We start from the raw sequence: 57,671 nt of genomic DNA on the forward strand, positions 1-57,671 counted from the left end.
TTGAAGAACAGTGTTCTTACTAGGAATACCATGAATAACTTGATCGTTAATGGAAGCACAGATGGAAGCTGGGTAGCCATAGTAACCTTTAAAGGAAGGTACAGCACCTCTACTTCTAATCAAATCTTCAGCCATTTTATCCAACTCGTAAGTGGATATACCTGGCTTGACAGCTTCTTTCATTAAACCATGAACTTCTGCAACAATTTTTGATGCCTCTCGGACCTTTAGGATCTGGTCTGCATTTTTAATCGTAATAGCCATTTTACTTCTCTCCTAATGAAGCTACAATTTGCTCAGTAACTCCTTTAACGTCTTTCGTCCCATCTACTTCAACGAGAATACCTTTACTACTGTAATAATCTATGAGAGGTTGAGTTTGTTCGTGATAAACATTTAGACGTTTTAATACTGTTTCAGGCTCATCATCTTTTCTTAGAATTAAAGTTTCCCCATCTTTATCGCAAACATTGTCAACTTTAGGGATTTTAAATTCATGATGATAAGGTTCACCGCATTTTGGACATACTCTTCGACCGGACATTCTGTCTACGATCACTTCATCTGGTACTTCTACATCTACACAGTAGTCGATGGCCGCACCTTGTTTTTCTAACTCAGCATCAAGAGCTTTAGCTTGAGGAATAGTTCTTGGGAATCCGTCTAAAACGTATCCTTTTTTAGCATCCTCTTGTTGTAAACGATCAACAACCAAGTTTACAACCAATTCATCTGGAACAAGTAACCCTTGATCCATATACTCTTTAGCTTTTTTTCCTAAATCTGTACCGTTCTTAATATTAGCTCTAAATATGTCCCCAGTAGAAATATGAGGAACTTCGTATTTTTCAGATAGCACAGAAGCTTGGGTACCTTTCCCAGCTCCTGGCGCACCTAACATAATGAGTTTCAAATCACCACTCCTTTTTTAGTTAAGGAATCCAGTATAGTGGCGCATTAACATTTGAGCCTCAATTTGTTTCACAGACTCTAATGCTACCCCTACTACGATTAATAGTGATGTACCGCCCACTAACAGTTGACCAACGTTGAATACAGCTGATAACACGATTGGTACTAAAGCAACAACTGCAAGACCAACAGCACCAACAAATACAACGTGGTTGAGTACTTTTACTAAGTAGTCTGTTGTTGGTTTTCCTGGACGAATACCAGGGATAAATCCACCATTTTTCTTCATATTATTTCCAATCTCTATTGGATTGAAAGTAATCGTTGTATAGAAATATGCAAAGAAAATAATAAATAGTACATATAAAATTGCACCAGTCCATGATTCTGAATAACTCAAGTAGTGCAAGATTGTGCCCCAAGTACCAGATTGATCAATTCCGAAGAAACTTGTCAAAATGGTTGGGAATGTTAATAATGATGATGCAAAGATAATAGGTATAACCCCAGCTGTATTTACTTTCATAGGAATGTGTGTGGATTGACCTCCATACACTTTTCTACCTGTAACACGCTTAGCGTACTGAACAGGTATTCTTCTTTCCCCTGATTGTAAAAGAACAACAAATGCAACCATAGCTAATAATAATATTGTCACGATTGTAATTGTTATTGGCTCCCCACTAGCTGCTACTGATCTGACGTCACGAGGTATTCTTGAGATGATGTTAACAAAAATGATAAGTGACATACCATTGCCGATACCATTTTCTGTTAACCTTTCACCGCACCACATTAAGAACGCAGTACCGGCTGTTAATGCTACTATAGCTATGAAATATGCCCATAAGCTATCATACATAAAGATACCATAGTTTTTGAAACCAAATGTAATACCAAATGCTTGAACTGCTGCTAAAGCAACAGTTAAATAACGAGTCGCTTTTGCAAGTTTTTTACGGCCATCTTCACCGTCTTTTTGCATTTCTTCTAACTTTGGAATTGCTATTGTTAACAGGTTCATGATGATGGATGCATTGATGTATGGAACAACACCCATTGCAAAAATCGTCATTTGAGCCAATGACCCACCTGTAATAGCATCCATAAGTCCTAAGAAAGCATTGTCGCCGCTAAAGAATTGTGCCATTACTTCTGAATTAATACCTGGAACAGGAATTGCAGCACCTAAACGGATGACTACAAACATCATTAACGTATACAAAAGTTTTTTTCTTAAATCTGGTATTTTAAAGGCATTTCTTACAGTGGTAAACAATTAAATCACCTCAACTTTTCCTCCGACCCCTTCAATTTTCTCCTTAGCAGTTTTACTAACTGCGTTAACTTGAACTGTTAATTTCTTAGTTAATTCACCATTACCTAAGATCTTAACGCCATCTTTTGGGTTACTTACGATACCAGTTGCTTTTAAAACTTCAACTGTAACAACAGTACCGTCTTCGAAAATATTTAAACGATCAACATTGATTCCGATAATTTCTTTTGAGTTACGGCAAGTAAATCCTCTTTTAGGGATTCGTCTAGCTAAAGGCATTTGGCCCCCCTCGAAACCTGGTCTTACACCGCCACCAGAACGAGCATTTTGGCCATTGTGACCTCTACCAGCTGTTTTACCGTTACCAGAACCGTGACCTCTACCTTTTCTCCAATTATCATCTCTCGAACCACTAGCTGGTCTTAATTCTGTTAAGTTCATGCCTGCACCTCCTTTAATGATTATTCTACTTCTTCAACTTTTACTAAGTGATTAACTCTTGCAATCATACCGCGAATTGCAGGATTATCTGTATGTTCAACAGTTTTATTAAGTTTAGTTAAACCTAAAGCTTCAACTGTTTTTCTAGTTTTTGGCTTGTTGCCAATCGTGGATTTCACTAAAGTTACTTTTAACGTTTTAGCCACTTTAATCCCTCCTATCCTAATAGCTGTTCTACACTGATGCCACGTAGCTTAGCCACTTGTTCAGGAGTTTTAAGTTCGCCTAAACCTTTAACAGTTGCAGCAACAACGTTTTGTTTATTGTTTGAACCTAAAGATTTTGTTCTGATGTTTTTAACACCAGCTAACTCAAGTACGGCACGCGCTGGACCACCAGCGATAACTCCTGTACCTTCAGCAGCTGTTTTCATTAGCACTTCTGCGCTACCGAATTTACCAGTGTGATCATAGTAAATACTACCGTTCTCATTACGAGGAACATAAACTAAATTCTTTTTAGCGTCTTCGATACCTTTACGGATCGCTTCAGGAATCTCAATCGCTTTACCTAGCCCGTATCCTACGTGTCCATTCTCGTCACCTACAACGACTAAAGCTGCGAAACGGAAGTTACGACCACCTTTAACAACTTTAGTAACACGCTTGATAGATACTACTTTTTCTTTTAAGTCTAAAGTGCTAGTATCAATCTTTGTATTATTCATTCAGACTAACCTCCTAACCTAGAATTGTAAGCCAGCTTCTCTTGCTGCATCAGCTAAAGCTTGAACTTTTCCATGATATATATATCCGCTTCTGTCAAATACTACTCTTGTGATACCTTTTTCCATAGCTCTTTTAGCTACTGCTTCACCAACAACTTTAGCTGCATCAACGTTGTTAGTTTTTTCTAAGTTAGCTTTAATATCAGCTTCCATAGTAGATGCAGATACTAAAGTGTGAGCTTTTGTATCATCTATAACTTGTGCATACATATGGTTGTTACTTTTGAAAACACATAGACGTGGCTTTTCAGAAGTACCAACTAATGTATATCTTAAACGCTTGTGCTTTTTCACACGATTTGCGCTTCTACTTGGCTTTTTGATCATGTCTATTTCACCCCTTTACTTACTTAGCAGTTTTTCCTTCTTTACGACGAATAACTTCATCAGCGTACTTAATACCTTTGCCTTTATATGGCTCTGGTGGTCTCTTGAAACGAATCTCAGCTGCATATTGACCAACTTTTTCTTTATCAATACCTTTAATAATGATAACGTTAGTACCTTCAACAACTGACTCTAATCCTGCTGGATCTTCCATTTCAACTGGGTGAGAATAACCTAATGTAAGGTTTAATTTTTTTCCTTGCTTTGCTGCTCTATAACCAACACCATTGATTTCTAACTTTTTCTCGAAGCCCTTAGTTACTCCTTCAACCATATTAGCGATTAAAGTTCTTGTAAGACCATGTAAAGATCTCATTTTCTTTAAATCGTTAGGACGAGTAACTACAACTTGATTGTCTTCTACAGTGATGTTCATTTCTTCTGGTAATCGTTTTTCTAAAGTTCCTTTAGAACCTTTAACTGTAACATGATTGCCTTCAGCTAATTTAACTTCAACCCCTGCTGGGATTTCGATAGGCATTTTACCGATACGAGACATTAGTTGCACCTCCCTATTGCTATTTCAATCTCGGGCGTTATTACCAAATAAATGCTAATACTTCGCCACCTACGTTTTGTTTTCTAGCATCTTTATCTGTTAAGATACCTTTGTTTGTAGAAATAAGAGCTGTTCCTAAACCACCTAATACTTTTGGTAATTCTTCTTTACCTGCGTATACACGTAAACCTGGTTTAGAAATTCTTTTGATACCTGTAATAACTTTTTCATTTTTATCTCTACCATATTTCAATTCGATGCGAATTGTTTTAATATGTCCGTCTTCGATTAATTCAAAGCCTTTAACGTATCCTTCTTTAACTAAAATATCAGCGATAGCAACTTTGATTTTTGATGCAGGTACATCTACTTTATCATGCTTTGCTGTATTACCGTTACGAATTCTTGTAAGCATATCTGCAATTGGATCGCTCATTGTCATAATGTACTACCTCCTTCCGTGTGTTTACCAACTTGCTTTTTTAACGCCTGGTATTTGACCTTTATAAGCTAATTCGCGGAAGCAAATTCTGCATATACCATATTTTCTTAAATATCCATGTGGACGACCACATATACGACAACGGTTATAAGCTCTTGTAGAGAACTTAGGTTCGCGCTGTTGTTTGATTTTCATCGATTTTTTAGCCACTCTAGTTACCTCCTTTTACTTGCTGAAAGGCATTCCCATTAATTTTAATAGTTCACGAGCTTCTTCGTCTGAGTTAGCTGTAGTAACAAAAATAATGTCCATACCTCTAACTTTATCAATTTTATCATATTCGATTTCTGGGAAGATAATCTGTTCTTTAATACCTAAAGCGTAGTTTCCTCTTCCATCAAAAGCATTAGGATTTACACCTCTAAAGTCACGTACACGAGGTAATGCTAAATTGATAAGACGATCAGCAAAGTTATACATGTTTTCACCACGTAACGTTACTTTACAACCGATTGGCATACCTTCTCTAAGTTTGAAGTTCGCCACAGATTTCTTTGCCTTTGTGATGATAGGTTTTTGACCTGCAATAGTAGTCATATCTTTTACAGCAGCTTCTAATACTTTGGAATTATCTTTAGCTTCGCCAACGCCCATGTTGATAACGATTTTTTCAACCTTAGGAACTTCCATTACATTTTTGTAATTGAATTTTTTCATCATAGCGTCAACAACTTCATTTTTATACAACTCTTTATATCTACTCAATGCCTGCGACCTCCTCTCTCGTACTAGTCAATGATCTCTCCAGTAGACTTTGCTACTCTATAACGTACAGCTTTTTGACGGCCGTTTCTTTCTTCCATTTTAACCTCAACACCTAAACGTGTTGTTTCACCTTTGTGTACGTACATTACGTTAGAAGCGCTTACTGCAGCCTCTTGATGTATCATACCACCTTGGTTAACTGCGCTTGGCTTAACATGCTTAGTAATCATGTTAACACCTTCAACGATTACTCTATTAGTTTTTCTGTCTACTGATAAGACTTTACCTTCTTTACCTTTATCAGTACCAGCAATAACTCTTACTAAATCACCTTTTTTTAGTCTCATGTCCTAACACCTCCTTACAGAACTTCTGGTGCTAATGATAAAATTTTCATGTATTTATGCTCTCTTAACTCTCTAGCTACAGGTCCGAAAATACGAGTACCTTTTGGAGTTTTATCATCTTTGATTACAACAGCCGCGTTTTGATCAAATTTGATATAAGAACCATCTTTACGTCTTACACCTTTTTTAGTTCTAACAACTACCGCTCTTACAACTTCACCTTTTTTTACAACGCCACCTGGTGTTGCATCTTTAACAGAAGCCACGATTACATCACCAACGTGAGCGTATCTTCTACCTGAACCGCCTAAAACACGGATACATAACAATTCTTTAGCACCTGTATTATCCGCTACTTTTAATCTACTTTCTTGTTGGACCATTGTATGACCTCCTTCCTGGATTCATTACTTAGCTCTTTCGATAACTTCAACAAGTCTCCATCTTTTGTCTTTTGACAACGGTCTTGTTTCCATAACTTTTACTTTATCACCGATATGGCAAGTGTTCTCTTCATCATGAGCTTTTAATTTATACGTTCTTTTCATTACTTTTCCGTACAATGGGTGTTTTACATTGTTAACAACAGATACTACGATTGTTTTATCCATTTTATCACTAGTAACTACACCAACTCTTGTTTTTCTTAAATTTCTATCTGCCACAGATACTACCTCCTTCCGGATTCTTACTTAGCAGCTTGTGCTTTTTGAGTTAAAATTGTTTGAATTCTGGCAATACTTCTTCTTACTTCTTTAATTCTATAAGTGTTATCTAATTGGTTAGTAGCGTTTTGGAATCTTAAGTTGAATAACTCCTTTTTAGCGCTTACTAACTCTACTTGAAGTTCTTCAGTTGTTTTATTTCTTAATTCATCTACGAATTTAGTAGTTTTCATTCGCTATCACCACCCATTTCCAGTTCTTCGCGAGAAGCTATTTTGCACTTAATAGGTAGTTTGTGTACTGCTAGTCTTAAAGCTTCTCTAGCTATTTCCTCGTCTACGCCACCTAATTCAAACATAACGCGACCTGGTTTAACAACAGCTACCCAATACTCAGGTGATCCTTTACCTTTACCCATACGTGTTTCAGCAGGCTTTGCTGTAACAGGCTTATCAGGGAAGATTTTGATCCATACCTGACCACCACGTTTTGTGTAACGAGTCATGGCGATACGAGCAGCTTCTATTTGATTTGATGTGATCCAGCCTGGTTCTTGAGCTACGATACCAAAATCACCATAGTTGACTTTGTTACCTCTTGTAGCTTTACCTTTCATACGACCACGGAATTGTTTACGACGTTTTACTCTTTTAGGCATTAACATTAGCGATCTCTCCCTTCCTTAACTGGAAGAACTTCTCCATGATAAATCCATACTTTAACACCGATTTTACCATAAGTTGTATCCGCTTCTGCGAATCCATAATCGATATCAGCACGTAAAGTTTGTAAAGGAATATTACCTTCTGTATAGAATTCAGTACGAGCCATCTCTGCTCCACCTAGACGACCAGATACAGAAACTTTAATACCTTTAGCGCCAGCTTTAAATGCTCTACCCATTGATTGCTTCATCGCTCTACGGAAAGCAACACGGTTTTCTAATTGTAAAGCTACGTTCTCAGATACTAATTGGGCATCCTTCTCAGGTCTTTTAACCTCAACAATGTTGATGATTAATCTTTTATCTGTAAGCTTAGTTAACTCTCTCTTAAGTTGTTCAATACTTGAACCACCTTTACCAATAACAATACCTGGCTTAGCAGTATGGATATTGATTTTTAATCTTTCAGCAGCTCTTTCGATTTCAATCTTTGAAATACCAGCTGAGTATAATCTATTTTTAATATAGGTTCTTAATTCATGATCTTCTACTAAATAATCAGCAAATTTTTTCTCTGCGTACCATTTTGAGTCCCAGTCTTTAATAACACCGACTCTAAGACCATGAGGATTAACTTTTTGTCCCATGCTTAACCTCCTTATCTCTCATTAAGTATAATCGTAATGTGGCTTGTTTTCTTCTCAATACGATAAGCTCTACCTTGCGCTCTTGGACGAATTCTTTTCATCGTAGGTCCTTGATTTGCAAAAGCTTCTTCAATGTAAAGAGTGCTTGGATCCATTTCTAAGTTATTCTCAGCATTAGCGATCGCTGATTTTAAAACTTTCTCAATGACTCTAGCAGCATTTCTTGGTGTATATCTTAAGATAGCTTCCGCTTCTCTAACATTTTTACCCTTTACAGTGTCTAGTACAATTTTCGCTTTAGTAGCTGAAACTTTAGCATATGACACTTTGGCATTAGGTCTAGTATCTTTGTTTGCATTACGTTCTCTTTTGATCTGACTTCTATGTCCTTTAGCCATCTTACAGACCTCCTTTCAAATACTAGCGAACTCTAGATTTTTTCTCTGCATCTTTACCGTGACCACGGTAAGTTCTTGTCATAACAAATTCACCTAATTTATGACCAACCATATCTTCTGAAACGAATACAGGTACATGTTTTCTACCATCGTGAACAGCGATTGTGTGTCCAACCATTTGAGGGAAGATAGTAGAACGACGTGACCAAGTTTTGAGTACAGATTTCTCTCCATTTGCATTCATTGCATCAATTTTCTTAAGCAAATGCGCGTCAGCAAATGGTCCTTTTTTTAAAGATCTACCCATCCTTTAGACCTCCTTTTTTTTTAATCATTATTTAGATTTTATTACTTCTTTTTACGACTACGAACAATGTATTTATTAGAATGTTTATTTTTCTTTCTTGTCTTTAAGCCGAGTGCAGGTTTACCCCATGGAGTCATTGGACTTGGACGACCGATAGGAGCTCTACCTTCACCACCACCGTGAGGGTGATCACAAGGGTTCATTACAGAACCTCTAACTGTTGGGCGAATACCCATATGACGCTTACGTCCTGCTTTACCAATTGTTACTAATTCATGATCAGTATTACCTACTTGACCGATTGTCGCACGACAGCCTATTGGAACCAAACGCATTTCGCCTGATGGTAAACGAAGAGTCGCATGTTTACCTTCTTTAGCCATTAATTGCGCTACGTTACCAGCTGCACGTACTAATTGTCCACCTTTACCAGGTTTCATTTCGATATTGTGGATTTGTGTACCTACTGGGATATCTTTGAGTGCTAATGCATTACCCACTCTAATCTCAGCTTCTGGTCCGTTCATGATTTTGTGACCTACTTTTAAACCAACAGGTGCTAAGATGTATTTCTTCTCACCATCAGCATAGCATACTAATGCAATGTTAGCTGATCTGTTTGGATCGTATTCGATAGCCACAACTTTTGCTGGAATACCATCTTTGTTTCTTTTGAAATCTATGATTCTGTATTTCTTCTTAGCGCCACCGCCGCGATGTCTTACAGTTATTTTACCTTGGTTATTACGACCAGAATGTTTATCTAAGCTAACAACTAATGACTTCTCTGGTTTTTTCTTAGTTACTTCATCAAATGCTGACACTGTCATATGTCTTCTTGATGGTGTATATGGTCTATAACTTTTAATCGCCATGCGTGTTCACTCCTTTCATTCTTTAGAACCTACCACGCTACCAAGCGTTTCATGGTTAAAAAAACAGTTAAATTATATATCTTCTATTCCATCAACAAATATTATATATTTGTTTTATAACCCTTCAAAGAAATCGATATCTTTGCTATCTTCAGTAAGCTTAACAATAGCTTTCTTTGTTTTGGCTGTTTTACCGGAAGTCATTCCTCTACGCTTGTTTTTACCTTGTTTGTTCATTGTGTTAACGCGAGTAACTTTAACACCATCAAACATTTTTTCAACAGCTTCTCTGATTTGAACTTTAGTCGCTTCAGGATGAACAAGGAAAGTGTATTTCTTCTCTGCCATATCGTTCATTGATCTCTCAGTGATAACAGGTTTTAAGATAATATCATAATAGTTTAAAGCTGCCATTATGCATACACCTCCTCAATTTTAGCAATGTCTGCTTTGCTTACTACAAAGGCATCATATTTTAAGATGTCATATACATTTAAACGATCTGCTTTAGTTGTTTCAACACCAGGGATGTTTCTAGCTGATAATACAACATTTTGCTCACCAGTTACAACTAATGCTTTCTTTATATTTAAAGCATCTAATGCAGTTTTAAATGTTTTTGTTTTAACTTCACCCATTGTTAAATCATCAACAACGATTATTTTTTGATCAGCAACTTTAGATGTTAAAGCAGATTTTAATGCCAATCTTCTTTCTTTCTTGTTTAACTTTTGAGAATAATCTCTTGGTTTTGGAGCGAATGCTACACCACCGCCAGTCCAGTGAGGAGCACGAATTGTACCTTGTCTAGCTCTACCTGTTCCTTTTTGACGCCATGGTTTAGCTCCACCGCCTCTTACTTCTGAACGAGTTTTAGCGCTTTGTGTTCCTTGTCTTTTATTAGCAAGGTGACCAACAACAGCTCGATGCATAACGTGTGTATTCACTTCAATACCAAATACTGCATCATTAAGTTCGATTTCGCCTACTTGCTTACCGTTCATATCAAAAACCGTTACTTTTGCCATCTTTTCTGCCTCCTTCCGTTATTAGTTTCCTTTAACAGCGCTTCTAATTTCAACAACTGCTTTTTTAGGTCCTGGAATTGAACCTTTAACTAATAATAAGTTTTTCTCTGGCATTACTTTTACAACTTCTAAATTTTGAACTGTCACAATTTCAGCACCCATATGTCCAGCTAGTTTTTTACCTTTGAAAACTCTACCTGGGAATGATGCGTTACCCATAGAACCAGCAGATCTATGATATTTAGAACCATGTGCCTTAGGTCCTATACTAAAACCATGTCTTTTGATTGCACCTTGAAAACCTTTACCTTTTGAAGTACCTCTTACGTCAATTTTATCGCCTTCAGCAAATACATCAGCTTTTAATTCTTGACCTACTTCAAATTCACCTTCAAGTTTGAATTCTTTAAGATGTCTCTTGAATTCAACGCCTGCTTTGTTGAAGTGACCTTGCATTGGTTTGTTAGTGTGTTTATCTTTCGCATCAACGAAACCAATTTGAACTGCAGTATAACCATCATTTTCTTCAGTTTTTACTTGTGTTACTTTACAAGGACCTGCTTCTAATACAGTTACTGGTACTAATACTCCATCTTCATTGAAGATCTGAGTCATACCAACTTTCTTAGCTAATAATGCTTTCATCTTCGCACCTCCTAATAATCTACAGCGGATTACCTTTTTAGTGGCAATCATTCTAGGTTATTAGAGTTGACTTTTTACAATTTAAAATTGCTTTATCTATCAACAATAATAATAACCTTCTAATTAATTATTTTTTACATCAACTTTAATGTCAACGCCTGCAGGTAAATCTAAACGCATTAAAGCGTCAACAGTTTTGTTTGATGGCATTAAGATATCAATTAATCTCTTATGCGTTCTTTGTTCGAATTGTTCTCTTGAGTCTTTGTACTTATGTACAGCTCTCAAAATAGTAACAATCTCTTTTTTTGTTGGTAATGGGATAGGCCCACTAACTTTAGCACCAGTCTTCTTTGCTGTTTCAATAATCTTTGTTGAAGATTGATCGATTAATTGATGATCATAAGCTTTTAATGTAATTCTGATCTTTTGATTTGCCATAAAAAAAGTCGCCTCCTTTTCGTACTTGAATTTAGCACGACAAGTGGTGACTGTACACTCATCCGTGTGTGTCGCATTTGTTACACACACTTAACACCCATTGGATGTAAAACGATATTGGTACAGTGACTTGTCGTCAGTTTCTCGAACTTGACATTCGCTCCATGGAAATTTACCCGCCGAAACGGCAACCTCCCACTTCATCACTATCAATGTCACACAACGTTACATATTATACTACAAAGAAAGACCAATTTCAAGTCTTTTTTATAATATTTTTTTCAACTATTTATATTGAGCTTAACATTTAGCATGATTAATAATTAAGTTCAATATGTATACCTTGAATTATAAATTGAATCCCACTAAATAATTACTGGCTTTATAGTAATTAATTAATTCAATTAGTATTTTCTATATTCTTTTACTTCTTGCTAAATATGAAGATTTTAATCAACATTACCTATTTTACTTGAGTTATAGGTACATTTCAATACCTATTTTCTGGTAATTATATCATAAAAAAAATACTCTCTTCCTATTATAATGTAATTTAAAACAACAACTTTATCTTACCTTCCCTAACTCATTAAATCATGGACAATTCTCTTTTAATATTGATCTTCTTTTAATATTAAGGGATTACAGTATCTATCGTCTTGATACATTCTAGAAACTATTATTAATTAAGCAGCTACAATCCATAGTATCTACGAATTAAAATATTGTATACTTAACAATTTGCTCTTGATATAAAAGTCATATTACTATATAATTAATAATAGTTATTAGTTAATAATAAATACTTGTACATAATGCTTTTTTACCAAGTATTAAAGATAGCTTAATATAGAATAACGATTAGAATGAAAAATGATTTCTATAATTAATGGCTATCCTATGAACAAGTACTAAGTAACACTTGAAAAATTATTACTTGGATAGACTATTATATAAACAATTGGGAGGGATAATTATGTTTTCTGAGTTTTTTAGTTGGTTTTCAATACAGAACCCTATATTACAAGCTGTACTAGCAACACTTTTTACTTGGTTTTTAACTGCTTTAGGTGCAGGTTTAGTGTTCTTCTTTAAAAAGATTAATCGAAATGTCTTAAATTTAATGTTAGGTTTTGCTGCTGGTGTCATGATTGCAGCAAGCTTCTGGTCTTTATTAGCGCCTGCTATTGATATGGCCGAAGCTGCTGGAAAGTCAGCATGGATTCCTGCCGCTGTTGGTTTCCTACTTGGAGGAGCTGTATTATATCTTATTGATAAAACTCTTCCTCATCTTCATCTTGGTTATCCAGAAGAAGAAAAAGAAGGTGTGGAAACAAGTTGGCATCGAAGTGTCCTATTGGTTCTTGCTATAACACTACACAACATTCCAGAAGGTTTAGCTGTAGGGGTTGCCTTTGGTGCATTGGCAGCGGGTATTCCTTCTGCTTCATTAGCAGGTGCTGTCGCTTTAGCCATCGGTATCGGTATTCAAAACTTCCCAGAAGGTGCGGCTGTTTCTGTTCCTTTAAGACGTGAAGGTATGAGTCGTACCAAAAGTTTCCTTTATGGGCAAGCATCTGGTATGGTTGAACCTATTGCTGGATTAATTGGTGCCGTAGCTGTTATCTCTATGCAAGCTCTTTTACCTTATGCGTTAGCTTTTGCAGCTGGTGCTATGATTTACGTAGTGGTTGAGGAACTTATTCCTGAAGCACAACTTGATAGAAAGACTGATGTAGCAACGATTGGGGTAATGTTAGGGTTTACTGTGATGATGATTTTGGATGTATCCCTAGGGTAGTGCGAAGGACAAGACATGTATTCTTCGAACCAGTAACACGTCCTGTGTTAAATGGTTCGCGTGATACGTCCATGTATCACTTGACATACATACCTTGTCCTTCTTAGAGGTAAATAAGTGTAGAGCGTCTGTTAAGTCATTTACTAGAGTGGTCTATTAGTACCAAGTGAGCTCGATACTACCTTCAGCCTGCGTTATAAGTTACGTATGCGGATACTGATTGCGTCTATAGTGAGCATATTAGATCGTTAAAATTTCATTGGTTGGTTCTATGTGAATAATCTCTTTCATATGAATTAGTGTAGGGTTGTACTAGTTTTATGCCTTATAACGATTTGATATGGAGGAGGTTTTTTATATGAAAAAAGTTATTTCTCTACTTTGCATGCTCTTATTACTCGTTACACTATTGCCCTCACTTGCGTTTGCTGAATCATCAGACATGGAATACCTTGTTGGTGCCGGTATCCACGATATTACTGGTCCATCTGCAGAAATTGTTATGATGGGTTATGCGGATTCCAATCAATCTAATAGAGGTATTCATTTACGTCAAAGAGCCCGTTCTTTCGTCGTAGTTGATCAAAATACGGATGAACGTATTGTCTATGTAAGTACAGACTTAGGTATGGCTTTTCAATCTGTAAAAGATGGTGTAGTCAATAAATTATCGGATAACGGGTACGGACATCTGTATAGGGATCAGAACATTATGATTAACGCTACCCATACCCATAGCGGTCCTGGTGGATACTCACATTATGGTTTGTACAACGTCTCCACTTTCGGTTTTATTGAAGAAAATTATGATTGCATTGTTAATGGTATTTATGAATCCATTGTCAAAGCTCATAATAACTTAGAACCTGGGTACATCGAGTTCAATATGGGTCAATGTTTGGATACCAACATTAATCGTTCCCCTGAAGCCTATGAGATGAATCCAGAAGAAGAAAAAGCTCTTTATGAGTATAATGTTGATAAAAACATGTATGTATTGAATTTTAAAAATGCTGATGATGATTTGCTAGGCATTCTAAACTGGTTTGGTGTACATCCAACTTCAATGGGTGTTGATAATCTGTTAATTTCTAGTGATAATAAAGGGACTGCTTCTTATCTCTATGAAAAAGAAATGGGCACAGATTATTTGTCTAGTAAGACATTTGTAGCTGCCTTTGCTCAGAGTAATTGTGGTGATTCTTCTCCAAATATATTTGGAGGACCAACGGGTTATGGGGATGATGATTTCGAGAGTACCTACGAAGCTGGTCGCATTCAATACGAAAAAGCCAAAGAACTTTCAGATACTGCAACCAAGCGCTTAACTGGTCCCATTGCTTTTCGTCATCAATATGTCGACTTTTCTAACCTGACCATTGCGCCTGAATATGCTGATGGTGAAGAACGCTATACCTATCCTGGTTGTATGGGATACTCTTTTGCTAGAGGCGCAGAAGATAACCCAACAGATTTACCTGGTTTTTATGAAGGCATGACACAACCTGAATATGGATTGGACAGTGCAGATAATTATATTGATAACGTTCAAGGACTTCTCAATCTAGCACCCAAATTTAATCAAATTAATGGTGCTAGATATCCTGAACTCTGGGAACTTCATTACCCAAAACCTATTCTTTTTGCAACTTGTAAGGCTGAACCAGACCCTTGGACACCTCAGATTATTCCAGTACAACTATTCACAATCGGGGATTTTGCAATTCTTGGCGTGCCAGCTGAAGTTACGACTATGTCTGGTCGTCGATTGAAAAATGCCGTTGAAGAAGCTTTCCTAGAATTAACAGGTGATTATTATACTGCTGTTGTTTCAGGGCATTCCAATTCTTATACCAGCTACCTCACCACCCCTGAAGAATATGATGCTCAGCATTATGAAGGTGCATCAACTCAATTTGGTAAGTGGACTCTATCAGGCTATCTTCAGCAATTTTATCAATTAGCTACATCTATTGTTGAAGGCAGTACTGTACCCTCAGGACCGCATCCACCGGATTTAAGTGATGAACAAGTTACTTTTGAAACAGGTGTACTTTATGATGGCTTACCAATTGCCAGGGACTTTGGAGATTTGAAGACGGATGTGGAAACTAGCTATCACAAAGGTGATACGGTGACTGCCAGTTTCTGGTCTGGTCATCCTAGAAATGATTTAAGAACTGGCAACAGTTTCTTAGAAGTGCAGTATAAAGATGGGGATAAATGGATAACTATTGCATATGATTGGGACTGGGATACAAAATATCACTGGAAAAGGCGTTCCGTCATAGCCGGTACATCAGAATCCATTATAGAATGGACTATTCCTGATGATGCTCTCTTAGGTACCTATCGTGTTAAGCACAACGGTGCTTATAAGAGTATTACAGGTATCTATCAGTATGAAGGTTATTCTAGTGAGTTTATAGTGGAGTAAAAGTAACACATAATGCACCATTAGGGCTTTCTACCTAATGGTGCTTTTTTTTAAGCTAACTTCAATTCCTGCTGATCCATTGGACCCAAGTTTAACTCTTCGCCATTAACCCATATATTTGTTTTTCCTTGAGATGTAATCTTTATCCTTTGGCTACTAACAGATACCTGTATAACCTCACCCTTCCAGAATATCTGAAAGGCTATCTCTTGCCAGTGCTCTGGTAGCCATGGATTGATATGAAGTTCACCATTTTTGATACGTACTCCACCAAAACCGAAGATTAAACTTTGCCAAGCTCCACCAGTAGAAGCTGCATGTAACCCATGTTCTGCATTGCCTTGATTATCTCCCAAATCCACCATAAGTGTTTTCATCAGGTAATCATAAGCCATATCTCTATAGCCTAAACGTAATCCCATAATTGAATACATACTGGGACTTAATGATGATTTATGCATAGTTCGCTTTTCATAATATCTATAATTGATATGCTTCATTTCTTCATCAAATTCATCCTCTAACAGGAGCATCAGCATTATGACGTCCGGTTGTTTTATGAGCTGTGTTTCCCCTACACCAATGCCTTTTGGAACTTCCTTAGGCCAAATCGGCATCCCTTGTTCCGTTCTTTCACGGATAGGTATATCATTCAGGTCAAAATACCCTTGAAACTGTTCAATAAGTTTTTCGCCTTCTTTTTTGGGAATATATATTTTTTGGCTTTTTTTCTCCCATTGTATATAGAGCTCCTCAGATAACTGTAAACGCCGCTCTAATTCACAATATTTCTTATAATTCTTTTCTTTTAATACCGTTACTGCCCAAATACCTAGCTCCAAATTCCATTTAGCAAAGTAATTAGTATATACATTGTTATCAACATGCTCGTGGAACTCATCTGGACCTATAACCGTAGTAATCTCATAGCGATCTTCTTTATTATTGTACTCTAAACGGCTTTCCCAAAAATTTGCTGTCTCTAGAATCATCTCATAACCATAATCAAGCATAAATTCCTCATCACCTGTTGCATCATAATAGGTTTTAATACTATAAGCAATATCTGCATTGATATGATATTCTTCATCGCCTGTATAACAGCGAATCATTTCACCAGTAGGACCTAACAACCACTTAGGTGTTTCCTCGCAACCGGTGTCTGCTGCCTCCCAGGGATATCTTGATCCCTTGTAGCCATCAATTATAGCATTTTCTCTAGCACCCTTTAAGGTATTATACCGATATTTCAATAAATCTCTAGCCACCTCAGGTTGACTGTAGATAAAAAACGGGAGCATGAAGATTTCAGTATCCCAGAAAACGTGCCCCTTATAACCTTCTCCATGTAACCCTTTTGCTCCTATACTTACCCTTCCATTACTTTCATAAGCACAACCTGAAAGATGAAAGAGATTAAAACGAATTCCTTTTTGTGCTGCATCATTCCCGCTAATTCTTATATCGCTCTTTGCCCAGAATGCTTCCATGGCTATTTTATGCTTCACCAACACCTTTTCATAAGATCCATAGAATCTATAGAAACTATCGATTGCTTTTTGGAAGTGATTAGAGTCATCATAGGCGTGGTAAGTAGTCCCATATTTATAGATGTTATATGTTTTTCCCTCTTCTACATCTAGTAGATACAATTCTCGGATCATTTCACAGAATTTTGTGACTTTTATTCTTGTACCTTTAGGTTGAAAATCTAACCCTGTCACTTCTGTTATACCTATGTCATCATCAGTTGTCTCACTAAGGAGGGCTATGCCTCTATGTAAATCTTCCATTCTTTTAACCTCTGTATGTTTTACCCTAAAGTGAGGTTCTTGTTTACAATTCGTTACGCTACCATCAATATAACTCTCAACAACAAGCTTCCCATCAAAATTAAGAGACTGTACCTTATACCTCGCCGCCCAAAGATGTACATCCTTTCGACTAATAAACCTTTCCCGTTCTATAGCTACCTCTTTACCATCTGATAATTCAGCAGTAAATCTAAGGGTTTCTATTCCCCATTGCATATTCAATTGCCTACTATAATTCTTAATTTGACATGTATCCATATTTAGGAGTTGGTTATCAATATACAGTTTCATACCATAGGGATTTGGACTGTTCACTAGTTCCTTAACTAATGCTTCACCTTTGTTAAAAATCCCTGCTAAATAATTTCCATCTTGACTAATTCTCGAAAATTCTTGAATACCTCGAAGTCCTCGATATCCATTGGCTAATGTAAATAAAGTTTCTTCTTGTCCATTATTATCACTATCATAATGATCAAACTCAATTATCCAATTATTCATTACATTCACCTTTCTTCATTTATGATCTTTAACTCTTTTCCATGTTATTAAAATTACGATATTCTAATGGGGAACGGCCTTTAAATTTCTTGAATACATTATTAAAATACTGTACATGAATAAATCCTACTTCATCAGCAATTTCATATATTTTAAGATTGCTATCTCTTAATAACTCTTCTGCCTTCTCAATCTTGCAGAGATTAATATAATGGGTAATGGACATTCCCATGTTTGCTTTGAATACACGGCTCAAATAACTGCTATTAAGCTCAACAAAGTCTGCAACATCTTTGAGGGTAATATCTTGCCTATAATAATTCTGTATAAAATGAATTGCTTTATTAATCTTACTATGATGTGTTGACATACTGGCTGTAACAATACTTTTCATTTGCTTCAACTTCATTAGAAATAAATCTTGTAATTCATACCGATTCTCTTTTTCCATAACTTCTTCAATCTTAAAGAAATCCTTTTCGTTATATATGTTTTTATCCTTAAGCTCATTGAGTTTATTTTTTGTAATGTAATAAAGTTCTTTAAAAAGTAAGTATTCATCCTCAACCTTTTTATAGGATTCCTCTTCTTTATAAAGACTTTCTATCAATGTGATACACCTATCCCATTGATCTTTTTGCATACATTCATAGTATGTATGAAGAAGTTCTACCATTTCTCCCCTACATTCTTGCATTCCCTTAAGCTGATGACTATAAATGATTGCATTCCCTTTTGTATAAAATTTAATTGATTTAGCATTCACTGCTTCGCAATAAGCATCATGTAGCTCTTTGTAACTATCATGTATCTGGCTTATACCTACTGATACCGTCACATTTAAGAATAATTTAAATGCATCTTTAATCTTATTGATTATTCGTAGCTGAGCCTGATGCATTTGGTGTTCACTCTTTAATTCGCTAAAAGATTGAATAATGCAATACCTATTTTCAGAAAGTATCACGTATTCCATTTCATTTTCACGGAGAACAAAGTCGTGTAGAATATTATCGACAGCTTGTTCTAATAGATACTGTTGATAAGTTTTATACCGACTCAAAACAATTTGAAACTGATCAATTGAGAAAATATAACAAAATATCTTTTGCTCCTTAAATGCTAGTGTATCACTACATTGACTGACATTCATATCCCTTTCCAATAATAGACGTTGAAGAGTATGTGGTTTACTTTGCTGATATTCTTGTTGACTGCTTTGACTTTTTCCTTTATTCTTTTGCTTATTACCTAATATTGAATTGAGAAGATGTTGAATCATCTCTTCATTCATAATGGGTTTGTGTACATAATCAATAGCACCGAGTTTCATGGCTTCACGGACATATTCATATTCCGTGTAACTACTTAAAACGATAACTTTCATATGTATATCATGATATTTCATAAACTGTAGTACTTCGATACCATCGCATTTAGGCATTTTTATATCTAAAAAAATCAGATCAAAAGATTCTTCTTTTATTTTCTCAATGGCCTCTTTCCCATTTTGAGCTTCAACTATTTCTTCAATATTAAAATGCTCCCACTTAATAATGCTTTTAAAAGAAACTCGAAAAAAATCCTCATCGTCAACAATTAATACACGCACAATCTCACTCCTCATCTACTACATTTTTTATAATCGGAATTCGAATAGTAATAGCAGTTCCTTCACCTAGAATACTTTCAATCTTCACTCCATAGTTGTCTCCATGATGTAGTTTAATTCTATCCAGAACATTTCTAATACCAATAGCATTCATGCTCTTTTGCTTATGTTCTCCCTTCATGATATCTTCGACTGTGTATTCGTCTATACCAATCCCATTATCAATCACTTTGAAGACAATGGCATCCTCCATAAGATCAGCTATTATTTTTAAATAATAGTTATTGTTAGAACCTGTTAAACCATGAAAAATGGCATTTTCAACAAAGGGTTGTAGCAAGAACTTGATCATATAATAATCATAAATCTTTTCATCAATATCAACAATAATATCAAACCGGTTATAGTACCGTAATCTTAACAATCCTACATAGCTCTCAATAAAGCGTATTTCTTCACCTATAGTGATAAATTCTACTTTGGTTTTAGCACAAAAATTCAACAGATGAATAAATTGGTCTAGGCTTTGAGTGATGTTTTCAGCACCTTGCATTTTTGCCATCCATTTGATGACATTTAATGTATTGTACATAAAGTGAGGATTAATTTGAGATTGAAGAGCATTTAATTCTGCAACACGCTTTTCTTCCGCTTCATTTGTCCTCTGTTCTATCAAGGATTCAACCTGCTGAATCATATGATTAAAAGTTTGGCTTAAATGACCGATTTCATCTTGACTATCATTTTCCACAAAAGCTTTAAAATCCCCTTCTTCAACTAAACGCATAGATGTATCTAGGGTTTTTATTGGGCTGTAAAAACTTTGTGCAATCAGAAGTGCACTAAGCATGCCAATGGCCACTAAAATAACATCTACCCATAATATTAGCAGTAATACACTATTAATATCTTTAAAAAGCTCATCCTCAGCAATAACACTTACAACTTGCCAACCTGTATACTTTGATTCACCATAAATAAGGATAGAGTCTTCTCCTTGATAATTGACTTTCTCATAATTAACACTACTGTAACCTTTATTAACAAGATTATGATCTACTGCTTCCCCAATCAAGTTTTCATTATCACTATAGATAACTCGATTATTCTCATCAATAATCATATGATGTAAATTAAATGCGGTGTTCACTTGTTTAACAATTTGATCTAATTTATCCGGGTACATGTTGATGACAATTATGCCGACATGATCATTCGTATAAGTCTTTTTCAGTAATCTCGCTACAGAAACCACTGGTGCTCCCTCTGGATAAAGCTGTTCATTTTCATGTATACCGATGAAAACTTCCTCTCCATTAGCTGTAATCACTTTATCATACCACTCTTCCTCTTCTAACATGTATCTACTATCTTTATAATAATTATACCCTTCTCTAAACACCACCCCATCATCAAATTGGTACATATAGATAGATTCTAGGTAATTATAAATAGAAAAAAGCTTATTAAAAAAGTCGTATGTATCACTGTAATCTAATTCATTAACCTTATCTAACTGATTGGAGCTGATACCATTGTACTTTTTTGCAATAGTATTGTTTCGGTTATAATCATAATAAGGAATGTTAGTGGTTTTGGAAAGATTACTAAAGAAGGCTTCTAAATTATTGATCACTTGATCATTTACTAATTTTGTGGACGCAATCATGTTTTCTTTATACGAATTAATAGCTATATGAAAGAAGATGAAATTGAGACCAACAAGCAAAATCACTAATGTACCATATAAATAAACCAGTTTCTTTCGAATGCTCAAATCTTTATAACGTATCATCGTTTCCCCTCTATCCTTTTACACCACTGGATGCAATACTCTGTTGAACCTGCTCTTGTACGCATAAATACAATATTACACTTGGTAAGGTTGCTAATGTAATAGCTGCAAATAATTCTGTGTAATTGTAAGAGAACTGTTCATTAAAAAACTGTAAAGATACAGGTAAGGTTCGCTTACTCTCTGCTGAAAGTAACATAGCACCGTAGTAGAATTCGTTCCAATTTCCTAAGAACATCAATATACCACCTGTTGCTAATCCGGATTTAGCCAAAGGTAGATTAATTTTGGTGAAAACTTGCCAAAAGCTTGCAGAATCAATGATGGCTGCCTCATCTAACTCTCTCGGTATACTCATGAAAGTTGCTTTTAAAATAAAAAGCGTTACCGCCAGCCCTCCGGATATATATACTAAAGTTAATCCACTCAAAGTATCGTATAAATTGAGATTATTGATTAAAGCAAATATAGGTTGAGCTCTTGCATGACCTGGTATTAATAATGTTATGGAAAATAAAATAAACAAACTATTCTTGCCTTTAAAGTCAAACTTAGCAAAGACATATGCTGCCAAGGCATAAATAAACAATGCGATGATTGTAGATGTTAGGGTTACAACCATTGAATTTTTAAAATACAGCATTAAGTTGGTAGTCTCAATCACATTGATATAAGCTGAAAGATCTAATCCAGTAGGTAAACTAAAAGGACTCCCTAAAATTTCTTTGTTGGATTTAAGAGACGATATAATTACCCAAATCAGGGGTATGATAGAAACGACCACCGTAAAGATCATAACACTATAAATCCCAAGCCAACTGAGTATTTTCTTTATATACTTCATTATCATCCCCCCTTAATTTCCAGTAGCCTTATTAAGTTTAAAAAGTTTATTGATTATGACCAAAACACCTACACCTAGTATTATCATGATTGTAGAAACAGCATTGGCATAACCGTATTCATAATTAATGATACCCTCAAATAACATAAGTGATATATTATAAGTGCTATTACCAGGTCCACCTTTTGTTGTTAAATATATAACTTCAAACATAGTAATCCTAGAAACAATCGATAAAATAATCGATGTAGCAATTGCATTCTTTACTAAAGGTAAATTAATCCGCACATGTATATCCATATCCGTGGCACCGTCTATATACGCTGCCTCATGTAATTCCTTCGGAATAGCCATTAAGTCGTTCAAAACTAATAAGGTAACGATGACAGCATAAAATACCCAAGTCAGTGTAATGGCTGAGAAAGCATATCTAGGGTCAAAGAGCCAATTGACATGAAAATTCTCAGCCCCTATTAACCTTACGAAGTTATTCAGCAATCCAATGTCATCATTAAATATGAAACGATAGATAATAGCCCAAGCAGATATAGAAATGATATTAGGAATCATAAAGACACCTCGTGTAAAACGCCATCCAAAAGGTTTCTTATACAAGACAAAAGCCACTAATGCTCCAAAAGGTACATGAACACTAACAGCAACGAGGGACCATTTTAATAAATTGACTAAGGCTACTAAAAAAGTATCATCATATGTTAACATCAGTTCATAATTTTCAAAGCCTATAAAAGTAGGTGAATCAAAGCCATTCCAGTCTGTAAAGCCTGTTATAAAAACAGTTATGATGGGAATGAGATAAAACATAAGAAAGATAACCAAAGTAGGGAGTATGAATATGTAGATCCATGATTTATTGTAATTTTTCATTGTCAACCCTCTCACTATACATTTTAGCAATAAGATGATCGTAGCATCATCCTTTATTCTGCTACATAAGTTCTGTTAAAAGCGGACAGATGAATATGACTCACCTGTCCATTTGCTCTTAAATTTCTACTGATATTCTGTTTTTCATTATTTATTAAACTTTTGAGCCGTTAAAGTTAACTTCTCACAGAACTCTACTGGTGTCATATCCCCACTATAGAGTAGTGGCAAATTCTTAGTCATCTCTTCTTCAACAGGTTTTGGAATAACTGCAAAGATTGTAGGAACAGTATCTGTCATATTTTTTTCTAGACTGACATTGAGTTCCGCTAATACTGGGTCCAATTGCTTCAATGTCTCCTCTGGCATTGGAACATGTGGAGCAAAACCACCTTCTGCTGCTAAGAAAGCATTTAACTCATCAGGAGAGTAAAGGAATTTAAAGTATTCAATGAGTCCTTCTACCTCTTCTTGTGAGGCTTTATTAGAAATAATGTACCAAGAACCTGATGCATCTCCTAACCCAATACCACCAGGATAAATAGTTGCTCCTACCTTATCCTTAAAGCCATCTCCTACTTTATCAGGATTACTGAAATCCCCTATCATCCATGGTCCATTAGCAATAAATGCTGTACTCTCACTAAAGAAATCATTTGCAGCTGTAGAATAACCTGCACCTAAAGCAGATGTAGTACTATAGTTTTGAAGCATATTCTGTACAAATGTAAAGGTATCATTCCAAAAAGCTGTATTATAATCATAAACCATCTCTTGAGCTTTTAATATGTCTTTTCCTTCAGGCATCGATGCCATATAAGATGATGTCAAAAGCATCAAAGTCCACGCATTTTCACCAGTCATGAGAGCTAAAGGCGCTTTTCCTGTCTCTGATTGAATAGCATCACAAGCAGCATAGAAATCTTCCCAACTTTGTGGGAAAGTATTGATACCCGCTTCTGAAAAGATTTCTTTGTTATAATAAGCTCCGATTAAACGTACATATGAATATGGTAAACTGACGATCTCACCAGAATCTGTAGTATTATAAGCAATAGATTCTTCTATAAGTGTTGAGCCAAACTCTGGATTCGCATCAATATAAGGCTTTAAGTCAACATATGTATGGTTATCTTTTATAATTTCCAAGAAGTCTCTATCAGGGGACTCATACATTGGTGGTAACTTATTGCTTTGATATAAAAGTTTTATTTTATCACCATACGCATCTTGAACAATCTCTTCCACTTCTAAACGGTATTGACCTTTATACTTATCATTAAAACGATCAATTTGAGGCAAGAAAAACTTAGCTCCTACATTATTTCCTGTTTTATAATGTGGAAATTTAATGACTACTTCTTCCACTTTATCTGCCTCTTCTTTTTCAGTTGTGTTATTTACTTTATCCTTCGTCTCACTACTAGAATCTGTACCAGAAGTAGGTTCTGGCTCATCCGAAGAACTGCAACCTACTATATTGAATACTAATGTTAAACAGAGTAGAAATGCCATTAGCTTTTTCATCATATTAATGTTTCCCCCTAATTTAATAGTTGTTTAGATCGCATGCGTTAATTGCTAAACATATTCTAATTGTAAAAGATTACTTAGTAATGAGGAATCATAATTCTTTACATTTATTAAGATATTTTTACTTCTTCCATTTTATATAACATAACCATTTATAATATAAATTTATTTTTTTGCATACATAGATGGTGATATCCCTTCTACTTTCTTAAAGGCTCTACTAAAACTATGTAAACTACTATAACCTAATATTTCTGCAACTTCGGAAACATTATGGTTAGAATATAAGAGCATCTCTTTTGCTCTTCGAATACGTTCTTGTTGATGATACTGTAGCGGTGATAAGCCATAGGCTTTTTTAAATAGTCGTATGAGATAATAAGGGCTTAAGCCCACAGTTTGAGCCAGCTGGTCCAGTGTTATGTTGTCTTCACTATGACATAATATATACGTTTTGACTTCTTCTAGTCTTTGCATATTGATACGTAAATCCATTTCCTTTTGTAGATAGACTTCTCTACACAGGTATGTCCACATTTTAATAAACAAGCCTTTTAATTCACATTCATAAAAGGGCGGTTGCTCACGATATACCGCTATCATTTCGAATAAAATCTTCTCGAAGAATTGGGGGTCCTTTAGATGTATATACGATGGCATTTCTATTCCAAAACTATTACTTATATTCTCTCTAAAGTAACAAAGCTCTAACCTCTCCAACTCCTCCAAAGGTCTAAAGTTAATTTTAACTTCATCACTATCGGACTGTTGAATGAAATCAAAGTGTAAATGAGGTTGCCGTAATGGTTCATCACCTATTATCTTCATAGTATGATGTTGTTTAGGCTGATAGAAGAAAAGATCACCAGGTTGTCCATGATAAACTTTATCTTCTATTGTTATTTCCACTTGCCCTTCCTTAATAAATTGCAATTCATAATCAAAGATGACCCGTTCTTTTAACTGCCATGGTTGATTAATAGAGCTATCCATTGCAACACGAATGTAAGGCGAGAATTGTCTAATATCCATCTTCATCCCCCATATACTCAAGTAGTTTGAAATCTATCACTTCATTATTTGATTTAATTTGATTCTCTAGAACTGCATCTATAGCAATAATAGTTAAATTTACGACAACTCAGGGTAAATACAAATTTCTCTTATCCTACTATAATTATATCAAATACATATTAAAAGGAGAATATCTATGAGTGATTTTAATGGATTAAATATGCATCTTGGTAACCTTTCACTATTATCTAAAGCCAAAACCCGTTCTATCAGCGCCGAAAATATGGATGGCTCCAAAGGTAATGGTGCTAAAGCAATACCTGATAAAGAGTGCCCTGCTTATCCCTTGGGAAAAAGCTGGAAAGTATCACCCAGTGTAGTCATCAATAGTGGAACGACATATACATTAGCTAATATTGATGGACCAGGAGCAATACAAAGTATGTGGATGGCTGGCTTATTAGACAAAGGTCTAATCTTAAGGATCTACTGGGATCATCAAGAACAGCCTTCAGTAGAATGTCCTTTATCAGACTTCTTCCTATGTGGATGGAATACTAATAAATCACACTACCATGGTAATGCCTTCTACCAAGTTAACTCATTACCTGTCGTCGTTAATCCTAACCAAGGGTTGAATTGTTTTTTTGAAATGCCTTTTAGAAAACACTGTCGTATGACACTTGAGAATCGAACATCTGTGGATAAAGTTTGTTATTATCAGGTCAATTATACATTAACCGATATCCCAGACAATGCAGCTTATTTTCATGCCCAATATCGTTTATCACGACCTGTTAAATATAAGGATGTTCACACCATTCTTGATGGAGTATCTGGTAAAGGTCATTATATAGGTACAGCTCTCTATGTCGGTCTTAATCGTTCAAGCCGTTGGTGGGGTGAAGGAGAGATCAAGTTTTATTTAGATGATGATGAAGAGTATCCAACTATCTGTGGAACTGGATTAGAAGATTATTTTGGTGGGGCTTATAACTGGGATGTGCAAGGCAAGTATGCCCCTTATTCTACACCTTTTATGGGCATGCCTCAGATTATATATCCCGATGGAACCTATGAAATCCAGCAGCGTTATAGTCTTTATCGCTGGCATATTATGGACCCTATTCGATTTGAAGAAGAACTAAAAGTAACCATTCAAGATTTAGGTTGGGTAACAGATGATAATGGTAAATCAACTTTCTTACCTCGAGAAGATGATTTTGCTTCAATAGCTTATTGGTATCAAACTTTACCAACAGCGCCATTCCCAGAACTACCTCCTCATGAAGTTTTTTTAGATGATTAAATAATAATTTGAGAAGTTATCCACACAATACACATGAACATTGTTAATTGTATGAATATTATAAAGGAAGCAAAAATAGACTACTATTCTTGCTCCCTTTTCTTTAATATATACTTGTTTAAGGAGACATATATTATATTATATTAATTTGTTCTTATCCAACATACATCAAATGGTTCTAAATGCAGATCACCATGTATCGTTTCTCCACTTAGTAATTCCACTCCTTCAAGACTTGTATTATGAAGATTGACTGCCTGTGAACTTACGTTAATAACAACGATTATGGTTTCATTGGTTTCTTTATTATGTCTTTTTATTGAAAAACAATGATCATCCAGTTCAAGTACTGTCTGTTCAGCTAGAGGATGGAAACCTGATTGATTTTTTCTAATCTTAATTAGTTTTTTATAGTTTTCAAAGATACCTTTTCTTAATGGATCTGTCTCTAATTCATCTAAAAGCTTCTGGTAATTGAGTTTCTCACGATTAATACGGCGATTGATGCCAGACTCTTCAACACCTTCATACCAGTTAGTTGATCCTAGAAGACTGTGAACATAAATGCCGGGAACACCTGCTAATGATAGAAGAATACCTTGCGACGCAATAAATTTGCGTATTTTGAATTCTTCTTTAGTTTCACAACCAGATATAGCGTTAACGTAGCTAATGTTTAACTCATAAGGTGATTGGGTACCATCTCCATTATCTTTATAACTTACTCGTCCACCATTTTCTAAAGTAGTTGATACTAATAAGCCTCGTTCTTCATCTGTCAATATACCTTCAGTTGGACGAACGCCAATTCCATCATGGGATGCTAAAAAGTTAAAGTACGTTGTCGCATTAGAAGGTGTATCAATGGTCTTTAACCATTCCATTAGTTTATTAGTGCTTCCAACAATAAATGAGTAATAGACAAGTGGTGGTAGTGGAAACTGATAAACCAATTGAGCTTCGTCAAATCCACTACCAAAATAGCTAATGTTTTCTTTGTGAGGTACATTTGTTTCTGTAATCAATATAGTCCCTGGTACACATGCATCAAGAACATCTCTGAATAACTTGATTAGTTCATGGGTTTGTTCGAGGTGAATGCATGTAGTGCCTATCTCTTTCCAAGCAAAACCAATAGCATCTAGACGAATAAATCTAGCACCCTTTTCAGCATATGTAACCAATACATCTAATACATCCATTAATACCCTAGGGCTTTTAAAGTTTAAATCCACTTGATCAGCACTGAAAGTGGTCCAAATATGCTTTGTTCCTTCATTTGTTTTAAAAGGTGTTAAAAGCGGTAATGCTCTTGGTCGCGTCACCGTACTATAATCCAATTCTGGGTTTGCTTCTATATAATGCTCTTTATAAGCTTCATCCTCACTTAGAAATCCTTTAAACCAAGAACTGGACTTAGAAGAGTGATTAATGACAGCATCAAACATGAGATTAAAGTCATCAGCTAGCGCTTCCACTTCACTCCAACCACCTAATTCAGGACTAATAGCCTTATAATCCACTACCGAAAACCCATCATCTGATGTGTAAGGAAACATAGGTAGAAGGTGAACTGCCGATACAGTATTTTCACCATACTGATTGAGGAATTTTTTTAATGTACCTAATGGCATCTCCCCTTCATTTATAATTGAATCCCCATAGGTTATCAACATAATATCCTTTTCATCCACAAAAGTCTTCTTTACCACTTGACCCTGTCCACGGCAATCTATTAAAGCCATCACATCATTATAAATCTGATCCCCATTATCCGGGTATAAAAATCCTAAGCGTTGTCTAATCTTTTCCATAAGTCTTTCCTTTCTTCTCGTTCAACTTCAAGTCTTTTTATCTAAATTTATTTTTATCTTTTACCTCATCTTTACCACTAAAAGCTATTAAAGGGTTCTTTTTAAAATTCCAACTGTTGAAGCTACTTTGAGACAAGTACGTATTTGTAGCTAAAACTATAAAACCCTTCTTCATAATACGGAGAGCATGTAAGGGGTTCTATGGAGCAGTGAGCCATGGAGGGCGAACCTGGCTGTCTAAGACACGGACGTCTTTCCAGCCAGCGCAATAGATCCTTACTTTCCACATACAAAGAGCATGTAAGGGGGTCTATGGAGCAGTGAGACAAGGATGTCGAACCCAGCTGTCTAAGACATGGACGTCTTTCCAGCTGGCGCAATAGATCCCCTTACATGCTCTCCCACCTTATCCTTTTACAGCTCCCTCCATAATCCCTTTAACAAACATCTTTTGTGATCCAATGAACACAATCAACACAGGAATAATGGATAATACTGTAGCCGCTAAGATCAGAGGCCATTCATTCACATCCGTTGCATTCGCCAATAAAGCTTGCTTTAATGGTAAAGTAAATTTCTCATCAGAGCGTAACAATACCAGTGGCATCGTAAAGGAATTCCAGTTTCCGACAAAGTTGATAAGACCTACTGTAGCTAACGCTGGTGTGATAAGCGGGAATACAATTTTCATCATCATACCTACCTCACCAATCCCATCAATACTTGCAGCTTCAAAGAGTTCATTTGGAATGTCATCAATGTATTGTTTCATGAAGTAGATGGTATAGGCATTAGCTGCAAATGGTAACACTAAGGCAATCAGCGAGTCGTACATGCCCATCTTAGTAATAATGAAATATAGAGGTAGCAATAACACAGCAGGTGGTACGATTAAGGTAGCAATGATCATACCCAGAATAAGCTTACCTCCAAAGACATTCTTTTTTGATAGAACATAGCCGGCTAATACCCCAGTTATGATATTTAAAACAGTACACACTACTGTAACGATACTGGAATTAATAAATGCTGTTTTAAAGTCTAATTGCTTCCATGCTGTTAAGTAGTTTCCTAACTCAAACTGCTTTGGCCAAAAAGTTGGTGGTACCTGATTAAACTCCATGTTGGTTTTAACACTACCGATGACTAACCAATATAAAGGAATTGTAAAAATCAGTAATATAACTGCCATAAGCACATAATTAGTAATAGTTTTTCCTCTTGATTTTGACTGACCCATTTCTTCCACCTCCTAGCGTGTACTGTGCTTTTTCTTTGTAAACTTGTTTTGGAATATGACTACTACAACAGTAATCATGAAAAGAATATAACTCATAGCTGCTGCTGTACCATAGCGTAAGTAATTAAAGGCTTCATTATAAATAAGGAATGGTACAGTAACCGTTGAATTACCTGGTCCACCGCCTGTCATGACGTAAACTTCTTGGAAAACTGTTAATACATCACGAAGAAGTAGGACAAAAATAACGATGGTTATATTGGATAGTAATGGAACAACAATATATCTAAAGCGTTGGAAAGGTGTAGCTCCATCTATTTCGGCAACTTCATATAATGAAGTTGGTATATTCTGAAGTCCTGCGAGATACATGAGCATAAAGTAACCTACTCGACGCCATATACTCATAATAGCGATGACCGGCATAGCTAACCATTCATTAGATAACCAATTAGGACCATCTATATTAAACTGTTTCAATACGGCATTTATAAATCCTGATTCTGAATTAAAAAGTGCCAAAAAAATTAAACTGGAACTTATGACGGATATTATATAAGGAATAAATAGTACGGTTCTAAAGAAATTAACTCCACGGAATTTCTTATTAATATATACAGCTAACAAAAGGGAAAGAATTAAAGTAAGGGGAATAAAAATAATAGCAAAATAAGCCGTATTTCCTATGGATTTAATAAAGAGATCATTCTTTAATACTTGCATGTAATTATCTAAGGCAACAAACTTACCTGGTATATCAAATAAACCTGCCTGCTTAATTTCTATAGCTTTTGTCTTATTGAAGCTGACAATAAAAGACCATATAATAGGATAAAAATTAAACAGAACCATAATAAGGAGGGCGGGGAGTAAGAAAAGATATCCCCACCCATGAGATTTTAGCTTTGAGATCATTGATTTCATGTTATCCCTTCTTTCCTTTCTTAATCGCCGTAGAAGGCGCGTAATATTTCATTACCTTTTTCTTCGATGACTTTAGCCGCTTCTTCAGGTGTTGTAGCTCCTGAAGCTAATTTATTAAGTTCAACTGTGATAACTTCGTTAGCAACTTGGTTAAAACCTGGTGTTGGGAAAGAGTCGATTACGAACTCCAAACCTTTAACATATACTAAGAATTGAGGATTCTCTTGGAAGTACTTAGAGTTTGCCATATCCTTACGCATTGGAACACGATATGGGTAGTAAGCGTCAGTATTCTCATCATACTCGCCATTCATAATCATCTCTTGAGCAGTTGTATCTTGTAAGTAGTTCATAAAAGTTAAAGCTGCATCATATTTTTCGCCTTCAAGTGTAGCTGGAATAGATAATGCATATGGTCCACCATCTACAAAACGACCTGCAGGACCTGCTGGCATTAATGTAGCGCCTACAACAAATGGATTGCCATTTTTCCAGATATCTGTTACACCCCAAGGACCTTGGAATTCCATGGCAATTTTTTGGTTTCTAAAGTCTTCCATTACATTACCACCGTTTTTTTCAGCAGCACCTGGATACATGGATGCAAATGCTTGATACATTTCTAACCCTTTAATACCTTCTGGTGTATTAATAGCCATTACTTCTTTACCATCTACAACATCAATAAACTTTCCACCGTATGACATAATGATTGGTGTACTCATCCAGATAGCATCATTGTGTTGCATACCAGCTATACCAAGACCAGTTGCATCAGTTTTTTCTTCAATAATTTGACTATATTCCATTACTTCATCCCAAGTTTCTGGAGCTCTTTCAAGACCTGCTTCCTTTAATAAATCTTCATTGTATACTAGCTCAATCGTGTGACCAATCCATGGTGCACCGTATAAAGCTCCATCATATTTGAAGAATTCAATAAGCTCTGGATAGAAGATATCCTTGTATGTATCTTCGAAATCATTAAGTTCTTTTAATAGCCCTTCTGCACCAATAGTCTTAGTGTTTTTTACTCCCATTTGAATAACTTCTGGCACATCATCACTTAATAAGCTTGTGATTAATTGTTTGTCATCACTTGTACCTGTAATTAAAGATACAGTAACATCATTTTGTGACTCATTGAAAGTATCTACAACAGTTTGAATGTTTTGGCCTCTACCTGAGTTAACATCCCAAACTATTTGGAAACGAATTTCTGTTGGTTCTTTTGCTTCTTGTTCTGCCTTTTCTTCACCTTTATCAGTATTTGTTGCTTTTTCTTCAGTAGTTTCTTTAACCTTCTCTGGTTCTTCACTGGTACATCCCGCAAAAGCTGTTAAAGCTAACATGCATACCAATAAAATAGATACGATTTTTTTCATTATAATACCTCCCATTTAGGAATCTTATTTAAATTTACTTTAAGTATTCCCTTAATTGATTTATATGATTTCCATAAGGATAGTCATATCATTATTACTTAACTAGTGATGCTACTAAGTTTTCTAATGTGCCGTAAGAAAAATACTCCTTACAAATTTGATAATTCTTTTGAATCATGTTTTTGTAAGTCTGGCTTTGAAGCAGTGTATTGATAACCTCATCAGCACATTTATTAACTACATCACTACTTACTGTTACTAAAGCATTCTCCTTTTGATGATGCTCATTTCCTAAGGATACATATTCAAATCCAAATCCCTTTATATAATCCTCAAATACAGGATACTCATAAAGTATTAGAGGTTTCTTAGCAAATATAGCTTCTAAAAACTGATTACCAAAACCTTCTAATAGACTTGGGTATGTAATGAAATCAGCCAATAAGTATGCATCCCATAAAGAGTAAATCTTTTTTTGATTTCTTTCTTTACGAACATGATCAATACGGTTGTTAATATTCAGTACTTGAACCCCTTTTAACTCTGCATGTTTAAGTAATTTACTGTAATAGTCTTCACTTTCATTTAAACCTGCAAAGACTAAAAGAAACTCCGTTTCCTCTGTAATCCTTTGACCATTATAAAGTGTTTTACCCATAATTTTATGCTTTTCTTCATTCATCTTAGAGATGACATCTATAGCTAACTCTATACCTTTTCTTTCTACAATTCTTGTAGCTTGTAGGAATATCACTGCATTCTTCGGAATTTCTAAAGCTTCTTTCATATCCACATTATAGGTATCTTGTTCCAAAGACATGCCTTCAAAGTCAAAAACATTAGGAACAATCGTCGCGTCAATGCCATAACGCTTTTTCAACTCCCCTTTGGCTATACCATTAATAACAACATGATCTAAATTTTCATATCTTGGTGGAAAATATGTTTCTAACATATCACCGATGAACTCATAGTTAGGTGATGAGTATAATTCTCTTTCCCAGTGAAAATCATGGTGATGAGCAATAGCTTGAATACCTGTCTTCTGAATAGCTTTTGCTGTGGCCATACCGGCACCCACATTCCATCCTAAGGATAATACATTATTAGGAATGAGAACATCAATTTTTTCATCTTCAATAATATTTATCAGTTTTTCTTCAATAACATATGCATACTCGTCTATTTCATTTTTTAGCTTCTCTGCCTTATAATCAGGATCATAATCTGCATAGGCTTTATTAACTATGTGATCGTTAATAGGATTTTTATAATGTAGTTCTTGGATAATACGTAAGTTTTGGTCAGTTGGATGACCACTACCAGCTATGTAGATTACATGATGCCCCTGTTTCTCTAATACATAACGCCATTTATCCATTTCTAATGATACACCGTCTGTTTCTCCAGTTCTAAAATGCATCATTCCAATGTTCATCAAATCTTCCTTTCTTTCTACTTCTAACAAATGTCCATCGTTGTCATTATATCAAAAAATTTTACCCCCATATCGGGGGATGTTAATCCACTCTAAGTCGTTGATTCCCTTTCAATTAACTCAAAAGGTAAAATAACTTTCTTATCTTCAACACGCGATGTAGTTTCACAAATTTGCTCCACTAAAATATCCATGATGTAATAGCAAAAGGATTCTATGGGTTGGCTTATAGATGATAAACTAGGATATAAATAATCACATATAGGAATGTTATCAATTCCTAATACAGCAATATCACTCGGTATATCAATGCCCAACTCATGTAAAGCTCGATAAACGCCTATGGCTCTTTCATCACCAGATACAAAGTATGCTGTACAAGGGTGTCCTTCATGATTTCTTCTCACAGTCTCATAGGCTTTCTTCATGGTATTAATGCCGTAAATAACTTGAATATCTTTAGCACCATATTTTTTAGCCGCTGCTTTAAAACCATTTACCCTCTCTTGTGTAACAATATATTCTTCTCTTCCTACTAAAAAGCAAATGGAGTCATAACCTTTATTAATCAGGTATTTTCCTCCCATATAACCAGCCTCGTAGTTATTTAAGTCAACATATTTGCTACCTGCTTCATCAACATTTTTACCGACAACCACGTAAGGGATTTCGTGTTTATTTAAGAAATCAATCCTTACATCGTTACGAACATTATCAAAGATAACTGCTCCATCAGCAAGCCCACTAGCTAATAGACTAAAACCATCTGTTTCATCTTCTAAATGCATCTCTGCATTGGAAGGTGATATGACTACCTTATACCCCATAGCTTTAGCTCTTCGCATAATTTCATTTAGCATTCTCGTGTGCCAAATTCCCCAATAATCACCTTTATGTCGATCAATAAAGATCATGATGGTATTGGTCTTCTTCTCTTTCAGACTCTTGGCAACGATATTTCGCTGATATCCATGTTCTCGGACAACGGCCATGACTTTTTCTTTTGTCTCTTCTTTTACTTGCTCACTGTTATTAAGTACCCGTGAAACGGTTTTAATCGAGACGCCACTTAATTGAGCAATATCTTTCATTGATAATTTTTTCATAATTAACACCTATTGTCCTTCGTTGTCATTCTCTATAATTAATAATATATCATTCTATTCTAAATGTCAATTGTATAATAAATATAAGTATAGTATCGTTATTTTGTGTATTTTATATAATAAAATAACCCATATAGATAAATCTACATGGGTTATTAATCAATTCTATCTATACAAATATCAAAGTCAATACGGCAACGAAAGCCATTGTTACAATACCTTGAATAAGTGTGGCCATTGTTTGAGATTTATAGGCTGTCGAAACATCCATGCCACTAAATTCTGCTACTACCCAGAAGAAACTATCGTTAGCATGAGATACAGTCATAGCACCTGCCCCTATTGCCATGACAGTTAAGACACTACCCATAGTAGAATCTAACCCTAGGCTACCTAATAATGGCGCAATTAATGCTGATGTTGTTACTAATGCTACCGTAGAAGAACCTTGAGCTGTCTTCAATGCCGCTGCTATAATAAATGGTACAAATATTCCCAAATGAAGTGTAGATAAAGAAGCGCCTAAATACTCACCGATATTTGTAGCCTTAAGAACTGCTCCTAAAGCTCCACCTGCTCCAGTAACCATGATAATAATGGCTGCATTCTTCAAGCCTTCATTGACCCATCCAGTTAATGTATCCTCATTAAGATGAGGTAATAAGAACAAGGATAGGAAAAAACCAATCATCAAAGCGTTTACTGGCTTACCTAAGAAAGCAAAAAGAGTATACATAGAACCTTCACCCATAGGCATGGTTGGAAAAGATGCTACTGATCCTAGTGCAATTAAAATAATAGGTATAAAAATAGGTGCAAAGGCCTTCCATGCTGAAGGTAATTTGCCATATTGCTTTTTAATTTCTTCATAAGACATAGTTAGCTTCTCATCGTCTTCAGCAGAACGATATCTCTTTCCAGCTACTTTCGCCCATACATAACCAGCAATCATACCAACAATTGCCACAAAGATACCTACAACGATCACTAAACCTAATTGGTTTTCTAGGCCTAAATTACCTGCTGCTGCAATAGGACCTGGTGTAGGAGGTACAAATGTATGTGTTGCATATAGTCCTGTAGCTAAAGCTATGGACATCATAACAGATGACTGTCCTGTACGTTTAGCTAAGGATTTCTTCAATGAAGAAAGTATAACGTATCCTGAGTCACAAAATACTGGAATAGAAACAATGTATCCAATAATACTCATAGCTAATCCAGGATGCTTTTCTCCAACTACTTTAAGAACTGTATCAGCCATAGTGATGGCTGCCCCAGACTTCTCTAGAATAGTTCCTATAATGGTACCAAGTAAGATTACAATACCGATATACCCAAGTATACCACCAAAACCATTTCTAATGGTTGAGCCTATTTCAAGAACAGGCATGCCAGCAGCAAATGCTATACCATAAGCAGCTAATAAAAGTGAAATAAATGGATGAACCTTAAACTTTGATGTAGCTAATACTATAAATAGTATCCCCACGATAAGTATTAGAATAAGAATTGGTCCGTCAACCATAGTGTAACTCCCCCTTTATGTATAAGTGGCAATGCCACTTTTTTTAATTAAGGTATAATGTTGATTATTACACCTTATATATGATGCAGAAATCATAGATCCTGCTTCATCTTCCCCTCATGCGTTACTTCAACTCGTCTTTGCCAATCATCCATAATTTTAGAACTCTTTGTGCAGTTTCATAGAGATAACTATCTGCATTTGCCATGGCTTGATCTAATGTACGTGGTCCAGGTACTATACTAAATATACTCGTCAACCCACAATCATAAACCATTTCAGCACCATCACCAATATTACCCACAAAGGCAATACAAGGAACTCCATATTTCTTTGCTAAAGCAGATACTCCAGCAGGTAATTTACCATTAATCGTTTGGTGATTCATTTCACCTTCCCCTGTGATAACTAAATCCACTTTTTCATTTCTTAATATTTCTTCTAAACCACTATGCGCTTGTATAATGTCAAAACCAGGTCTTAATTCAGCGCCAAGGAAAGCCATTAATCCAGCTCCTAATCCCCCTGCCGCACCAGCACCAGGTGTATCTGCAATCATTAGTCCTAGATCTGTCTGAATAATATCTGCATAATGCCTTAGCGCTTGGTCCATCCAAATCACTTCATCATGCTTCGCGCCCTTCTGCGGACCATATACGAATGAAGCGCCGTTTGGACCGCATAAAGGATTATTGACATCACATGCAACTATTATTTTTATTGCAGTAACCTCTTTTGCTACTTGATCCTTTTTAATAGATGCTAACTTTGCAATACCTTTTGCACCCCAAGGTATGTCTTCCCCTTGGTCATCCAACAGATTAAATCCAAGCGCTTGTAACATTCCAGCTCCACCATCATTAGTTGCACTTCCTCCGATACCAAGGATAATCTCTTGGCAACCTTCGGCAATTACTGTCTTAATCAGCTCTCCTGTTCCATAAGTGGTTGTTATTAAAGGGTTTCTTTCTGCTTGTGGAACTAAAGGTAAACCAGAAGCACTGGCCATCTCAATAACAGCTGTACTTTCATTGCCTAAAATACCATATTGTGCAACAACTGTCTTGCCTGATGGTCCCGTTACAGTAGCTTCTTTAATCTTACCACCAGTATTATAGGTAAGGGCTTCAACTGTACCTTCTCCTCCATCTGCCAAAGGTACTTTATGGACAGTGGCGTCTTTATCTAATTCAAGAATTGTTTTTTCAACTATATTGCAAAATCCTTCAGCGGATATGCTTCCCTTAAATGAATCCGGGGCTATTACAATATTCATCCTATTCTCCTTCACTTCTTTGTTTTTATAATTTGATACTATTAATTTATTTAATCCGTACTAAAAGCATGTAAGAAGTTCAATTTTATAACTTGTTTTCTTACAATTATACGCTACTCACCTGAAAATTATCTTGCACTAACTCCATAAAAAAAATCAAAATAATTGTACTGATAGCACAATTATTTTGATTGATCAACACCATATAATTTAATGTACATAACAAGCAGCCAAAGAAATTGCCGATCCTCTTCATTATTAAAGGGGTCAATTCCAAAAAGCTCTTTAATTTTCTTCATTCGGAAATTCATTGTATTACGATGGATATATAGTCGATCAGCTGCTTCCTTGATACACATATTACTTTCTACAAGACTTAGGACAGTTTTTAGCAGCTGTTCATCTTCTGATAATAGTAAGTACTTCTCCTTAAGAAAATGATCCATATACTCCTGAGGTACTCTTGATATTAAGTATTCAAATTGAAAGTCTTCTGAGAAAACAAGTGTGCTATCAGCTATAAAATTCTTAACTGCACCTGCTTCTTCATAGCCTTTCTGAAGACCTAAAATTCCTTCATGATAAGTTCCTACAACAATGTTCCATACTAATGGGTACTTCATTTGAACACTTTGATAAATCTCATCAGCATATTTCTGCATAGCTTCTCTATATTCTTCTATATGAAATATACTTTTAAATATAATGATCTCATTAACATTGATATAGGCTGAAATATCTTCTTTACTATGGAGGTTCGATTCTTTAATAAGGGATAATATATTGTTACGAATATTCGCTGAGGTGTACAGTGGCGAGGTCTTTGATAGAGCTCTTATATTGTGCAAGGATATGAGACATACAACTCTTGGTATATCCATGTTATAGCCTAATCTTGTCCCCCATTGCTTGATTTCCCCTACTTCCTCTTCATTGATATTCAATAAACGATTAATAAAAAAAGTCTTTTGACTTTGGTGGGAGAAAATTCTTTCCTTTAAGAATTCCTGATCTAGCATAACTTCTGTAGCCATTCGAACTAATTCCGCTGCGTTTTGTATTTCATCAGGATCCCCAGTAATACCGATAACACCAGCTAATTGTTCTTTAAAAAAGAAAGGCATATTGATTCCAGCTTTAACCCCTTTGTAATGAACTTCATCATCTCTATAGATAACCATGGTCTTGTTTTGCTTAATGACTTCTTTGGCGATGGTATGGTAAGTACCCACTCGTTCTTGATTACCACTTGCAATGATGATACCTTCATCGTTCATGATATTAATGTTATAACCTAGATTATCCATGATTTTATCCACTAACTTCTGTGCTAATTGTTGATTAATGACCATCGTTTCTCACCCACCCTTATCAAGTACACGACATATGTATAAAACTTTCTATATTAGGGCTAAATTAAGAATTAAATTATAGCAATGCTAATTTAACCTACTCATTTAACGAAAGAATACTATTAACCATTAGTATGAGCTTTATTAAATGTTATCTATAGTATATCATAAATACGCACTAAAAAACCCGCTTAGAAAAATCTAAGCGGGTTGATTATTTAAGGTAATTGACTTAACTAAAATTACTCGATAATTTCAGCTACAGTACCAGCACCTACAGTTCTACCACCTTCACGGATAGCGAAACGTAAACCTTGTTCCATCGCGATTGGAGCGATTAACTCAATTTCCATTTCTACATTATCGCCAGGCATACACATTTCAGTACCTTCTGGTAATTGGATTACACCAGTTACGTCAGTTGTTCTGAAATAGAATTGAGGTCTATAGTTGTTGAAGAATGGAGTATGACGTCCACCCTCATCTTTACTTAATACGTAAACTTGACCTTTGTATTTTGTATGTGGAGTAATTGAACCAGGCTTAGCTAAAACTTGACCTCTTTCAATATCATCTCTTTGAACACCACGAAGTAACGCACCAATGTTATCACCAGCTTGACCTTCGTCTAATAATTTACGGAACATTTCTACTCCTGTACAAACTACTTTTCTTGATTCTTCAACGATACCAACGATTTCAATTTCATCAGATACGTGAAGAACACCACGCTCAATTCTACCAGTTGCAACAGTACCACGACCAGTGATTGAGAATACGTCCTCTACAGGCATAAGGAATGGTTTGTCAACATCTCTTTCTGGAGCTGGGATGTAAGCATCAACTTCAGCCATTAATTCTAAGATTTTGTCGCCCCACTCTGAACTTGGGTCTTCTAATGCTTTTAAAGCAGAACCGATAACGATAGGAGTATCGTCACCTGGGAATTCATACTCAGATAATAATTCTCTGATTTCCATTTCTACTAATTCAATTAACTCTTCATCGTCTACCATATCAGCTTTGTTTAAGAAAACAACGATGTAAGGTACACCTACCTGACGAGATAATAAGATATGCTCACGAGTTTGAGGCATTGGACCATCAGCTGCAGAACATACTAAGATAGCACCGTCCATTTGAGCAGCACCAGTGATCATGTTTTTAACGTAGTCAGCATGGCCTGGGCAGTCAACGTGTGCGTAGTGACGATTTTCAGTTTCGTACTCAACGTGTGCAGTAGAGATAGTGATACCACGCTCTCTCTCTTCTGGAGCTTTATCGATATTTTCGAATGCAACAGCTTCACCAGTACCTAATCTTTTGTGTAAAGTGTAAGTAATTGCTGCTGTTAAAGTTGTTTTACCATGGTCAACGTGACCGATAGTACCAATGTTAACATGTGGTTTATTTCTTTCAAACTTAGCTTTTGCCATTATGAAATTCCTCCTTCTTTTACTCTATAATCGGGATAAAATCCCTAATTTTCTTGTAAGTAATCGCTTCAATCTTCATTATATTTTATTACCAGTAATTTTGCAAGTGTTTTTATAGATAAAAAGCACTTATTTCCTTAAGATTAAAGAGATTTGGACGTCAATCAATACTATTGACTGACTAGATATAAATCTATCATCAAGTGATGGTTTAGCAAACTACAAAGTAGCTTACTAAATGCCTTCACTTTTTAGTAATGAAATAAGGTAATTATTCACCTTTATTGTTAACTACTTTTTCTTGAATACTCTTTGGAGCTTGCTCGTAGCTATTGAACTCCATTGAATATTGCCCTCTACCTTGTGTTTTAGAACGAAGGTCAGTTGCGTAACCAAACATTTCTGCTAAAGGTACATAACCATGGATAAGTTGTGCACCATTTCTTGGTTCCATACCATCGATTCTACCACGACGTGAGTTAATGTCACCAATAACGTCACCCATGTAATCTTCAGGTACAATAACGTCAACTTTCATGATTGGCTCTAATAATACTGAAGATCCTTTTCTCATAGCTTCTTTAAATGCCATTGAACCAGCAATTTTGAAAGCCATTTCAGATGAATCCACATCATGGTAAGAACCATCATAACATTCAGCTTTAACACCTAATACAGGGTAACCTGCTAAGATACCACTTTGCATTGCTTCTTGAATACCGTTATCAACAGCTGGAACGTATTCTCTTGGAATAGCACCACCAACAATTTTATTAACGAATTCATAAAGGTGTTCACCATTGGCATCCATAGGCTCAAAACGTACCTTACAGTGACCGTATTGACCTCTACCACCTGATTGACGTACAAACTTACCTTCTACATCAACAGCTTTACCAAGGGTTTCTTTATATGCAACCTGTGGAGCACCTACGTTAGCTTCAACTTTGAACTCTCTTAATAAACGATCAACGATGATTTCAAGGTGAAGTTCACCCATACCTTCGATAATTGTTTGACCCGTTTCAGAGTCAGTGAAAGTTCTAAATGTTGGATCCTCTTCAGCTAATTTAGCTAAAGCAATACCCATTTTTTCTTGACCAGCTTTTGTTTTAGGCTCAATAGCTACAGAGATAACTGGCTCTGGGAATACCATTGATTCTAAGATAACTGGATTTTTCTCATCACAAAGAGTATCACCAGTTGTAGTCAATTTTAAACCAACCGCAGCTGCGATATCCCCTGAGTATACTTTGTCGATTTCTTCACGCTTATTAGCATGCATTTGAAGAATACGACCTACACGCTCTTTTTTATTCTTAACAGAGTTAAGAACATAAGAACCTGAGTTAAGTGTACCTGAGTAAACTCTGAAGAATGCTAATTTACCAACGAATGGGTCAGCCATGATTTTGAATGCTAAAGCAGAAAAAGGCTCTTCGTCTGAAGATGGTCTTTCTACTTCTTCATCTGAATCTGGTAATGTACCTTTAATAGCTGGTACGTCTGTTGGAGCTGGTAAATATTCGATAACATTATCCAATAATTTTTGTACACCTTTATTTTTATAAGCTGAACCGCACATAACTGGAATAATCTGTACGTTGATTACAGCTTCACGAAGTGCTTTTTTAAGATCTGCTACAGGAATCTCTTCCCCTTCTAAATAAAGCATCATTAAATCTTCGTTTGTTTCACAAATTGCTTCAATCATTACTTCATGGTATTCATCAGCTTGATCTTGCATATCTGCTGGAATCTCTTCTTCAGAAATTTCTTGACCAAGGTCATCTTTATAGATATAGGCTCTCATTGTCATTAAATCAATGATACCTATGAAATCATCTTCTGCACCAATTGGTAACTGAATTGGTATTGCATTAGCACCAAGACGATCTTTCATCATTTCAACTGCGTTAAAGAAGTCCGCACCCATGATATCCATTTTATTAACGAATGCCATACGAGGAACGCTATAACGGTCAGCTTGACGCCATACTGTCTCAGATTGAGGCTCAACCCCACCCTTTGCACAGAATACACCAACTGATGAGTCAAGTACACGTAAAGAACGCTCTACTTCTACTGTAAAGTCAACGTGTCCTGGTGTGTCAATGATATTGATTCTATTATCAGACCATTGGCATGTAGTTGCCGCAGAAGTGATTGTAATACCTCTTTCTTGTTCTTGTTCCATCCAGTCCATTTGAGCCGCACCTTCATGAGTCTCCCCAATCTTGTGAGTTCTACCTGTATAGAATAAGATACGTTCAGTTAAAGTCGTTTTACCAGCATCAATATGAGCCATGATACCGATATTTCTTGTTCTCTCTAAAGGAAACGCTCTACCTGCCATGATATCCTCCTTAAGTTTTATCAATATTGTGTAGTATGTGATGTAGGATTATGCTTTATGCAAGATATTACATCTTTTCAACAGAATAACATCTATTATCCTGATTAAGACGCTAAGGTGTATAACCTTAACGTCTTATATATAAACACTATATTATAAACACGGTGATTATTACCATCTATAATGTGCGAAAGCTTTGTTAGCTTCTGCCATTTTATGTGTATCTTCTTTCTTCTTAACAGATGCGCCAGTGTTGTTAGCAGCATCCATAAGTTCGCTAGCTAAACGATCAACCATAGTTCTTTCTCCACGCTTACGTGAATATAATGTTAACCAACGTAAACCTAATGTTTGTCTACGGTCTGGTCTAACTTCCATTGGAACTTGGTAAGTAGCACCACCGACACGGCGAGCTTTTACTTCTAAAACTGGCATGATGTTTTCCATAGCCTCTTCAAAGACCTCTACTGCATCTTTGCCTGTTTTTTCAGCAATCTTTTCGAAAGCTCCGTATACAACTTTTTGTGCTGTACCTTTTTTACCGTCTAACATAATATTATTAATTAATTTAGTCACTACCTTGTTGTTGTAAACTGGATCAGGTAGTACATCTCTTTTTTGAATATGTCCTTTACGTGGCACGATTCTTCCCTCCTTAATCATATTGAATTAAATCTTCGGTACTCGAGCATAACTGATTACCCGTATGTGCCGGTACTGATCTATAATCATCTGCAACCTCAGGCTGCCCTTAGGCCGTACCTGGCACCAACCTTGAATAATAAAGACTTATTATTTTTTAGGTCTTTTTGCACCGTATTTTGAACGAGCTTGTTTACGGTCAGCTACACCAGCAGTATCTAAAGTACCACGCACGATGTGATAACGAACCCCTGGTAAGTCTTTGATTCTACCACCACGAATAAGAACAACACTATGCTCTTGTAAGTTATGGCCTTCACCTGGGATATACGCAGTTACTTCGATACCATTAGTAAGACGTACTCTGGCAATTTTACGTAACGCAGAGTTCGGTTTTTTAGGTGTGTCTGTTTTAACAGCTGTACAAACACCTCTCTTAAATGGTGCTGATGTATCCGTGCTCTTCTTACGTAAGGAGTTGAAACCTTTGTTAAGCGCAGGAGCTGTTGATTTTTTTCCTTGAGATTTTCTACCTTTTCTTACTAACTGGTTAAAAGTTGGCATTAATGGGCACCTCCTTCATTATTCATTAATTAGTGCAGCGGTTGCAGTTTTCACTTCAACATTGCATGCTTTGCCTAATTCTGTCATACTATCAACATACTCTATTCGTATACTGTTAGCTCTAGCTACTGTAGTGACGCGCTCTTTAACTTGTGTTACAGCATCTTGTGCAACAAAAACCAAATAGGCTTCACCACTGTTTACAGCTTTAATAGTTTGTTTCAAACCAACAGTTTTAGGCTGTGTCATTAAATCTTGCAGCATATGTCCGTTGATCATTATCCATAGGATAATCTCGTGATCAACTTCCTCCCTTCAAGATGTACTAAATTGCACACTTGCAAATTCTATCACTATAGCAGCCAAATGTCAAGTACTATCTCGAAAAAATAAGCTATTTTACAATTTTTTCATCTAACTCTTTTATTATTTTAACAATTTCTGTGTCTGTTATGTAAATTGGTTGATGCTTCTTGCCCTGTAACCCTACATCTACTTTGAGATTAGGACTTTTCTTTTCTTCTACTTTCTTTGCAGAAAAATGGATAAAATCAGCTGTAGTTTCTTGCTTTATCTCCATAAAATTGTCTGTGGTTATACCTGCACCAGGCATAATTGATATACGCCCATTTGCTAACCTCACCAGTTCCTTGATTAATTCTTTTCCTTCATAAGCATTGCTCATTTGTCCCGATGTTAAGATACAGTCAACTCCTAGATTAATCAGTTCCTCTAAGCAAAGTTCTGGACTCTGTACTTGATCAAAGGCGCGATGAAAGGTAATATATGTTGGTTTAGCTACCTCAATCAAACGCTTTAAAGCTCTTTTATCAAGATAACCTTCCTTATCTAATGCACCAATAACAAACCCATCAGCTCCATGTGCTTTAAAGAGTTTGATATCTTCAATCATCTCAAGGATCTCTTCCTCAGAATAAACAAAATCCCCATATCGAGGTCTTATGAGTATATGACAAGGTATATCATAGTGTTCTTTGATAAGACGCAGTAATCCAATGGATGGAGTCGTTCCTCCAATCACAAGATTATGGCATACCTCCAGTCTATCAGCTCCACCTTCAACAGCATTCCTAGCCGACTTAAAAGAATCAATGCAAACTTCTATCATAATGGTTTAGCCCCCTTACACGCTAAAATACTTGTCCCTAATGTGATCTCATCTCTACTATTATACCACTTATTTACATCACATGTGCATGAAACATGTCCAGCTATGAATATTTCCTATTGAATAAATTTTTACAACTCATAACTCTTCTTAACCGTACTTCTTTTAACTAAAGTAGCTTTCTTACTTAGTTTTTCGCTTCTTTCTACTACTAAAGAAGCATACAGTAGGCGTAGCCAGTGGTACATGAACGTACCACTCAAACCATTTAAGACAGGACGTCTTACTGGTTTGCGAAACCTATTGTATGCTTCTTGATGTTACTGTAAACACACCCCAGTTTTGCAAAAGAAGCATATAGCAGGTGTAGCTGGTGGTACATGGACGTACCACCCAAACCATTTAAGACAGGACGTCTTATTGGTTTGCATCACCTGTTATATGCTTCTTACTATCCTACCTAGCAATAAAACATATAGTAGGTATAACAAGCGGTACATGGACGTACCGCCCAAACCATTTAAGACAGGAGGTCTTATTGGTTTGTGTTACCTACTATATGTTTTATAATTCTTCGCTATATTCATGAATCATTGGTTGATTCTTTTCAACACCAACCCTTTGGTATTTATTCATTCCTGTACCTGCTGGAATAAGTTTACCAATAATAACGTTCTCTTTAAGACCGATTAGTGGATCAACCTTACCTTTGATAGCAGCTTCAGTTAATACTCGTGTTGTTTCTTGGAAAGATGCAGCGGATAAGAAACTATCTGTTGCAAGAGAAGCTTTTGTTATACCTAATAGAGCTCTCTTACCTTCTGCAGGCTCTTTACCTTCTGCAGCCATCTCTTCATTTACATCATCAAACACTAAGTAGTCAACTAGGCTACCTGGTAATAGTGTTGTATCACCATTTTCCTCTATCTTAACACGTTTAAGCATTTGGCGACAGATAACTTCGATATGTTTATCGTTGATATCAACACCCTGTAAACGGTATACACGTTGAACTTCTTGAGTCATATAATCTTGAACTGCTTGCAATCCCTTAATCTTAAGGATATCATGAGGATTGACACTACCTTCTGTTAATTCATCTCCAGCTTCTAATACATCTCCATCCATAACTTTGATTCTAGAACCATATGGTATCAGATAAGCTTTAGACTCGCCAGTTTCATCATTCGTGATGACAACCTCTCGTTTTTTCCTTGTATCATTTATAGCAACAGTACCACCAAATTCAGCAATAATTGCTAAACCTTTTGGTTTACGTGCTTCAAATAACTCTTCAACCCTTGGTAAACCTTGTGTAATATCATCACCGGCAATACCACCTGTATGGAAGGTACGCATTGTAAGCTGCGTTCCTGGCTCACCGATAGATTGAGCAGCAATAATACCTACAGATTCGCCTACACGTACTTCTTCACCATTAGCCATATTAGCACCGTAGCATTTAGCACATACACCAATTTTTGAACGACAGTTCAATACGTTACGAATATGCACTTTCTTAATACCTGAGTCAACAATTTTTTTGGCTTTTGGTGGAGATATCATTGTATCAGCTTTAACTAATACTTCGTCTGTTTTTGGATGACGAATTTCATCAACAGACCAACGTCCAGCAATTCTTTCTTCTAATGGTTCAATTACTTCTTGACCATCCATAAAGGCTTTAACCCAAGTTCCTGATACAGAATCTTTACCATGAGAACAGTCAAGCTCTCTGATAATTACATCCTGAGATACGTCTACAAGACGTCTTGTCAAGTAACCTGAATCGGCTGTTCTTAACGCTGTATCAGCAAGACCTTTACGAGCACCATGGGCTGAGTTGAAGTACTCAAGTACATCAAGACCTTCACGGAAGTTAGATTTGATTGGTAATTCAATGATACGACCTGATGCAGATGCCATCAGACCACGCATACCAGCTAACTGTTTGATCTGGTCATTAGAACCACGGGCACCGGAGTGAGCCATCATATAAATATTATTATACTTACCTAAGCCTGCCAATAAGGCTTTAGTAATCTTATCATTTGTTTCATTCCATGTTGCTACAACTTTTTGATAACGTTCTTCATTAGTCATAAGACCACGTTTGAACATCTTAATGATTTTCTCAACTTTTTTATCAGCTTCTTCTAAGAAACCTTCTTTTTCAGGAGGTACTTCCATGTCAGAAACGGATACAGTTAAAGCACCTTTTGTCGAGAACTTAAAGCCTAATGACTTAATGTTATCAAGAACAGAAGCTGTTTTTGTAACACCATGTACGTTAATTGATCTCTCTAAGATTTGCTTTAATTGTTTCTTACCAGCTAAGAAATCTACTTCATAAAGAAGTTGATCTTCTTTTGTTTTTCTTTCCACAAAACCTAAATCTTGTGGAATAGCTTCATTAAAGATAATACGTCCTACAGTGGTCTCAATGATTTTTGAAATAAGTTCACCATCGATTTCCATAACTCTTCTTACTTTAACTCTAGCATGAAGTGTTACTTCAAAGTTATCATAAGCTAAAATAGCTTCATTTTCATCCTTAAAGATTCTTCCTTCACCTTTTTCGCCTTCTTTATCAAGAGTTAGATAGTAAATACCTAGAACCATATCCTGAGAAGGTACAGCAACAGGTGCACCATCAGAAGGTTTCAATAAGTTATTAGGTGCAAGAAGTAAGAAACGACATTCTGCTTGAGCTTCTACTGATAACGGTACGTGAACCGCCATTTGGTCACCATCGAAGTCGGCATTGTAAGCTGTACATACTAATGGGTGTAAGCGGATAGCTTTACCTTCCACTAATGTAGGCTCGAATGCTTGAATACCAAGACGGTGAAGAGTAGGAGCACGGTTAAGCATAACAGGATGCTCTTTAATAACTTCTTCTAAGACATCCCAAACTTCTGATTGAAGTCTCTCTACCATTCTTTTTGCAGATTTAATGTTATGAGCTAAATCATCTTCAACAAGTCTTTTCATAACGAAAGGTTTGAAAAGCTCAATAGCCATTTCTTTTGGTAAACCACATTGGTAGATCTTTAAGTCAGGACCTACAACGATAACAGAACGACCTGAATAGTCAACACGCTTACCAAGTAAGTTCTGACGGAAACGACCTTGCTTACCTTTTAACATATCAGATAATGATTTAAGCGGTCTATTACCTGGACCAGTAACTGGACGACCTCTTCTACCGTTATCGATTAATGCATCTACTGCTTCTTGAAGCATACGCTTTTCATTTCTTACAATGATATCAGGCGCTCCAAGATCAAGTAATCTCTTAAGACGGTTATTTCTATTAATAACCCTTCTGTATAAGTCATTTAAATCAGATGTAGCAAAACGTCCACCATCTAATTGAACCATAGGTCTTAAATCAGGTGGTATAACTGGAATAACATCTAAGATCATCCAATCCGGTCTATTACCTGATTTTAAGAATGCTTCAATGACTTCTAATCTTTTAATGATTCTAACACGCTTTTGACCTACTGTCTCAGCAAGTTCCTTTTTCAAGTCAACTGATTGCTTTTCTAAATCAATATCAGCAAGTAATTGTTTAACGGCTTCAGCACCCATGCCTGCTTTAAAAGTATTACCATACTTATCATAAGCATCTCTAAATTCTTTTTCAGTAAGCAATTGCTTGTATTGTAATGCTGTCTCACCAGGATGTAATACAATGTAAGATGCAAAGTATAATACTTTCTCTAGAGCACGTGGTGACAAGTCAAGAATTAAACCCATGCGGCTTGGAATACCTTTGAAATACCAAATGTGGGATACAGGGGCCGCAAGTTCAATATGCCCCATTCTTTCCCTTCTTACTTTAGATTTAGTTACTTCAACGCCACAACGATCACAGACTACACCTTTATAACGAATTCTCTTGTATTTACCACAGTGACATTCCCAGTCTTTGCTAGGACCGAAAATTCTTTCACAGAATAAACCATCTTTCTCAGGCTTCAAGGTTCTATAGTTAATGGTTTCTGGCTTTTTAACTTCACCGCGAGACCATTCACGTATTTTGTTAGGAGAAGCTAAACCTATCTGTATTGCATCAAAAGCAATCGATTTTTCCATATTTTGCATTGGCATTTTGTAGGCACCCCTTCCTTAATCTTCATCATCAAATAATGGTTCGTCGCTAATGCTAAATCCATCGTCAAAGTCCAAATCGAATTCATCTACATCATCAAAGTTTTGACCTTCACCTTCAGGTCTTGCCCCCTGCTGTTGTGGATAATCCTTCTTTGCATCTGGACCATCTTCTGTACCTTCAATATTAACGTTCAAATCATCAACATCATCAACATTTTCTTTGATAGCAACTTCATCATTTTCATTTGATAAAACGCGAACATCTAATGCTAACGACTGTAATTCTTTTAATAATACTTTAAAGGATTCTGGTACACCAGGTTCTGGGATATTTTCACCTTTAACAATTGCTTCATAAGTCTTAACACGACCTACAACGTCATCAGACTTAACTGTAAGGATCTCCTGAAGAGTATACGCAGCACCATATGCTTCAAGTGCCCATACCTCCATCTCACCAAAACGCTGTCCACCGAATTGTGCCTTACCACCTAATGGCTGTTGAGTTACTAATGAGTAAGGACCAGTTGAACGAGCATGAATTTTATCATCTACTAAGTGGTGAAGTTTCAAGTAGTGCATGTAACCAACTGTTACACGGCTATCGAAGTATTCACCATTACGTCCATCTCGTAATGATACTTTACCATCTCTTGAAAGTGGAACATCCTTCCATTCTTCACGATGGTCTTTATTTTCTTCAAGGTACTCTAATACATCTGGATGTAAGTCAGCACCATATTTATCTACAAAATCTTCCCATGGCGTATTGACATAATCATTAGCCATTTCAAGTGTATCCATAATATCATTCTCATGTGCACCATCAAACACTGGCGTTGCAATCTTAATGCCTAGAGCTTTAGCTGCTAAACCTAAATGCACTTCTAAGACCTGACCAATATTCATACGTGATGGTACGCCTAACGGATTAAGAACGATATCAAGTGGGCGACCATTTGGCAAGAATGGCATATCTTCAGCTGGTAGAATACGTGAGATAACACCCTTGTTACCATGACGACCCGCCATTTTATCACCAACAGAGATTTTTCTCTTATGAGCGATATAACAACGAACAAGTTGGTTAACACCTGGTGGTAATTCATCTCCGTTTTCACGAGTAAAGACTCTAACGTCTACGATAATACCAGATTCACCATGAGGTACTCTTAAAGAAGTATCTCTAACTTCTCTTGCTTTTTCACCAAAGATCGCTCTTAATAAACGCTCTTCAGCAGTAAGTTCTGTTTCACCTTTAGGTGTAACTTTACCTACCATGATATCTCCTGAACGTACTTCGGCACCAATACGAATAATACCTCTCTCATCAAGGTCTTTAAGAGCATCGTCACCTACATTAGGAATATCACGTGTAATTTCTTCAGGACCTAATTTCGTATCCCTTGCTTCTGATTCATATTCTTCTATGTGTAAGGATGTATAAACATCTTCTGCAACTAATCTTTCACTTAAAAGGATCGCATCCTCGAAGTTATAACCTTCCCAAGTCATGAAACCAATTAATGGGTTCTTACCAAGAGCAATCTCACCTTGCCATGTTGAAGGACCATCGGCAATAACTTCACCCTTTTCAACACGGTCACCTTTTTGAACAATTGGTCTTTGGTTGATACATGTACCTTGGTTAGATCTTGTGAACTTTTGAAGTTTATAAACATCTTTATGACCATCTGCAGTTCTAACTACTATTTTTACTGCTGATACGCTTTCAATGACTCCAGGGTTCTTTGCAACGATAACAACACCTGAGTCAACTGCTACCTTGTGTTCCATTCCAGTACCAACAATCGATGAATCAGTAATTAATAATGGTACGGCCTGACGCTGCATGTTGGCACCCATTAAGGCACGGTTAGCATCATCATTCTCAAGGAAAGGAATCATAGATGTTGCCACAGAGAATACTTGCTTAGGAGAAACATCCATTAAATCTAAGGTGTTATAGTCCATCTCAGTGATTTCGCCACTATTTCTACCACCGACACGTTTGTGAACGAAATGTCCATTTTCATCGAGTGGCTCATTAGCTTGGGCAATACGCTTTCCAAGTTCCTCATCAGCCGTAAAGTACTTAACATCAGTAGTTACAACTGGTTCATCACCTGATTTATCAATTAAACGATATGGAGCTTCAATGAAACCATATTCGTTAATTCTAGCATAAGTTGCTAAAGAGTTAATCAAACCAATGTTAGGACCCTCTGGCGTCTCGATAACACACATACGACCATAGTGAGAATGGTGTACGTCACGAACCTCGAAACCAGCTCTCTCTCTCGAAAGACCGCCAGGACCTAGGGCTGATAAACGTCTCTTATTCGTTAATTCAGCAAGTGGATTATTCTGATCCATGAACTGAGATAACTGTGAACTACCAAAGAATTCTTTAATAGCAGCTGTAACAGGTCGAATATTGATTAATGCCTGTGGTGTAACAACTTCTTGATCTTGAATGGTCATTCTTTCACGAACAACTCTTTCAAGTCTTGATAAACCAATTCTAAATTGATTTTGAAGAAGTTCGCCTACAGAACGGATTCTTCTGTTACCTAAATGATCAATATCATCTTTATGTCCCAAACCATACTCTAAGTGAATATTGTAGTTAATAGAAGCCATAATATCTTCAATAGTAATGTGTTTTGGTACAAGTCTACTACTGTTCTTTTTAAGAGCTTCTTTGATATCTTCCATATCATCAAACTCATTTAATATTTCTTCTAATACAGGATAATAAACTTTTTCGTTTATTCCTGCAGCTTTTAATTCTTCATCACTTAACTCTAAATGATATTTAATGTCAACAGCTAAGTTACTTAGAATTTTTAAATTTCTATCATCTTCGGTTTTTACCCATACATAAGGAATACCTGCATTTTGAATCTGATCCGCAAGCTCTTCCGTTACTCTTATGTCCTCTTCAGCTAGGACCTCGCCTGTTGCTTTGTTAATAACTGGTTCCGCAATTCTAAGACCAGTAATTTTTGCTTTTAATGCTAGCTTTTTATTATATTTATAACGTCCAACTCTTGCTAAGTTATAGCGCTTTGAGTCAAAGAACATAGATGTAATAAGACTATCTGCACTGTCAATTGTAGGTGGCTCACCTGGTCGAATCCTTTTATAGACTTCGAGTAAACCTTCTTCTTTTGACTTTGTACTGTCCTTCTCAATAGTAGCCATAATCTTAGGTTCTTCACCAAATAAATCGATGATTTCAGCATCTGTTCCAACACCAAGTGCACGAATAAGTACAGTAACAGGTATTTTTCTAGTACGATCTACACGCACATAGAAAATATCATTAGAATCTGTCTCATATTCTAACCATGCTCCTCTGTTTGGTATAACAGTGGCAGAGAAAAGTCGCTTACCAACTTTATCAAAGTCAATGTTATAGTAAATGCCTGGTGAACGAACGAGCTGGCTGACAATAACACGTTCAGCACCATTAATTATGAAGGTTCCTGTATCAGTCATGAGTGGGAAATCACCCATAAAAATTTCTTGTTCTTTAATTTCATTAGTTTCTTTATTGATTAATCTGACTTTAACCTTAAGAGGAGCTGCAAATGTAGCATCTCTTTCTTTACACTCATCAATTGGGTATTTAGGGTCGCCAGTTAAATCAAAATCAACTAATTCTAGAACAAGATTTCCACTGTAATCAGTGATTGGGGAAATATCATTAAATACTTCCAAAAGTCCTTCGTCTAAAAACCATTGATAGGAGTTCTTTTGAACTTCAAGTAAATTTGGCATATCAAGAACTTCTTTTTTCTTCGCGTAAGACATTCTTACACGCCTACCAACCTTTAGAGGTTTAATCCTATTTTTCTCCATGATACGTTTCACCCCTTGGTTATTTATATTAAAATTACAACATTAAAAACTTTGTAATTTTTTCGTCATCTTTAACAATTTTTTTAAATCATTATTGCAAGTTACTAAAATCTATGTTATGATGACTAATGTAAAGTAATAATTAAGCAACGTAATGCAATATAAAATAATATCACAACGACGTAAACATGTCAAGTAATTTCTATGATAAAATGTGTTTTTTATGCACATTTTTTTTATTTCCAATAATTAATAAATTGGAATGTCGAAAATATAGATATCACATAATTTCTAAACTGTTGATAAAAGTTGCGAAATATACATACAAATTATTTCCAAACTAATGATCTCTTATACCAAAATCAATACAAAACATAACAAATGTATGCAGTCCACCTCTCAACTAGACACAGAAAAGAGAGTATCATGTTAGAAATGGTAGTTTTCTATGCATAGCTCAAAAGTGGTTCAAAACTTTCCCTTTTCAAAACAAAATCTCCTGATAACTCAGGAGATTTTATTTGATTATGGAAAGAGATTATTTTAAAGTTACTTTTGCGCCTACTGCTTCTAATTCTTCTTTTAAAGCTTCAGCTTCTTCTTTAGCTAAACCTTCTTTGAATACTTTAGGAGCACTTTCAACTAAATCTTTAGCTTCTTTTAAGCCTAAGCCAGTTGCACCACGAACTGCTTTGATTACTTTAATTTTTTGTGAACCAGCGTCTGTTAATTCAACGTCGAATTCAGTCTTCTCTTCTGCTGCACCACCTGCTGCAGGACCAGCTACCATAACGCCAGCTGCTGCTGATACACCAAATTCTTCTTCACATGCTGTTACTAATTCATTTAATTCTAGAACAGAAAGTTCTTTAATAGCATCAATGATTTCTTGAGTTGTTAATTTTGCCATTGATCTTACACCTCCGAATAATTTTCAAAAATATTTTTTTAGTTTAATTATTTAATAATATCTTATGCTTCTTCTTTTTCAGCGATTTGCTTAATAACACGAGCAAAGGAAGCCATTGGTGATTGGAAGCTGCCAAGTAAACGAGAAAGTAATTCGTCTCTTGATGGAATAGCAGCAACTGCTTTCATTCCAGCCTCATCATAGTAAACTCCTTCAACTACACCAGCTTTAAATTCTAATGCTTCATATTTCTTAGCAAAATCATTTAAGTTTCTAGGACCTGCTGTTGCATCATCATAAGAAATAGCAATAGCGCTTGGACCTGCTAAGTGTTGTCTTAACTCGTCGAATTGACTATCTTTAAATGCAAAGCTCATCATTGTGTTTTTGAATACTTTGTATTCAACACCAGCTTCTCTTAATGCTTTACGAAGCTCAGTATCTTCTTCTACTGTAAGACCACGGTAGTCTACTAATACTACAGAACTAGCATTGTTTAATTTTTCTTTAATTTCATCAATAACAACTTGTTTTTGTTCTACTTTTGCCACGTTTTCACCTCCATATCCTAGGTAATAACTATCATCCTACATTCTAAAAGCTCAGTGGCATCGAACCACTTCACCATATATAAAACCTCTCCGCCATAGACAGAGAGGTTATTTATTACCTTAAGAAACTTTCCGAAGAAATATCTTCTGAATCGTCTCACCTCGGTAGGTTGATCTACGTTATGCATACGCACCTACTGTCTACAGCAACAATATGAAATTGTGCTCTATTTCAAACCATAGCAATTCTATCATAGATCGAACTGCCTGTCAATGGTTTTTTATTCTTCGTTAATCTTTGCAGGATTAATTTTGATACCAGGACCCATTGTTGAGCTAATAGAAACGCTACGTAAGTATTGACCTTTAGCCGCAGCTGGTTTAGCTTTAATAATAGCATTCATAAGTGTGTGGAAGTTGTCTAATAACTTTTCAGTTCCAAATGATGCTTTACCGATTGGAACGTGAATAATATTAGTTTTATCTAAACGATACTCAACCTTACCAGCTTTGATTTCATTAATAGCTTTAGTAACGTCCATTGTAACCGTACCAGATTTTGGGTTTGGCATTAAGCCTTTAGGACCTAACACACGACCTAAACGACCAACAACCGCCATCATATCAGGTGTAGCAACTACTACGTCGAAATCTAACCATCCATCGTTTTGGATTCTAGGAATTAATTCCTCTGCACCTACATGATCAGCTCCTGCTGCTTCTGCTTCTTTAGCTTTTTCGCCTTTAGCGAAAACTAATACTTTAACAGTTTTACCAGTTCCGTTTGGTAATACAACTGCGCCACGAACTTGTTGATCTGCATGACGACCATCAACACCTAATTTGATGTGAGCTTCTACTGTTTCGTCGAATTTAGCTTTAGCTGTATCTTGAACAAGACCTACAGCTTCTTTCGCTTCATATAATTTAACCGGATCAACTAATTTTCTTACTTCTAAATATCTTTTTCCTCTTTTCATTACGAGACCTCCTTGTGGTATTATCGGGGAGATTATCCCTCCCACTTTTGCACGAAAAGATTGATTCTTTAATACTAAAGACTAGTCTTCTACAACAACACCCATACTTCTTGCTGTACCAGCAATCATACTCATAGCTGTTTCTAAGCTACCAGCATTTAAGTCAGGCATTTTTAATTCTGCGATTTCTTTCACTTTTTCCTTAGAGATTGTTGCAACCTTAGTTTTGTTAGGTACGCCAGAACCAGATTGGATATTACATGCTTTTTTAATTAAAATTGCTGCTGGTGGGGTTTTAGTGATAAAAGAAAAACTTCTATCTTGGTATACTGTAATTACAACCGGGATAATCATACCCGCTTGGTTAGCTGTTTTTGCGTTAAATTCCTTTGTGAATTGCATAATGTTCACACCATGTTGTCCTAACGCTGGACCAACTGGTGGCGCTGGAGTAGCTTTTCCAGCAGGAATTTGAAGTTTAATCATTCCTGTTACTTTTTTAGCCATTATTAAATACACCTCCTGAATAATTTACATAAGCATCTTGGGCTACATTTTTTCAATCTGAGTATAATCAAGTTCAACAGGTGTTTCCCGACCAAAGATGGATAATTGAACAATAACCGTATGTTTATGCTCATGTATCTCGGTGACTCCACCGACTGAGCCCTCAAAAGGTCCAGAAGTAACTTTAATCACTTCACCGATTTCAACACCGATAGAAACTGATGACATATCAATTCCCATGTTCTTAATTTCTTCCTCAGTTAAAGGTACAGGCTTTGAACCAGGTCCAACGAACCCTGTAACACCTCTCGTATTTCTTACGACATACCATGTATCATCATTCATGATCATTTTGCATAGTACATAACCTGGGAATACTTTACGCTGAACAGTTTTACGTTTACCGTTTTTTTCTTCGGTCACATCGTGAAGAGGTACGATTACTTCGTGAATTTGATCATGCATATTTCTATTTTCAATTATTTTTTCAATGTTGGCCTTCACTTTATTCTCATATCCAGAATAAGTGTGCACAACGTACCATCTTGTGTCTTGAGACATAAAACCATCCTTTTTCATTAAAAGATATTTGATATTAAAGTAACACCTGATTGTAAGACCATGTCAATAACACTAATAAGAAGCGCACAAATTGTAACCACTACTAATACAGTAATTGTTTTCTTTGATAGCTCTTTTGGATTAGGCCATACAATTTTTTTGAATTCCCCTCTTAAGCCCTTTAATATAGATTTCATATTTTTCACTCCTCCCTGTTATTAAGCTGATGGAGTGTTGAATATTACTCCCCACTTAAAACAGCATGTAACATTTAAAAGCAACAATACCTATTTTGTTTCTTTGTGATTAGTGTGTGTTTTGCAGAATCTGCAGTACTTTTTAGTTTCCATTCTCTCTGGATGATTTCTCTTGTCTTTAGTAGTGTTGTAGTTACGGCGTTTACATTCCGTACATTCTAATGTGATTTTTGTTCTCACAACTTCCACCTCCACTTAAAGATTGTAGCATCTGTCAAAATTATTGTGCTAAATCTGTTTAAATAAACAGATAAAGTTAAAAATTTGGGCATAAAAAAAGAACCCTCGTTTTTCACCTTCCTACTATAACACAATACTCTAGCTTAGTCAAGTAAAAACATTAAGTACTAACAATCTTTTTGTCATACGTCTTATTCAATTACTCATTATAAGATATAATTGCCAATTAATCAATGATTTATTCCATTGAAAGATATTCCAATAGCTATTATACATATCATGTAGAAACGATTCTTCTAATTACAGACCGTTTCTACATATAATAGTATAAATTACTTCTTACGATCTAAGAAAAAGGATTGGTTAGGAATCACTTTCTTCATAACCTTATCATAAGCTGATATGGTATTTTGTGATTTACGGAAATTAGAAATTTCCTTCCTTTCCTTAATTAAAGTAGCATCTAACA

General features: G+C 35.9%; 59 protein-coding genes and 1 other annotated feature (2 of these 60 cut by a window edge). Of the genes, 3 read left to right on the forward strand and 56 right to left on the reverse strand.

What is annotated here, in order from left to right; translation table 11 throughout:
- The 24 genes from map to rpsJ all read right to left on the reverse strand — a co-directional run.
- Positions 1 to 264: the beginning of a type I methionyl aminopeptidase gene (gene map, locus C1Y58_RS14945; protein WP_105616884.1), read on the reverse strand. 492 nt of this gene lie to the left of the window's left edge; the window shows 264 of its 756 coding nt (coding positions 1-264); its start codon is at positions 262 to 264; the stop codon falls past the left edge of the window.
- 1 nt (position 265) lies between these two features.
- Positions 266 to 913, reverse strand: a complete 648-nt coding sequence (locus tag C1Y58_RS14950; RefSeq protein WP_105616885.1) for an adenylate kinase — start codon at positions 911 to 913, stop codon at positions 266 to 268.
- Positions 914 to 928: 15 nt separating this feature from the next.
- A complete protein-coding gene (secY, locus tag C1Y58_RS14955) occupies positions 929 to 2,191 on the reverse strand; it encodes a preprotein translocase subunit SecY (protein ID WP_105616886.1) in 1,263 nt (420 codons plus the stop codon).
- Positions 2,192 to 2,632, reverse strand: a complete 441-nt coding sequence (gene rplO / locus C1Y58_RS14960) for a 50S ribosomal protein L15 (protein WP_105616887.1) — start codon at positions 2,630 to 2,632, stop codon at positions 2,192 to 2,194. It abuts the gene before it with no gap.
- 20 nt (positions 2,633 to 2,652) lie between these two features.
- Complete coding sequence (gene rpmD / locus C1Y58_RS14965; RefSeq protein WP_105616888.1) at positions 2,653 to 2,838, reverse strand: 50S ribosomal protein L30; 186 nt, start codon at positions 2,836 to 2,838, stop codon at positions 2,653 to 2,655.
- 11 nt (positions 2,839 to 2,849) lie between these two features.
- A complete protein-coding gene (gene rpsE / locus C1Y58_RS14970) occupies positions 2,850 to 3,359 on the reverse strand; it encodes a 30S ribosomal protein S5 (protein ID WP_105616889.1) in 510 nt (169 codons plus the stop codon).
- Between the two features lie 18 nt (positions 3,360 to 3,377).
- Entirely contained in the window at positions 3,378 to 3,746 is a 369-nt protein-coding gene (gene rplR / locus C1Y58_RS14975) for a 50S ribosomal protein L18 (protein ID WP_105616890.1), read from the reverse strand.
- Positions 3,747 to 3,765: 19 nt separating this feature from the next.
- Positions 3,766 to 4,305: a 50S ribosomal protein L6 gene (gene rplF / locus C1Y58_RS14980; protein WP_105616891.1), complete on the reverse strand. Its 540-nt coding sequence runs from the start codon at positions 4,303 to 4,305 to the stop codon at positions 3,766 to 3,768.
- A 40-nt stretch (positions 4,306 to 4,345) separates the two neighbouring features.
- Positions 4,346 to 4,747 carry a 30S ribosomal protein S8 gene (gene rpsH, locus C1Y58_RS14985; RefSeq protein WP_105616892.1) on the reverse strand — a complete coding sequence of 134 codons (402 nt, stop codon included), beginning with the start codon at positions 4,745 to 4,747 and terminating at the stop codon, positions 4,346 to 4,348.
- 24 nt (positions 4,748 to 4,771) lie between these two features.
- Positions 4,772 to 4,957, reverse strand: a complete 186-nt coding sequence (locus tag C1Y58_RS14990) for a type Z 30S ribosomal protein S14 (protein WP_105616893.1) — start codon at positions 4,955 to 4,957, stop codon at positions 4,772 to 4,774.
- Positions 4,958 to 4,972: 15 nt separating this feature from the next.
- Positions 4,973 to 5,512: a 50S ribosomal protein L5 gene (gene rplE, locus C1Y58_RS14995; protein WP_105616894.1), complete on the reverse strand. Its 540-nt coding sequence runs from the start codon at positions 5,510 to 5,512 to the stop codon at positions 4,973 to 4,975.
- Positions 5,513 to 5,535: 23 nt separating this feature from the next.
- A complete protein-coding gene (rplX, locus tag C1Y58_RS15000; RefSeq protein WP_105616895.1) occupies positions 5,536 to 5,859 on the reverse strand; it encodes a 50S ribosomal protein L24 in 324 nt (107 codons plus the stop codon).
- 14 nt (positions 5,860 to 5,873) lie between these two features.
- Entirely contained in the window at positions 5,874 to 6,242 is a 369-nt protein-coding gene (gene rplN, locus C1Y58_RS15005) for a 50S ribosomal protein L14 (protein WP_105616896.1), read from the reverse strand.
- A gap of 24 nt (positions 6,243 to 6,266) precedes the next feature.
- Positions 6,267 to 6,524, reverse strand: coding sequence for a 30S ribosomal protein S17 (rpsQ, locus tag C1Y58_RS15010; protein ID WP_170311605.1), 258 nt, complete (start codon positions 6,522 to 6,524; stop codon positions 6,267 to 6,269).
- Between the two features lie 23 nt (positions 6,525 to 6,547).
- On the reverse strand, positions 6,548 to 6,757 hold the full coding sequence (gene rpmC, locus C1Y58_RS15015) for a 50S ribosomal protein L29 (protein ID WP_105616898.1): 210 nt from the start codon (positions 6,755 to 6,757) through the stop codon (positions 6,548 to 6,550).
- The gene (gene rplP, locus C1Y58_RS15020; protein WP_105616899.1) at positions 6,754 to 7,188 is read right to left on the reverse strand and encodes a 50S ribosomal protein L16; all 435 of its coding nucleotides are present in this window, start codon (positions 7,186 to 7,188) and stop codon (positions 6,754 to 6,756) included. Before rplP ends, rpmC begins: the two co-directional genes overlap by 4 nt.
- The gene (gene rpsC / locus C1Y58_RS15025) at positions 7,188 to 7,835 is read right to left on the reverse strand and encodes a 30S ribosomal protein S3 (protein WP_105616900.1); all 648 of its coding nucleotides are present in this window, start codon (positions 7,833 to 7,835) and stop codon (positions 7,188 to 7,190) included. Before rpsC ends, rplP begins: the two co-directional genes overlap by 1 nt.
- A gap of 11 nt (positions 7,836 to 7,846) precedes the next feature.
- On the reverse strand, positions 7,847 to 8,233 hold the full coding sequence (gene rplV / locus C1Y58_RS15030; protein ID WP_105616901.1) for a 50S ribosomal protein L22: 387 nt from the start codon (positions 8,231 to 8,233) through the stop codon (positions 7,847 to 7,849).
- A 22-nt stretch (positions 8,234 to 8,255) separates the two neighbouring features.
- Entirely contained in the window at positions 8,256 to 8,540 is a 285-nt protein-coding gene (rpsS, locus tag C1Y58_RS15035; RefSeq protein WP_105616902.1) for a 30S ribosomal protein S19, read from the reverse strand.
- Positions 8,541 to 8,581: 41 nt separating this feature from the next.
- Entirely contained in the window at positions 8,582 to 9,415 is an 834-nt protein-coding gene (rplB, locus tag C1Y58_RS15040) for a 50S ribosomal protein L2 (RefSeq protein WP_105616903.1), read from the reverse strand.
- 114 nt (positions 9,416 to 9,529) lie between these two features.
- Positions 9,530 to 9,829, reverse strand: a complete 300-nt coding sequence (rplW, locus tag C1Y58_RS15045; RefSeq protein ID WP_105616904.1) for a 50S ribosomal protein L23 — start codon at positions 9,827 to 9,829, stop codon at positions 9,530 to 9,532.
- Entirely contained in the window at positions 9,829 to 10,443 is a 615-nt protein-coding gene (gene rplD, locus C1Y58_RS15050; RefSeq protein WP_105616905.1) for a 50S ribosomal protein L4, read from the reverse strand. Before rplD ends, rplW begins: the two co-directional genes overlap by 1 nt.
- Before the next feature lie 21 nt (positions 10,444 to 10,464).
- Positions 10,465 to 11,088: a 50S ribosomal protein L3 gene (gene rplC / locus C1Y58_RS15055; RefSeq protein WP_105616906.1), complete on the reverse strand. Its 624-nt coding sequence runs from the start codon at positions 11,086 to 11,088 to the stop codon at positions 10,465 to 10,467.
- Between the two features lie 123 nt (positions 11,089 to 11,211).
- Entirely contained in the window at positions 11,212 to 11,529 is a 318-nt protein-coding gene (rpsJ, locus tag C1Y58_RS15060; RefSeq protein ID WP_105616907.1) for a 30S ribosomal protein S10, read from the reverse strand.
- A gap of 976 nt (positions 11,530 to 12,505) precedes the next feature.
- Between rpsJ and C1Y58_RS15065 the strand changes: the two genes are divergently transcribed.
- The gene (locus C1Y58_RS15065) at positions 12,506 to 13,330 is read left to right on the forward strand and encodes a ZIP family metal transporter (protein WP_105616908.1); all 825 of its coding nucleotides are present in this window, start codon (positions 12,506 to 12,508) and stop codon (positions 13,328 to 13,330) included.
- Positions 13,331 to 13,688: 358 nt separating this feature from the next.
- Positions 13,689 to 15,767, forward strand: coding sequence for a neutral/alkaline ceramidase (locus tag C1Y58_RS15070; protein ID WP_170311606.1), 2,079 nt, complete (start codon positions 13,689 to 13,691; stop codon positions 15,765 to 15,767).
- Between the two features lie 50 nt (positions 15,768 to 15,817).
- Here the strand turns inward: C1Y58_RS15070 and C1Y58_RS15075 are convergent, their stop codons facing one another.
- The 7 genes from C1Y58_RS15075 to C1Y58_RS15105 form a co-directional block, all read right to left on the reverse strand.
- A complete protein-coding gene (locus C1Y58_RS15075; RefSeq protein WP_105616910.1) occupies positions 15,818 to 18,082 on the reverse strand; it encodes a glycoside hydrolase family 65 protein in 2,265 nt (754 codons plus the stop codon).
- Positions 18,083 to 18,110: 28 nt separating this feature from the next.
- Positions 18,111 to 19,694, reverse strand: a complete 1,584-nt coding sequence (locus C1Y58_RS15080) for a response regulator transcription factor (protein WP_170311607.1) — start codon at positions 19,692 to 19,694, stop codon at positions 18,111 to 18,113.
- 4 nt (positions 19,695 to 19,698) lie between these two features.
- Positions 19,699 to 21,489, reverse strand: a complete 1,791-nt coding sequence (locus tag C1Y58_RS15085) for a cache domain-containing sensor histidine kinase (protein WP_105616912.1) — start codon at positions 21,487 to 21,489, stop codon at positions 19,699 to 19,701.
- A 10-nt stretch (positions 21,490 to 21,499) separates the two neighbouring features.
- On the reverse strand, positions 21,500 to 22,333 hold the full coding sequence (locus C1Y58_RS15090) for a carbohydrate ABC transporter permease (protein WP_105616913.1): 834 nt from the start codon (positions 22,331 to 22,333) through the stop codon (positions 21,500 to 21,502).
- 12 nt (positions 22,334 to 22,345) lie between these two features.
- The gene (locus C1Y58_RS15095) at positions 22,346 to 23,221 is read right to left on the reverse strand and encodes a carbohydrate ABC transporter permease (RefSeq protein ID WP_105616914.1); all 876 of its coding nucleotides are present in this window, start codon (positions 23,219 to 23,221) and stop codon (positions 22,346 to 22,348) included.
- A gap of 147 nt (positions 23,222 to 23,368) precedes the next feature.
- The gene (locus C1Y58_RS15100) at positions 23,369 to 24,751 is read right to left on the reverse strand and encodes an ABC transporter substrate-binding protein (protein WP_105616915.1); all 1,383 of its coding nucleotides are present in this window, start codon (positions 24,749 to 24,751) and stop codon (positions 23,369 to 23,371) included.
- Positions 24,752 to 24,919: 168 nt separating this feature from the next.
- A complete protein-coding gene (locus C1Y58_RS15105; RefSeq protein WP_170311608.1) occupies positions 24,920 to 25,786 on the reverse strand; it encodes a helix-turn-helix transcriptional regulator in 867 nt (288 codons plus the stop codon).
- A 178-nt stretch (positions 25,787 to 25,964) separates the two neighbouring features.
- On the opposite strand from C1Y58_RS15105, the gene C1Y58_RS15110 reads away from it, so the two are divergent.
- Positions 25,965 to 27,077, forward strand: a complete 1,113-nt coding sequence (locus C1Y58_RS15110; RefSeq protein WP_105616917.1) for a glycoside hydrolase family 172 protein — start codon at positions 25,965 to 25,967, stop codon at positions 27,075 to 27,077.
- A gap of 143 nt (positions 27,078 to 27,220) precedes the next feature.
- On the opposite strand, the gene C1Y58_RS15115 is transcribed toward C1Y58_RS15110, so the two are convergent.
- The 25 genes from C1Y58_RS15115 to C1Y58_RS15235 all read right to left on the reverse strand — a co-directional run.
- Positions 27,221 to 28,891, reverse strand: a complete 1,671-nt coding sequence (locus tag C1Y58_RS15115; protein WP_105616918.1) for an alpha-amylase family glycosyl hydrolase — start codon at positions 28,889 to 28,891, stop codon at positions 27,221 to 27,223.
- Positions 28,892 to 29,297: 406 nt separating this feature from the next.
- Positions 29,298 to 30,131 (reverse strand): carbohydrate ABC transporter permease, encoded by an 834-nt coding sequence (locus tag C1Y58_RS15120; protein ID WP_105616919.1) that lies wholly within the window; start codon positions 30,129 to 30,131, stop codon positions 29,298 to 29,300.
- Between the two features lie 12 nt (positions 30,132 to 30,143).
- Positions 30,144 to 31,055, reverse strand: a complete 912-nt coding sequence (locus tag C1Y58_RS15125; RefSeq protein WP_105616920.1) for a carbohydrate ABC transporter permease — start codon at positions 31,053 to 31,055, stop codon at positions 30,144 to 30,146.
- A 20-nt stretch (positions 31,056 to 31,075) separates the two neighbouring features.
- Positions 31,076 to 32,440: an extracellular solute-binding protein gene (locus C1Y58_RS15130; RefSeq protein WP_157950118.1), complete on the reverse strand. Its 1,365-nt coding sequence runs from the start codon at positions 32,438 to 32,440 to the stop codon at positions 31,076 to 31,078.
- Between the two features lie 94 nt (positions 32,441 to 32,534).
- Complete coding sequence (locus tag C1Y58_RS15135) at positions 32,535 to 33,878, reverse strand: glycosyltransferase family 4 protein (RefSeq protein ID WP_170311609.1); 1,344 nt, start codon at positions 33,876 to 33,878, stop codon at positions 32,535 to 32,537.
- A 92-nt stretch (positions 33,879 to 33,970) separates the two neighbouring features.
- A complete protein-coding gene (locus C1Y58_RS15140; protein ID WP_105616923.1) occupies positions 33,971 to 34,984 on the reverse strand; it encodes a LacI family DNA-binding transcriptional regulator in 1,014 nt (337 codons plus the stop codon).
- Positions 34,985 to 35,153: 169 nt separating this feature from the next.
- Complete coding sequence (locus tag C1Y58_RS15145; protein WP_105616924.1) at positions 35,154 to 36,512, reverse strand: GntP family permease; 1,359 nt, start codon at positions 36,510 to 36,512, stop codon at positions 35,154 to 35,156.
- A gap of 124 nt (positions 36,513 to 36,636) precedes the next feature.
- Positions 36,637 to 37,788, reverse strand: coding sequence for a glycerate kinase family protein (locus C1Y58_RS15150; protein WP_105616925.1), 1,152 nt, complete (start codon positions 37,786 to 37,788; stop codon positions 36,637 to 36,639).
- A 182-nt stretch (positions 37,789 to 37,970) separates the two neighbouring features.
- Positions 37,971 to 39,140 carry a CdaR family transcriptional regulator gene (locus C1Y58_RS15155; protein WP_105616926.1) on the reverse strand — a complete coding sequence of 390 codons (1,170 nt, stop codon included), beginning with the start codon at positions 39,138 to 39,140 and terminating at the stop codon, positions 37,971 to 37,973.
- A gap of 242 nt (positions 39,141 to 39,382) precedes the next feature.
- On the reverse strand, positions 39,383 to 40,576 hold the full coding sequence (tuf, locus tag C1Y58_RS15160; protein ID WP_105616927.1) for an elongation factor Tu: 1,194 nt from the start codon (positions 40,574 to 40,576) through the stop codon (positions 39,383 to 39,385).
- A 271-nt stretch (positions 40,577 to 40,847) separates the two neighbouring features.
- The gene (fusA, locus tag C1Y58_RS15165; protein WP_105616928.1) at positions 40,848 to 42,932 is read right to left on the reverse strand and encodes an elongation factor G; all 2,085 of its coding nucleotides are present in this window, start codon (positions 42,930 to 42,932) and stop codon (positions 40,848 to 40,850) included.
- A 171-nt stretch (positions 42,933 to 43,103) separates the two neighbouring features.
- Entirely contained in the window at positions 43,104 to 43,574 is a 471-nt protein-coding gene (rpsG, locus tag C1Y58_RS15170; RefSeq protein ID WP_170311610.1) for a 30S ribosomal protein S7, read from the reverse strand.
- Positions 43,575 to 43,724: 150 nt separating this feature from the next.
- Entirely contained in the window at positions 43,725 to 44,138 is a 414-nt protein-coding gene (rpsL, locus tag C1Y58_RS15175) for a 30S ribosomal protein S12 (RefSeq protein ID WP_105616930.1), read from the reverse strand.
- 18 nt (positions 44,139 to 44,156) lie between these two features.
- Positions 44,157 to 44,417: a ribosomal L7Ae/L30e/S12e/Gadd45 family protein gene (locus C1Y58_RS15180; RefSeq protein ID WP_242985410.1), complete on the reverse strand. Its 261-nt coding sequence runs from the start codon at positions 44,415 to 44,417 to the stop codon at positions 44,157 to 44,159.
- A gap of 115 nt (positions 44,418 to 44,532) precedes the next feature.
- Positions 44,533 to 45,267, reverse strand: coding sequence for a copper homeostasis protein CutC (locus tag C1Y58_RS15185; RefSeq protein ID WP_105616931.1), 735 nt, complete (start codon positions 45,265 to 45,267; stop codon positions 44,533 to 44,535).
- A gap of 564 nt (positions 45,268 to 45,831) precedes the next feature.
- Entirely contained in the window at positions 45,832 to 49,386 is a 3,555-nt protein-coding gene (rpoC, locus tag C1Y58_RS15190; protein WP_105616932.1) for a DNA-directed RNA polymerase subunit beta', read from the reverse strand.
- An 18-nt stretch (positions 49,387 to 49,404) separates the two neighbouring features.
- A complete protein-coding gene (gene rpoB, locus C1Y58_RS15195; RefSeq protein WP_105616933.1) occupies positions 49,405 to 53,256 on the reverse strand; it encodes a DNA-directed RNA polymerase subunit beta in 3,852 nt (1,283 codons plus the stop codon).
- A gap of 538 nt (positions 53,257 to 53,794) precedes the next feature.
- On the reverse strand, positions 53,795 to 54,166 hold the full coding sequence (gene rplL / locus C1Y58_RS15200; protein WP_105616934.1) for a 50S ribosomal protein L7/L12: 372 nt from the start codon (positions 54,164 to 54,166) through the stop codon (positions 53,795 to 53,797).
- A 62-nt stretch (positions 54,167 to 54,228) separates the two neighbouring features.
- On the reverse strand, positions 54,229 to 54,717 hold the full coding sequence (rplJ, locus tag C1Y58_RS15205; protein ID WP_105616935.1) for a 50S ribosomal protein L10: 489 nt from the start codon (positions 54,715 to 54,717) through the stop codon (positions 54,229 to 54,231).
- Between the two features lie 69 nt (positions 54,718 to 54,786).
- Positions 54,787 to 54,942, reverse strand: a sequence feature (ribosomal protein L10 leader region).
- 56 nt (positions 54,943 to 54,998) lie between these two features.
- Positions 54,999 to 55,697 (reverse strand): 50S ribosomal protein L1, encoded by a 699-nt coding sequence (gene rplA, locus C1Y58_RS15210; RefSeq protein ID WP_105616936.1) that lies wholly within the window; start codon positions 55,695 to 55,697, stop codon positions 54,999 to 55,001.
- A gap of 81 nt (positions 55,698 to 55,778) precedes the next feature.
- Positions 55,779 to 56,204 carry a 50S ribosomal protein L11 gene (gene rplK / locus C1Y58_RS15215; protein ID WP_105616937.1) on the reverse strand — a complete coding sequence of 142 codons (426 nt, stop codon included), beginning with the start codon at positions 56,202 to 56,204 and terminating at the stop codon, positions 55,779 to 55,781.
- Between the two features lie 42 nt (positions 56,205 to 56,246).
- The gene (gene nusG, locus C1Y58_RS15220; RefSeq protein ID WP_105617096.1) at positions 56,247 to 56,765 is read right to left on the reverse strand and encodes a transcription termination/antitermination protein NusG; all 519 of its coding nucleotides are present in this window, start codon (positions 56,763 to 56,765) and stop codon (positions 56,247 to 56,249) included.
- Positions 56,766 to 56,782: 17 nt separating this feature from the next.
- Complete coding sequence (gene secE, locus C1Y58_RS15225; RefSeq protein ID WP_105616938.1) at positions 56,783 to 56,962, reverse strand: preprotein translocase subunit SecE; 180 nt, start codon at positions 56,960 to 56,962, stop codon at positions 56,783 to 56,785.
- A 90-nt stretch (positions 56,963 to 57,052) separates the two neighbouring features.
- Complete coding sequence (gene rpmG, locus C1Y58_RS15230) at positions 57,053 to 57,202, reverse strand: 50S ribosomal protein L33 (RefSeq protein WP_105616939.1); 150 nt, start codon at positions 57,200 to 57,202, stop codon at positions 57,053 to 57,055.
- A 332-nt stretch (positions 57,203 to 57,534) separates the two neighbouring features.
- Positions 57,535 to 57,671 carry the end of a hypothetical protein gene (locus C1Y58_RS15235; protein ID WP_105616940.1) on the reverse strand. Its footprint extends 349 nt past the window's final position, so 137 of the gene's 486 nt are visible here — the last part of the coding sequence; the start codon falls outside the window, past its right edge — the gene reads right to left on this strand; its stop codon occupies positions 57,535 to 57,537.

The organism is Vallitalea okinawensis, assembly GCF_002964605.1.
Taxonomy (GTDB): domain Bacteria; phylum Bacillota; class Clostridia; order Lachnospirales; family PQDH01; genus Vallitalea_A; species Vallitalea_A okinawensis.

What these genes read in the sequence shown, in the direction of transcription:
- rplP (WP_105616899.1), bottom strand. Translation starts at nt 7,188, where the DNA reads ATGTTAATGCCTAAAAGAGTAAAACGTCGTAAACAATTCCGTGGTCGT.
- rplC (WP_105616906.1), bottom strand. Translation starts at nt 11,088, where the DNA reads ATGAAAGCATTATTAGCTAAGAAAGTTGGTATGACTCAGATCTTCAAT.
- rplO (WP_105616887.1), bottom strand. Translation starts at nt 2,632, where the DNA reads ATGAACTTAACAGAATTAAGACCAGCTAGTGGTTCGAGAGATGATAAT.
- C1Y58_RS15180 (WP_242985410.1), bottom strand. Translation starts at nt 44,417, where the DNA reads ATGATCAACGGACATATGCTGCAAGATTTAATGACACAGCCTAAAACT.
- rplN (WP_105616896.1), bottom strand. Translation starts at nt 6,242, where the DNA reads ATGGTCCAACAAGAAAGTAGATTAAAAGTAGCGGATAATACAGGTGCT.
- secE (WP_105616938.1), bottom strand. Translation starts at nt 56,962, where the DNA reads ATGAAATCTATATTAAAGGGCTTAAGAGGGGAATTCAAAAAAATTGTA.
- C1Y58_RS15070 (WP_170311606.1), top strand. Translation starts at nt 13,689, where the DNA reads ATGAAAAAAGTTATTTCTCTACTTTGCATGCTCTTATTACTCGTTACA.
- C1Y58_RS15075 (WP_105616910.1), bottom strand. Translation starts at nt 18,082, where the DNA reads ATGAATAATTGGATAATTGAGTTTGATCATTATGATAGTGATAATAAT.
- C1Y58_RS15095 (WP_105616914.1), bottom strand. Translation starts at nt 23,221, where the DNA reads ATGAAAAATTACAATAAATCATGGATCTACATATTCATACTCCCTACT.
- fusA (WP_105616928.1), bottom strand. Translation starts at nt 42,932, where the DNA reads ATGGCAGGTAGAGCGTTTCCTTTAGAGAGAACAAGAAATATCGGTATC.
- rpoC (WP_105616932.1), bottom strand. Translation starts at nt 49,386, where the DNA reads ATGCCAATGCAAAATATGGAAAAATCGATTGCTTTTGATGCAATACAG.
- rplL (WP_105616934.1), bottom strand. Translation starts at nt 54,166, where the DNA reads ATGGCAAAATTAACAACTCAAGAAATCATTGATGCTATTAAAGAACTT.
- C1Y58_RS15155 (WP_105616926.1), bottom strand. Translation starts at nt 39,140, where the DNA reads ATGGTCATTAATCAACAATTAGCACAGAAGTTAGTGGATAAAATCATG.
- C1Y58_RS15135 (WP_170311609.1), bottom strand. Translation starts at nt 33,878, where the DNA reads ATGAACATTGGAATGATGCATTTTAGAACTGGAGAAACAGACGGTGTA.
- rpmC (WP_105616898.1), bottom strand. Translation starts at nt 6,757, where the DNA reads ATGAAAACTACTAAATTCGTAGATGAATTAAGAAATAAAACAACTGAA.
- C1Y58_RS15125 (WP_105616920.1), bottom strand. Translation starts at nt 31,055, where the DNA reads ATGAAATCAATGATCTCAAAGCTAAAATCTCATGGGTGGGGATATCTT.
- rpsH (WP_105616892.1), bottom strand. Translation starts at nt 4,747, where the DNA reads ATGACAATGAGCGATCCAATTGCAGATATGCTTACAAGAATTCGTAAC.
- rpsE (WP_105616889.1), bottom strand. Translation starts at nt 3,359, where the DNA reads ATGAATAATACAAAGATTGATACTAGCACTTTAGACTTAAAAGAAAAA.
- C1Y58_RS15105 (WP_170311608.1), bottom strand. Translation starts at nt 25,786, where the DNA reads ATGGATATTAGACAATTCTCGCCTTACATTCGTGTTGCAATGGATAGC.
- C1Y58_RS15085 (WP_105616912.1), bottom strand. Translation starts at nt 21,489, where the DNA reads ATGATACGTTATAAAGATTTGAGCATTCGAAAGAAACTGGTTTATTTA.
- C1Y58_RS15145 (WP_105616924.1), bottom strand. Translation starts at nt 36,512, where the DNA reads ATGGTTGACGGACCAATTCTTATTCTAATACTTATCGTGGGGATACTA.
- C1Y58_RS15140 (WP_105616923.1), bottom strand. Translation starts at nt 34,984, where the DNA reads ATGAAAAAATTATCAATGAAAGATATTGCTCAATTAAGTGGCGTCTCG.
- rpsL (WP_105616930.1), bottom strand. Translation starts at nt 44,138, where the DNA reads ATGCCAACTTTTAACCAGTTAGTAAGAAAAGGTAGAAAATCTCAAGGA.
- C1Y58_RS15115 (WP_105616918.1), bottom strand. Translation starts at nt 28,891, where the DNA reads ATGGAAAAGATTAGACAACGCTTAGGATTTTTATACCCGGATAATGGG.
- C1Y58_RS15110 (WP_105616917.1), top strand. Translation starts at nt 25,965, where the DNA reads ATGAGTGATTTTAATGGATTAAATATGCATCTTGGTAACCTTTCACTA.
- rpoB (WP_105616933.1), bottom strand. Translation starts at nt 53,256, where the DNA reads ATGGAGAAAAATAGGATTAAACCTCTAAAGGTTGGTAGGCGTGTAAGA.
- C1Y58_RS15090 (WP_105616913.1), bottom strand. Translation starts at nt 22,333, where the DNA reads ATGAAGTATATAAAGAAAATACTCAGTTGGCTTGGGATTTATAGTGTT.
- rplW (WP_105616904.1), bottom strand. Translation starts at nt 9,829, where the DNA reads ATGGCAGCTTTAAACTATTATGATATTATCTTAAAACCTGTTATCACT.
- rplB (WP_105616903.1), bottom strand. Translation starts at nt 9,415, where the DNA reads ATGGCGATTAAAAGTTATAGACCATATACACCATCAAGAAGACATATG.
- nusG (WP_105617096.1), bottom strand. Translation starts at nt 56,765, where the DNA reads ATGTCTCAAGACACAAGATGGTACGTTGTGCACACTTATTCTGGATAT.
- C1Y58_RS15100 (WP_105616915.1), bottom strand. Translation starts at nt 24,751, where the DNA reads ATGATGAAAAAGCTAATGGCATTTCTACTCTGTTTAACATTAGTATTC.
- C1Y58_RS15150 (WP_105616925.1), bottom strand. Translation starts at nt 37,788, where the DNA reads ATGAATATTGTAATAGCCCCGGATTCATTTAAGGGAAGCATATCCGCT.
- tuf (WP_105616927.1), bottom strand. Translation starts at nt 40,576, where the DNA reads ATGGCAAAAGCTAAGTTTGAAAGAAATAAACCACATGTTAACATTGGT.
- rpsS (WP_105616902.1), bottom strand. Translation starts at nt 8,540, where the DNA reads ATGGGTAGATCTTTAAAAAAAGGACCATTTGCTGACGCGCATTTGCTT.
- rplX (WP_105616895.1), bottom strand. Translation starts at nt 5,859, where the DNA reads ATGAGACTAAAAAAAGGTGATTTAGTAAGAGTTATTGCTGGTACTGAT.
- rplF (WP_105616891.1), bottom strand. Translation starts at nt 4,305, where the DNA reads ATGTCTCGTATCGGTAAAATGCCTATCGAAATCCCAGCAGGGGTTGAA.
- rplD (WP_105616905.1), bottom strand. Translation starts at nt 10,443, where the DNA reads ATGGCAAAAGTAACGGTTTTTGATATGAACGGTAAGCAAGTAGGCGAA.
- rplK (WP_105616937.1), bottom strand. Translation starts at nt 56,204, where the DNA reads ATGGCTAAAAAAGTAACAGGAATGATTAAACTTCAAATTCCTGCTGGA.
- rplV (WP_105616901.1), bottom strand. Translation starts at nt 8,233, where the DNA reads ATGGCTAAAGGACATAGAAGTCAGATCAAAAGAGAACGTAATGCAAAC.
- C1Y58_RS15130 (WP_157950118.1), bottom strand. Translation starts at nt 32,440, where the DNA reads ATGAAAAAAATCGTATCTATTTTATTGGTATGCATGTTAGCTTTAACA.
- C1Y58_RS15185 (WP_105616931.1), bottom strand. Translation starts at nt 45,267, where the DNA reads ATGATAGAAGTTTGCATTGATTCTTTTAAGTCGGCTAGGAATGCTGTT.
- C1Y58_RS15065 (WP_105616908.1), top strand. Translation starts at nt 12,506, where the DNA reads ATGTTTTCTGAGTTTTTTAGTTGGTTTTCAATACAGAACCCTATATTA.
- C1Y58_RS15120 (WP_105616919.1), bottom strand. Translation starts at nt 30,131, where the DNA reads ATGGGTCAGTCAAAATCAAGAGGAAAAACTATTACTAATTATGTGCTT.
- rpsC (WP_105616900.1), bottom strand. Translation starts at nt 7,835, where the DNA reads ATGGGACAAAAAGTTAATCCTCATGGTCTTAGAGTCGGTGTTATTAAA.
- rplR (WP_105616890.1), bottom strand. Translation starts at nt 3,746, where the DNA reads ATGATCAAAAAGCCAAGTAGAAGCGCAAATCGTGTGAAAAAGCACAAG.
- rpsJ (WP_105616907.1), bottom strand. Translation starts at nt 11,529, where the DNA reads ATGGCAAATCAAAAGATCAGAATTACATTAAAAGCTTATGATCATCAA.
- rplA (WP_105616936.1), bottom strand. Translation starts at nt 55,697, where the DNA reads ATGAAAAGAGGAAAAAGATATTTAGAAGTAAGAAAATTAGTTGATCCG.